Origin of the sequence: Stenotrophomonas sp. NPDC078853 (assembly GCF_044901215.1) — a bacterium.
Lineage (GTDB): Bacteria > Pseudomonadota > Gammaproteobacteria > Xanthomonadales > Xanthomonadaceae > Stenotrophomonas > Stenotrophomonas lacuserhaii.
In genome coordinates, this window is sequence record NZ_JBJDOQ010000006.1 from 122,598 (window position 1) to 176,635 (window position 54,038).

At 64.7% G+C, this 54,038-nt stretch carries 58 protein-coding genes (1 of these 58 only partly in view); 8 read left to right on the plus strand and 50 right to left on the minus strand.

Annotated features, from left to right (window positions below; genetic code table 11):
* From argH to ACI2JH_RS08710, 8 genes are all read right to left on the minus strand, one after another.
* Window positions 1-471: the start of an argininosuccinate lyase gene (gene argH / locus ACI2JH_RS08675; protein ID WP_101100773.1), read on the minus strand. The gene continues 825 nt to the left of window position 1, outside the view; the window shows 471 of its 1,296 coding nt (coding positions 1-471); it begins with the start codon at window positions 469-471; the stop codon falls past the left edge of the window.
* Window positions 472-511: 40 nt separating this feature from the next.
* Window positions 512-1,465, minus strand: coding sequence for an N-acetyl-gamma-glutamyl-phosphate reductase (gene argC, locus ACI2JH_RS08680; protein ID WP_404735948.1), 954 nt, complete (start codon window positions 1,463-1,465; stop codon window positions 512-514).
* Window positions 1,462-2,064 carry a GNAT family N-acetyltransferase gene (locus tag ACI2JH_RS08685; RefSeq protein WP_101100696.1) on the minus strand — a complete coding sequence of 201 codons (603 nt, stop codon included), beginning with the start codon at window positions 2,062-2,064 and terminating at the stop codon, window positions 1,462-1,464. Before ACI2JH_RS08685 ends, argC begins: the two co-directional genes overlap by 4 nt.
* Window positions 2,061-3,389, minus strand: coding sequence for an acetylglutamate kinase (locus ACI2JH_RS08690; protein ID WP_101100695.1), 1,329 nt, complete (start codon window positions 3,387-3,389; stop codon window positions 2,061-2,063). Before ACI2JH_RS08690 ends, ACI2JH_RS08685 begins: the two co-directional genes overlap by 4 nt.
* A gap of 72 nt (window positions 3,390-3,461) precedes the next feature.
* Entirely contained in the window at window positions 3,462-4,550 is a 1,089-nt protein-coding gene (locus tag ACI2JH_RS08695) for an acetylornithine deacetylase (protein ID WP_101100694.1), read from the minus strand.
* 249 nt (window positions 4,551-4,799) lie between these two features.
* On the minus strand, window positions 4,800-5,993 hold the full coding sequence (locus ACI2JH_RS08700; RefSeq protein WP_101100693.1) for an argininosuccinate synthase: 1,194 nt from the start codon (window positions 5,991-5,993) through the stop codon (window positions 4,800-4,802).
* Between the two features lie 60 nt (window positions 5,994-6,053).
* Window positions 6,054-7,064 (minus strand): N-acetylornithine carbamoyltransferase, encoded by a 1,011-nt coding sequence (locus tag ACI2JH_RS08705; RefSeq protein ID WP_101100692.1) that lies wholly within the window; start codon window positions 7,062-7,064, stop codon window positions 6,054-6,056.
* 263 nt (window positions 7,065-7,327) lie between these two features.
* Complete coding sequence (locus ACI2JH_RS08710; RefSeq protein WP_101100691.1) at window positions 7,328-7,888, minus strand: hypothetical protein; 561 nt, start codon at window positions 7,886-7,888, stop codon at window positions 7,328-7,330.
* Between the two features lie 175 nt (window positions 7,889-8,063).
* Here ACI2JH_RS08710 and cysS point away from each other — a divergent pair, with 175 nt between their 5' ends.
* The 3 genes from cysS to ACI2JH_RS08725 are packed head-to-tail and all read left to right on the plus strand — an operon-like array spanning window position 8,064 to window position 11,192.
* Window positions 8,064-9,440, plus strand: coding sequence for a cysteine--tRNA ligase (gene cysS, locus ACI2JH_RS08715; protein ID WP_182657195.1), 1,377 nt, complete (start codon window positions 8,064-8,066; stop codon window positions 9,438-9,440).
* Between the two features lie 55 nt (window positions 9,441-9,495).
* Window positions 9,496-9,948 (plus strand): SufE family protein, encoded by a 453-nt coding sequence (locus ACI2JH_RS08720; protein ID WP_042614071.1) that lies wholly within the window; start codon window positions 9,496-9,498, stop codon window positions 9,946-9,948.
* On the plus strand, window positions 9,945-11,192 hold the full coding sequence (locus tag ACI2JH_RS08725; protein WP_404735949.1) for an MFS transporter: 1,248 nt from the start codon (window positions 9,945-9,947) through the stop codon (window positions 11,190-11,192). Before ACI2JH_RS08720 ends, ACI2JH_RS08725 begins: the two co-directional genes overlap by 4 nt.
* A 54-nt stretch (window positions 11,193-11,246) precedes the next feature.
* On the opposite strand, the gene ACI2JH_RS08730 is transcribed toward ACI2JH_RS08725, so the two are convergent.
* The gene (locus ACI2JH_RS08730) at window positions 11,247-12,851 is read right to left on the minus strand and encodes a transglycosylase SLT domain-containing protein (RefSeq protein ID WP_101100688.1); all 1,605 of its coding nucleotides are present in this window, start codon (window positions 12,849-12,851) and stop codon (window positions 11,247-11,249) included.
* Window positions 12,852-12,974: 123 nt separating this feature from the next.
* On the opposite strand from ACI2JH_RS08730, the gene ACI2JH_RS08735 reads away from it, so the two are divergent.
* Window positions 12,975-14,480 (plus strand): helicase HerA-like domain-containing protein, encoded by a 1,506-nt coding sequence (locus tag ACI2JH_RS08735; RefSeq protein ID WP_404735950.1) that lies wholly within the window; start codon window positions 12,975-12,977, stop codon window positions 14,478-14,480.
* Between the two features lie 43 nt (window positions 14,481-14,523).
* The gene (gene greB, locus ACI2JH_RS08740; protein ID WP_404735951.1) at window positions 14,524-15,042 is read left to right on the plus strand and encodes a transcription elongation factor GreB; all 519 of its coding nucleotides are present in this window, start codon (window positions 14,524-14,526) and stop codon (window positions 15,040-15,042) included.
* A 161-nt stretch (window positions 15,043-15,203) separates the two neighbouring features.
* On the opposite strand, the gene ACI2JH_RS08745 is transcribed toward greB, so the two are convergent.
* Together ACI2JH_RS08745 and rimO are read right to left on the minus strand one after the other, a co-directional pair.
* The gene (locus ACI2JH_RS08745; protein WP_404735952.1) at window positions 15,204-16,073 is read right to left on the minus strand and encodes a DUF3025 domain-containing protein; all 870 of its coding nucleotides are present in this window, start codon (window positions 16,071-16,073) and stop codon (window positions 15,204-15,206) included.
* The gene (gene rimO, locus ACI2JH_RS08750) at window positions 16,070-17,443 is read right to left on the minus strand and encodes a 30S ribosomal protein S12 methylthiotransferase RimO (protein WP_404735953.1); all 1,374 of its coding nucleotides are present in this window, start codon (window positions 17,441-17,443) and stop codon (window positions 16,070-16,072) included. The genes ACI2JH_RS08745 and rimO overlap by 4 nt, the downstream gene beginning before the upstream one ends.
* A gap of 13 nt (window positions 17,444-17,456) precedes the next feature.
* Here rimO and ACI2JH_RS08755 point away from each other — a divergent pair, with 13 nt between their 5' ends.
* The gene (locus tag ACI2JH_RS08755; protein WP_404735954.1) at window positions 17,457-19,106 is read left to right on the plus strand and encodes a recombinase family protein; all 1,650 of its coding nucleotides are present in this window, start codon (window positions 17,457-17,459) and stop codon (window positions 19,104-19,106) included.
* 4 nt (window positions 19,107-19,110) lie between these two features.
* Here ACI2JH_RS08755 and ACI2JH_RS08760 read toward each other — a convergent pair whose 3' ends face one another.
* The 4 genes from ACI2JH_RS08760 to ACI2JH_RS08775 all read right to left on the minus strand — a co-directional run bounded on the left by ACI2JH_RS08760 (window position 19,111) and on the right by ACI2JH_RS08775 (window position 21,192).
* Window positions 19,111-19,329, minus strand: a complete 219-nt coding sequence (locus ACI2JH_RS08760; protein ID WP_404735955.1) for a hypothetical protein — start codon at window positions 19,327-19,329, stop codon at window positions 19,111-19,113.
* 61 nt (window positions 19,330-19,390) lie between these two features.
* The gene (locus ACI2JH_RS08765) at window positions 19,391-19,618 is read right to left on the minus strand and encodes a hypothetical protein (protein ID WP_404735956.1); all 228 of its coding nucleotides are present in this window, start codon (window positions 19,616-19,618) and stop codon (window positions 19,391-19,393) included.
* A 160-nt stretch (window positions 19,619-19,778) separates the two neighbouring features.
* Window positions 19,779-20,267 (minus strand): hypothetical protein, encoded by a 489-nt coding sequence (locus ACI2JH_RS08770; protein WP_404735957.1) that lies wholly within the window; start codon window positions 20,265-20,267, stop codon window positions 19,779-19,781.
* A 10-nt stretch (window positions 20,268-20,277) separates the two neighbouring features.
* Complete coding sequence (locus ACI2JH_RS08775; RefSeq protein WP_404735958.1) at window positions 20,278-21,192, minus strand: hypothetical protein; 915 nt, start codon at window positions 21,190-21,192, stop codon at window positions 20,278-20,280.
* 205 nt (window positions 21,193-21,397) lie between these two features.
* On the opposite strand from ACI2JH_RS08775, the gene ACI2JH_RS08780 reads away from it, so the two are divergent.
* Window positions 21,398-21,523, plus strand: coding sequence for a hypothetical protein (locus tag ACI2JH_RS08780; protein ID WP_404735959.1), 126 nt, complete (start codon window positions 21,398-21,400; stop codon window positions 21,521-21,523).
* A gap of 51 nt (window positions 21,524-21,574) precedes the next feature.
* On the opposite strand, the gene ACI2JH_RS08785 is transcribed toward ACI2JH_RS08780, so the two are convergent.
* The 28 genes from ACI2JH_RS08785 to ACI2JH_RS08920 all read right to left on the minus strand — a co-directional run bounded on the left by ACI2JH_RS08785 (window position 21,575) and on the right by ACI2JH_RS08920 (window position 48,481).
* The gene (locus ACI2JH_RS08785; RefSeq protein ID WP_319624102.1) at window positions 21,575-21,772 is read right to left on the minus strand and encodes a hypothetical protein; all 198 of its coding nucleotides are present in this window, start codon (window positions 21,770-21,772) and stop codon (window positions 21,575-21,577) included.
* Window positions 21,773-21,849: 77 nt separating this feature from the next.
* On the minus strand, window positions 21,850-26,832 hold the full coding sequence (locus tag ACI2JH_RS08790) for a carbohydrate binding domain-containing protein (RefSeq protein ID WP_404735960.1): 4,983 nt from the start codon (window positions 26,830-26,832) through the stop codon (window positions 21,850-21,852).
* A gap of 4 nt (window positions 26,833-26,836) precedes the next feature.
* The gene (locus ACI2JH_RS08795; RefSeq protein WP_404735961.1) at window positions 26,837-31,411 is read right to left on the minus strand and encodes a tape measure protein; all 4,575 of its coding nucleotides are present in this window, start codon (window positions 31,409-31,411) and stop codon (window positions 26,837-26,839) included.
* A gap of 421 nt (window positions 31,412-31,832) precedes the next feature.
* Window positions 31,833-32,576 (minus strand): hypothetical protein, encoded by a 744-nt coding sequence (locus ACI2JH_RS08800; protein WP_404735962.1) that lies wholly within the window; start codon window positions 32,574-32,576, stop codon window positions 31,833-31,835.
* 22 nt (window positions 32,577-32,598) lie between these two features.
* A complete protein-coding gene (locus ACI2JH_RS08805) occupies window positions 32,599-34,566 on the minus strand; it encodes a hypothetical protein (RefSeq protein WP_404735963.1) in 1,968 nt (655 codons plus the stop codon).
* A 3-nt stretch (window positions 34,567-34,569) separates the two neighbouring features.
* The gene (locus ACI2JH_RS08810; RefSeq protein ID WP_261997040.1) at window positions 34,570-34,806 is read right to left on the minus strand and encodes a hypothetical protein; all 237 of its coding nucleotides are present in this window, start codon (window positions 34,804-34,806) and stop codon (window positions 34,570-34,572) included.
* A gap of 56 nt (window positions 34,807-34,862) precedes the next feature.
* Window positions 34,863-35,240, minus strand: coding sequence for a hypothetical protein (locus ACI2JH_RS08815; RefSeq protein WP_404735964.1), 378 nt, complete (start codon window positions 35,238-35,240; stop codon window positions 34,863-34,865).
* A gap of 128 nt (window positions 35,241-35,368) precedes the next feature.
* A complete protein-coding gene (locus tag ACI2JH_RS08820; RefSeq protein ID WP_088432440.1) occupies window positions 35,369-35,848 on the minus strand; it encodes a hypothetical protein in 480 nt (159 codons plus the stop codon).
* A gap of 77 nt (window positions 35,849-35,925) precedes the next feature.
* Window positions 35,926-36,288, minus strand: coding sequence for a DUF3168 domain-containing protein (locus ACI2JH_RS08825; RefSeq protein ID WP_404735965.1), 363 nt, complete (start codon window positions 36,286-36,288; stop codon window positions 35,926-35,928).
* Window positions 36,285-36,788: an HK97-gp10 family putative phage morphogenesis protein gene (locus tag ACI2JH_RS08830; RefSeq protein WP_404735966.1), complete on the minus strand. Its 504-nt coding sequence runs from the start codon at window positions 36,786-36,788 to the stop codon at window positions 36,285-36,287. Before ACI2JH_RS08830 ends, ACI2JH_RS08825 begins: the two co-directional genes overlap by 4 nt.
* On the minus strand, window positions 36,781-37,116 hold the full coding sequence (locus ACI2JH_RS08835) for a head-tail adaptor protein (protein WP_404735967.1): 336 nt from the start codon (window positions 37,114-37,116) through the stop codon (window positions 36,781-36,783). The genes ACI2JH_RS08830 and ACI2JH_RS08835 overlap by 8 nt, the downstream gene beginning before the upstream one ends.
* Window positions 37,113-37,592: a head-tail connector protein gene (locus ACI2JH_RS08840; protein WP_404735968.1), complete on the minus strand. Its 480-nt coding sequence runs from the start codon at window positions 37,590-37,592 to the stop codon at window positions 37,113-37,115. The genes ACI2JH_RS08835 and ACI2JH_RS08840 overlap by 4 nt, the downstream gene beginning before the upstream one ends.
* A 1-nt stretch (window position 37,593) precedes the next feature.
* Window positions 37,594-38,076: a hypothetical protein gene (locus ACI2JH_RS08845; protein ID WP_404735969.1), complete on the minus strand. Its 483-nt coding sequence runs from the start codon at window positions 38,074-38,076 to the stop codon at window positions 37,594-37,596.
* 61 nt (window positions 38,077-38,137) lie between these two features.
* The gene (locus ACI2JH_RS08850) at window positions 38,138-39,388 is read right to left on the minus strand and encodes a phage major capsid protein (RefSeq protein WP_404735970.1); all 1,251 of its coding nucleotides are present in this window, start codon (window positions 39,386-39,388) and stop codon (window positions 38,138-38,140) included.
* An 11-nt stretch (window positions 39,389-39,399) separates the two neighbouring features.
* Complete coding sequence (locus ACI2JH_RS08855) at window positions 39,400-40,242, minus strand: head maturation protease, ClpP-related (protein ID WP_404735971.1); 843 nt, start codon at window positions 40,240-40,242, stop codon at window positions 39,400-39,402.
* A complete protein-coding gene (locus tag ACI2JH_RS08860; RefSeq protein ID WP_404735972.1) occupies window positions 40,220-41,482 on the minus strand; it encodes a phage portal protein in 1,263 nt (420 codons plus the stop codon). The genes ACI2JH_RS08855 and ACI2JH_RS08860 overlap by 23 nt, the downstream gene beginning before the upstream one ends.
* An 8-nt stretch (window positions 41,483-41,490) precedes the next feature.
* Window positions 41,491-43,371, minus strand: a complete 1,881-nt coding sequence (locus tag ACI2JH_RS08865; RefSeq protein ID WP_404735973.1) for a terminase large subunit — start codon at window positions 43,369-43,371, stop codon at window positions 41,491-41,493.
* Window positions 43,328-43,705, minus strand: coding sequence for a hypothetical protein (locus tag ACI2JH_RS08870; RefSeq protein WP_404735974.1), 378 nt, complete (start codon window positions 43,703-43,705; stop codon window positions 43,328-43,330). The genes ACI2JH_RS08865 and ACI2JH_RS08870 overlap by 44 nt, the downstream gene beginning before the upstream one ends.
* Before the next feature lie 185 nt (window positions 43,706-43,890).
* A complete protein-coding gene (locus ACI2JH_RS08875; protein WP_404735975.1) occupies window positions 43,891-44,238 on the minus strand; it encodes an HNH endonuclease in 348 nt (115 codons plus the stop codon).
* Window positions 44,238-44,528 carry a hypothetical protein gene (locus ACI2JH_RS08880; protein ID WP_404735976.1) on the minus strand — a complete coding sequence of 97 codons (291 nt, stop codon included), beginning with the start codon at window positions 44,526-44,528 and terminating at the stop codon, window positions 44,238-44,240. Before ACI2JH_RS08880 ends, ACI2JH_RS08875 begins: the two co-directional genes overlap by 1 nt.
* Entirely contained in the window at window positions 44,528-44,881 is a 354-nt protein-coding gene (locus ACI2JH_RS08885) for a DUF1064 domain-containing protein (protein WP_404735977.1), read from the minus strand. Before ACI2JH_RS08885 ends, ACI2JH_RS08880 begins: the two co-directional genes overlap by 1 nt.
* Window positions 44,881-45,171, minus strand: coding sequence for a hypothetical protein (locus ACI2JH_RS08890; RefSeq protein WP_404735978.1), 291 nt, complete (start codon window positions 45,169-45,171; stop codon window positions 44,881-44,883). Before ACI2JH_RS08890 ends, ACI2JH_RS08885 begins: the two co-directional genes overlap by 1 nt.
* A 51-nt stretch (window positions 45,172-45,222) precedes the next feature.
* Window positions 45,223-45,504 carry a hypothetical protein gene (locus ACI2JH_RS08895; RefSeq protein ID WP_404735979.1) on the minus strand — a complete coding sequence of 94 codons (282 nt, stop codon included), beginning with the start codon at window positions 45,502-45,504 and terminating at the stop codon, window positions 45,223-45,225.
* A gap of 1 nt (window position 45,505) precedes the next feature.
* Window positions 45,506-45,988, minus strand: a complete 483-nt coding sequence (locus ACI2JH_RS08900) for a hypothetical protein (protein WP_404735980.1) — start codon at window positions 45,986-45,988, stop codon at window positions 45,506-45,508.
* Window positions 45,985-46,440 carry a hypothetical protein gene (locus ACI2JH_RS08905; protein WP_088432456.1) on the minus strand — a complete coding sequence of 152 codons (456 nt, stop codon included), beginning with the start codon at window positions 46,438-46,440 and terminating at the stop codon, window positions 45,985-45,987. The genes ACI2JH_RS08900 and ACI2JH_RS08905 overlap by 4 nt, the downstream gene beginning before the upstream one ends.
* Entirely contained in the window at window positions 46,437-46,925 is a 489-nt protein-coding gene (locus ACI2JH_RS08910) for a lysozyme (protein WP_404735981.1), read from the minus strand. Before ACI2JH_RS08910 ends, ACI2JH_RS08905 begins: the two co-directional genes overlap by 4 nt.
* Window positions 46,926-46,994: 69 nt before the next feature.
* Entirely contained in the window at window positions 46,995-47,537 is a 543-nt protein-coding gene (locus tag ACI2JH_RS08915) for a hypothetical protein (RefSeq protein ID WP_404735982.1), read from the minus strand.
* Between the two features lie 2 nt (window positions 47,538-47,539).
* Window positions 47,540-48,481, minus strand: a complete 942-nt coding sequence (locus ACI2JH_RS08920) for a hypothetical protein (RefSeq protein ID WP_253247635.1) — start codon at window positions 48,479-48,481, stop codon at window positions 47,540-47,542.
* 264 nt (window positions 48,482-48,745) lie between these two features.
* Between ACI2JH_RS08920 and ACI2JH_RS08925 the strand changes: the two genes are divergently transcribed.
* On the plus strand, window positions 48,746-49,033 hold the full coding sequence (locus tag ACI2JH_RS08925; protein WP_313425969.1) for a hypothetical protein: 288 nt from the start codon (window positions 48,746-48,748) through the stop codon (window positions 49,031-49,033).
* 121 nt (window positions 49,034-49,154) lie between these two features.
* On the opposite strand, the gene ACI2JH_RS08930 is transcribed toward ACI2JH_RS08925, so the two are convergent.
* From ACI2JH_RS08930 to ACI2JH_RS08960, 7 genes are all read right to left on the minus strand, one after another.
* Window positions 49,155-49,640 (minus strand): hypothetical protein, encoded by a 486-nt coding sequence (locus ACI2JH_RS08930; RefSeq protein ID WP_404735983.1) that lies wholly within the window; start codon window positions 49,638-49,640, stop codon window positions 49,155-49,157.
* 462 nt (window positions 49,641-50,102) lie between these two features.
* Window positions 50,103-50,648, minus strand: coding sequence for a hypothetical protein (locus ACI2JH_RS08935; protein WP_404735984.1), 546 nt, complete (start codon window positions 50,646-50,648; stop codon window positions 50,103-50,105).
* Entirely contained in the window at window positions 50,645-50,866 is a 222-nt protein-coding gene (locus tag ACI2JH_RS08940) for a hypothetical protein (protein ID WP_404735985.1), read from the minus strand. The genes ACI2JH_RS08935 and ACI2JH_RS08940 overlap by 4 nt, the downstream gene beginning before the upstream one ends.
* Window positions 50,859-52,289: a replicative DNA helicase gene (locus tag ACI2JH_RS08945; RefSeq protein WP_404735986.1), complete on the minus strand. Its 1,431-nt coding sequence runs from the start codon at window positions 52,287-52,289 to the stop codon at window positions 50,859-50,861. The genes ACI2JH_RS08940 and ACI2JH_RS08945 overlap by 8 nt, the downstream gene beginning before the upstream one ends.
* On the minus strand, window positions 52,286-53,314 hold the full coding sequence (locus tag ACI2JH_RS08950) for a hypothetical protein (RefSeq protein WP_404735987.1): 1,029 nt from the start codon (window positions 53,312-53,314) through the stop codon (window positions 52,286-52,288). The genes ACI2JH_RS08945 and ACI2JH_RS08950 overlap by 4 nt, the downstream gene beginning before the upstream one ends.
* Entirely contained in the window at window positions 53,307-53,570 is a 264-nt protein-coding gene (locus tag ACI2JH_RS08955) for a hypothetical protein (protein ID WP_404735988.1), read from the minus strand. Before ACI2JH_RS08955 ends, ACI2JH_RS08950 begins: the two co-directional genes overlap by 8 nt.
* Window positions 53,571-53,742: 172 nt before the next feature.
* Window positions 53,743-53,985 (minus strand): hypothetical protein, encoded by a 243-nt coding sequence (locus ACI2JH_RS08960; RefSeq protein ID WP_404735989.1) that lies wholly within the window; start codon window positions 53,983-53,985, stop codon window positions 53,743-53,745.
* Window positions 53,986-54,038: the final 53 nt, after the last annotated feature.

Here is a 54,038-nt window from a genome sequence, read left to right on the forward strand (position 1 = left end):
CGTATAGCCCGGGATCGGCAGGTCCTTTTCGGCTTCAGCACGGTCCAGCGCCACCTTGGCGATCTCCGCGCTGAGCTGCGCCACGCGCTGCAGCTTTTCCTTCAGCCACAGCCGGGTCGCCACCAGCACCTGGTCGTTGCGGCTGCGGCCGGTGTGGATGCGGCGGCCGGCATCGCCAAGGCGGTCGGTCAGGCGCGCTTCGATGGCCGAATGGCCGTCTTCGTACTGTTCGTCCAGCACGAACCGGCCGGCGCGGAAGTCATCGGCCAGCACCTCCAGTTCACGCTGCAACCCAGCCAGCTCGTCGGCACTGAGGATGCCGATGTGCTGCAGGCCCTCGGCATGCGCGGCACTGGCGGCGATGTCATGCAGGAAGAATTCGCGATCCAGGATCACGTCATCACCGGCGAGGAAGGTCTGGATCTTTGCGTCGACCGCGACGCCCGGCTTCTGCCACAGAAGGTCTGCCATGCTGTGCTCCATCGGCGGCGTGGGCCGCCCGTTGATTCAATCAGTGCGGGATCGAAGTAAGTTCGTCGATGCCCAGGGCGAGGTTGAGGTTCTGCATGGCCTGGGTGGCTGCGCCCTTCAACAGGTTGTCCAGCGTGGCCACCACCACCACCCGCTTGCCGCCGGGTGCCACGGTGAACCCGCCGACCTGCACGCCGTGGCGGCCGGCGATGCGGCTCACCCACGGCGCTTCGTCGACCACTTCGATAAGCGGCTCACCGGCATAGGCATCGATGAAGCGCGCGGCGATCTGTTCGCGGGTCTGCGCCTGGTTGAGCCAGATATTGACCGTCATGGTGATACCGCGGAAGTGCGGCGCCACGTGCGGCATGAACTCCACGGGCACGCGCAGGTGCGCGGACACCTCGCGCTCGTGGACGTGGTTGGTCAATGCGTACGGCATCAGGTTGTCGGCCAGCAGTTCCGGATTGTTCTTGTCCGAAGGCGTGGTGCCGGCGCCGGAATAGCCGGAAACACCGAAGCACTGCGGCGGACCGGCCAGCAGGTCCAGCAACGGGTGGATCGCCAACTGCATCGCGGTGGCATAACACCCCGGGTTGCTGATGTGCTTCTCACCGTTGTAGTTGCCGCGGGTCAGCTCGGGCAGGCCGTAGTACCAGCTTCCCTCGAAGCGGTAGTCAGCGGAAAGGTCCACGATGACCGTGTCCGGCCTGGCGGCCTGCAGCGCGGCGACGAACGGTGCGGCCAGGCCATTGGGCAGCGCCAGGATCACCGCGTCCACGCCCTTGGCGGCGACCGCGTCGGCGTCCAGGTTTTCGTACTGCAGCTCGCCGGTGATTTCCGGGTGGTGCTCGGCCAGCCGCTGCCCGGCGCGCTCGCGCGAGGATACGAAAGCCAACTGCAGGCGCGGATGCGCGGCCACCAGTTTGATCAGCTCTGCCCCGGTGTGGCCGCGGGCACCGACGATGCCCAGGGTGAAGGTTGTTTCGTTCATGCGTGGGTATCCAGGCGGAACTGCAGGTGGCGTTTCACCGCCGCCCATTCCGTATCGATGATGGAGAAAACGACGGTATCGCGCGGCGTGCCGTCGGGATGCCGGGTATGGTTGCGCAGCACGCCGTCCTGCTTGGCGCCAAGGCGCGCGATGGCCGTGCGCGAGGCATGGTTGAACCAGCTGGTTTCAAACACCACGGCCAGGCAGCCGAGCGTTTCGAAGGCATGCCGCAGCAACAGCAGCTTGGCCTCGGTATTGACCCCGCTGCGCTGCACGCGCGGCGCATGCCAGGTATAGCCGATGCTCAGCTTGGGCACGCTGGCATCCAGTCCGTAATAGCGCGTGGTACCAACGATCTCTCCGCTTGCATCACGGATCACCATCGGCAGCATCGTGCCTTCGCCCTGCGCCTGCAGCGCCGCCTCGACATAGTCAGCCACGCCCGAGGGCGACGGCACTTGGGTGAACCACAGCTGGTCCAGCCCGGTGCCTTCCACGGCGCGCTGCAGGCCCGGCACGTGTGCGGCCTGCAGCGGTTCAAGCGAGACGTGGCGGCCTGACAGCGTCGGCGCAGCGGTCCACTCGGAGGGCGTGCTCATCCGAGCAGGCTCGGCGAACGCTGCGCGCAGTGGTCGACGTAGGCCTTGATGCGGTCAAAGCCATCGGCACCGAACCAGAAGGTCTTCCACGTGCCCTGTTTGTAGCAGCCATCGGATTCGGCGTAGTAGAAGTGGTTGATCGGGTTGCCGTTGCGCGAGCGCCAGAACAGCTGCGGGGTCTCGTCCAGCATCACGTTCCACACCGCCCGGCCCAGGCCCTCGCCCTGTGCGTCGTCAAGCACCGCGAATTTATCCAGGTACACGCCTTCCGCTTCGTCGGTGAGGATCACCGCGGTGCGGTAGTTTTCGCTGACATACGCGCGCAGCAGGCGGGTCTTGTCGAAGTAATCCGGCACCAGCACGCGGCCGAAACTGGATTCGATCAGCCCGCGCAGGCGCGGCAGGTCCAGTTCGTCCCACGACGTCGCGCGCAGCACGCGTTCGCCCTTGCGCACCAGCGTACCGGAGCCTTTATGGGTGAACAGTTCCTTGGCCAGGTCGGCCGGCCGGGTGATCGACACCGACGACTCCAGCGGCAGCCGGTCCAGCAGCGACTTGATCTGCTCGATCTTCACCTTCATGCCGCCGTGGATCCACGGCTGGCTCATCAGGTGTTCGTACTCGGTGGACAGGTTGATCGAATCGATCACCCTGCCCTCCTCGTCCAGCAGCCCGCCGGTGCCGGTCAGGAAGATGATCTTGTACGGCTGCAGCTCCTGCACCAGTTCGTTGGCGGCGAAGTCGGCGTTGACGTTGAGGATCTGCCCGCTACGGGTTTCGCCCAGGCTGGTGATGACCGGGATCGAGCCGGCACGCAGGCTGGCTTCGATCGGCGCCAGGTTGACCTTCTTCACTTCGCCGACCAATCCATAGGTGGCCTGGTCCATGTACTCGGCTTCGAACACGCCACCGGTGATGGACGTGGCACGCGCACCATTCTGCTGCAGCGCTTCCACCAGCCGCAGGTTGGACTGCTGGAAGACCTGGCGCACGATCGCCAGCGCTTCCGGCGAGGTCACCCGCAGGCCGTTGATGGTCTGCTTTTCGATGCCGGCAGCAGCCAGCTCGGTGTCCAGCTGCGGGCCGGCACCGTGCAGCACGATCGGGGTCAGCCCGACTTCCTGCAGGAATGACAGCGAGGACGTCAGCGCCTCCAGGTCGTCGCGCAGCACCGCCCCGCCCACTTTCACCACCGCGAAGCGTTTGGCGTCGAGCTGCGAAAAACGCTTGAGGTACTGGCTGATTTCCTTCGCGCTGGCCATGCTGGAAAGCAGGCGCACGATGGTCTGGCGGGTCTGGCGATGAGGCTGGAAGGCTGGGGACATTTCGGTTTCATCACAGGCGGCGGGGGCCGCGTTGCAGTTCCGCCGTGCCGGGGCACGACGGCATCGGGGGGTTCACGCGCCGGCGCTGATGATCCGGTGCACGGCGTCGGCATAGCGCTGCAGTTGTTCCAGCGTCACGAACTCATCGGCGGTATGGGCCTGGGCGATGTCGCCCGGGCCGAACACCAGGGTGGTGTAGCCACCGGCGGAGAACAGCGAGGCTTCGGTCCAGAAATCCACCGCGTTGCCGATCGGCAGGTCCAGCGCATCGGCCACGTCACGCGCGGCAAGGCGCCGGTTCTCGGCATCGGCGATGTCCCCGGCCGGAAGGCTGGGGCCACGGAAGGTTTCGGTGAACAGCGCCGCTTCCGGCTCGGCCAGGCCGGCGAAGGTGGCCAGCAGCGCATCGATGTCCATCGACGGCAGCGGACGGAAACCAAAGCGCAGCTCGGCCGCTGGCGCGATCATGTTGGCCTTGATCCCGCCTTCCACGCGGCCGATGTTGAAACGCAGCCCGGTCAGCCCACCGAAGCGTGCCGAGGACAACGATTCCACATGGTCCAGCGCGCGGTTGCCCCAGCGCATCGCCTGGTGCAACGCGCTGGCGGCCGCATCCTGCTTGCCCGACGCGTGGCCGGCGCGACCGGCGAACTGCATCAGCACCGAGCTGATGCCACGGTGGGCCAGCACCGCCTCGCTCATGGTCGGCTCGGCCACCAGCACCGCCTCGTAGGGCAGGCCACGGGCCAGGAAGGCGGCAATGCAGCGCGGATCGTTGGCTTCTTCGTCGCTGGAAAACAGGAATGCCGCATCACCTTCGCTGGCATTGGCGGCAGCCACCAGCGCCGCGGCCGCGCCCTTGATGTCACACACGCCCAGCCCGACCACGCGGTCGTCCAGGCGACGCATCACATGCGGATCCGCGCTCCAGTGGGGCGAGTCCGGCACGGTATCCAGGTGCACGTTGAACAGATACTTCGGCGTACCACGCACCGCATGCAGGCTGACCGCCCCGTCACCATGGTCGATCACCTCCACCTGGAAGCCGGGCAGGTTGTCGCGCAGGTAATCGAAGATTCCCCCCGTGGTGATCGCACGCGGCGGATTGCGGGTATCGAAAGACACCAGGGCCTGCAGGTGATGAAGCGTCTGTTCCAGCATGTTGCGTAGATCCTTCAGGACAACGTGAATCCAGATGGAGGAAAACCCCCTTCTTGTTGAAGGGGGTGCGCCAACGGCGCGGGGGTTAAGGTGGAATGCGTGGGCAAACCGCTGGCGGTTTGCTGAAGGGGGTGCGCCAACGGCGTGGGGGTTAAGGTGGAATGCGTGGGCAAACCGCTGGCGGTTTGCTGAAGGGGGTGCGCCAACGGCGTGGGGTCAAGGTGGAATGCGCGGGCAAGTCAATCGCTTTCAGCGATTGACCTGGGCATACAACGTAGAGCTCATGCCGAACAGCTTGATGAAGCCCTCGGCTTCTTCCACGCCCCAGTCTGCCGACTGCGCATAGGTGGCGCCCTTGGTGTTGAGCAGGTGCGGCGAACGCACGGCCACTGCATCGACGCGGCCGCCACGGGTCTCCAGCACGACTTCACCGTTGACCTTGGCCTGGGAGGACTTCAGGAACGCTTCAATGTCGGTCTTCAGCGGGTCGTGGTAGAAGCCTTCGTACACCAGCTCCACCCACTTGCGCGCCACGTCCGGCTTGAAGCGGTTCTGCTGCTTGGTCAGCACCGCGTCTTCCAGTGCACGGTGCGCGGCCAGCAGCGACACCAGGCCCGGCGCTTCGAACACGATGCGGCCCTTCAGGCCGATCACGGTGTCGCCGGTGTACACGCCGCGGCCCACGCCATACGGAGCGAACAGCTTGTTGAGCGTGGCCAGGATCTTCTCGCCCGGAAGCGCCTTGCCGTCCAGCGCCACGGCAACGCCGTCGACGAACTTCAGGGTGACGGTGAGGGCCTGCTCCGGCCATTCGCTGCGCGGTGCGCACCAGCCGCGGGCGCCTTCACCCGGTGCTTCCCAACGGTCGATCTCACCGCCGGACATGGTCAGGCCCAGCAGGTTCTCGTTGATGGTGTAGGCCTGCTGCTTGGCGCGCACGCCGAAGCCGCGCTCTTCCAGGTACTTCTGCTCGTAAGCGCGGGTCTGGGTGTGTTCTTTCTGGATTTCGCGGATGGGGGCGATGATCTGGTAGTCGCCCAGCGCCTTCACCGCCAGATCGAAACGCACCTGGTCGTTGCCCATGCCGGTGCAGCCATGCGCGATGATGTTGGTACCCAGTTCGGCGGCGCGCTTGAGCGCAGCATCGACGATCAGGTAACGGTCCGACACCAGCAGCGGGTACTGGCCCTGGTAGCCTTCACCGGCCCAGACGAACGGCTTGACGAAACCTTCCCAGATCGCAGGACCCCCATCGACGGTGACATGGCTGGTGACGCCCAGCTCGGCGGCGCGCTTTTCGATGAAGTCGCGCTCTTCGTCATCCACGCCGCCGGTGTCGGCGAACACGGTGTGCACGTTGTAGCCGCGCTCCTGCAGGTAGGGCACGCAGAAGCTGGTATCAAGGCCGCCGGAGAAGGCGAGGACGACGTCTTTGTTGCTCATGGGGGTAAGGTCCTGGTAGCGCCAGGTGATGCCCGGCGGAATGTTCGAATCAGAAAGAAATCAGCGGCCGGCCAGCGCGGCCATGATGGCCTTCTGCACGTGCAGCCGGTTTTCGGCCTCGTTGATGGCGATGCACTGCGGCGAATCCATCACCGCATCGGTGGCCTTGACGTTGCGACGCAGCGGCAGGCAATGGCTGAAGACCCCGTTGTTGGTCAGCGCCATCTTCTGCTCGTCCACGATGAAGTGCTTGTACTGGTCGCGGATCGGCTTTTCCGGTTCCCAGTTGCCGAAGAACGGCAGCGCGCCCCAGCTCTTGGCGTACACCACGTCGGCACCGGCGTAGGCGCTTTCGATGTCATGGCTGACCTGCAGCGAACCGCCGTTCTCGGCCACGTTCTGCTCGGCCCAGCCCATGTAGCGCTCGTCCAGGATGTAATCCGGGGTCGGGCACAGCAGGGTCACGTCCATGCCCATGCGGGTGGCGATGGTCAGCGCGGAGTTGGCCACTGCGGTGTTCAGCGGCTTGGGGTGGTAGGTCCAGGTCAGCACGTACTTCTTGCCACGCAGGTCCTGGGTGCCGAAGTGCTCCTGCAGCGCCATCGCGTGGGCCAGTTCCTGGCACGGATGGGTGATGGTTTCCATGTTGATGACCGGCACCGGCGAGTACTTGGCAAAGCTCTTCAGCACGGTGTCTTCGCGGTCGACCGACCAGTCCACGAACTTCGGGAAGGCACGCACCGCGATCATGTCGCAGTAGCGGCCGAGCACCTTGGCCACTTCGGCGATGTGTTCTTCGGTATCGCCATCCATCACGGTGCCGAGGTTGAACTCGATCGGCCATGCATCCTTGCCCGGCTGCAGCACCACCGCGTGGGCACCAAGCTGGAAAGCACCCAGTTCGAAGCTGGTGCGGGTGCGCATGGACGGGTTGAAGAACACCAGCGCGATCGATTTGCCTTTCAGCTGGTCGCCGAGCTTGTTGCGCTTGAACAGCGCGGCCTGGGTCAACAGCGCATCGAGTTCGCTGCGGCTCCAGTCCTGGGTGTTCAGGAAGTGCTTGAGGGACATCAATCGATCCTTGCGGTGTGGAATTGGGTGCAGATGCAACTTTTCAGATCCCGGAAACGAAAAAACCCAGCCGGTGGGCTGGGTTTTTTACCGAACAGACAGCACGAAGCTCCGGTCACCCAGCGGAAATGTGGGATTCCGGTCGGCGGGCACGCGAGGTCATGCTGCTGGCCTGGCGGGCGGCGCTGGAGTCGTGCTGGAAGTCGGTTGCGTTCATTTCCGCCCATGGTGGCATGGCCGATGGTGCGGTGCAAGACCCGCCATCAGGGATTTGTCGGCGAACCCTGTTCGGCACCGACCCACGGGGTGATCGAGACCCGGATCTTCAGCCGGTTGCCGGGGTCTTCGGGCAGCCGCGAGCGGTACTTGGTGCCCTTGTAGACGTAGTCCACGTCATAGGCGATGGGCCGGCGGAACTCGCGACCGACCGGCACGATGCGGCAGTCCCGGGTCAGGATCGGCGCGTTGCTGGGCTGGGCCCCGGCGGGCACTGCCGCCACTTCGGCGCTGCCCTCTTCGCCAGGCTTGAAGATCGATCGCACCGAATCCCACAGGCGCCCGAAGCGGCCCTTCTCTTCCACCGGCTCTTCGCCGGTGACGTTCACCGGCGGCAGGTTGCGCGTGGTGACCGGCTCACAATGCTCTTCGGTGCGGGTGGCGCGCAGGGTCTGGAACACCGGCTCGACGTTGAGCACCTGGGCGTAATCGAGCTTGATGTTCTCCACGATCACCACCCGGTTGCGGGGCTCGGCCTCTTCCGATTGGGCCATGGCAGGGCCGGCCAGCAGGCAGGCAGCCAGTGCGGGAAGGAAGAGGTATCTCATCGGCAACGGGTTCGAGGGCACATTGATAGTGTAGGCAGCACGGACACCAAGGGGCTGAACATTACCCGTCCGCCGCGCAGGGGGCCAGCCCATGGCGTGCCCGGATGAGCCCACGCGGTACCCCGGGAGCCCCTGCAGCGCTAGAATCGACGGCTTGTCCCCCAGCGCCCCCACCATGACCCTGCGCCTGCACAACAACCTGACACGCCAGCTGGAAACGTTCACTCCGCTCGATCCGGCCTGTCCGACCCTGTATGTGTGCGGCCCCACGGTCTACAACTACGTGCACATCGGCAACGCGCGCGGCCCGGTGGTGTTCGGCGTGCTGGCCGACCTGCTGCGCCGTCGCTTCGGCGCCCTGCGCTACGCCCGCAACATCACCGACGTGGACGACAAGATCAACACCGCCGCGCGCGAGCAGGGCGTTCCGATCAGCACCATCACCGACCGTTTCGCCGCGGCCTACCGCCAGGACATGGCCGCGCTGGGCGTGGTGCCGCCGGACATCGAACCGGAAGTCACCGCACACATGCCGCAGATCATCGAGATGATCGCCCGGCTGATCGACAGCGGACACGCCTACGCCGCCGAAGGCCACGTGCTGTTCGCGGTGGACACCTTCGAGGGTTACGGCAAGCTCTCCCGGCGGGATCCGGAGGAAATGCTGGCCGGTGCCCGCGTCGAAGTGGCCCCGTACAAGCGCGCAGCCGGCGATTTCGTGCTGTGGAAGCCCTCCAGCGACGATCTGCCCGGCTGGGACTCGCCGTGGGGCCGTGGCCGCCCTGGCTGGCACATCGAGTGCTCGGCCATGGCCGCCGCCCACCTGGGCCCGACCATCGACATCCATGCCGGTGGCGTGGACCTGCAGTTCCCGCACCATGAGAACGAAATCGCGCAGAGCGAGTGCGCGCACGGCGGTGAAATCTTCGCGCGGTTCTGGCTGCACAACGGCATGCTGAACTTCGGCGGCGCCAAGATGAGCAAATCGCTGGGCAACATCGAACGCGTGCACGACCTGGTCCAGAAGCATCCGCCCGAAGCCCTCCGCCTGGCCCTGCTTTCGGCGCATTATCGCCAGCCACTGGACTGGTCCGATGCGGTGATCGAGCAGGCCGGGCGCACCCTGGACCGCCTGTACGGCACCCTGCGCGACCTCGCCGACCTGCCTGCTGCTGCACGCATACCGGCCGTGGTGGAAGCCGCGCTGGACGATGACCTCAACACACCGCTGGCGCTGGCCGAGCTGGCCCGCATCGCCGGTGAAGCACGCAAGGCCACCGATCCCACCGAGCGCGCCCAGCTGAAGCAGGATCTGCTGGGCGCCGGCCTGGCGCTGGGCCTGCTGCAGCAGGATCCTGCCGCATGGTTCGGGACCGCCGGCGGCAGCAGCGACGACGATGCCCGCATCCAGGCGCTGATCGACGCGCGTGCCGCTGCCAAGCAGGCCCGTGATTTCGCCCGCTCCGACGCCATCCGCGACCAGCTGGCCGCCGAAGGCATCGTGCTGGAAGACACCGCGCAGGGCGTGCGCTGGGTGCGCAAGCGCGCCTGATCGCCCTCGTGCCGGCCCATCCCGGCCGGCCGCACCCCGCCAGATGAAGAATGAAATGACCGACTCCCCGTTCCCGCTTGAAGCTACCGCCGCCGAGGCCCAGACCACCATTGCCGAGGAGTTCTCCTTTTTCGGGGACTGGTCCGAGCGCTACCAGTACCTGATCGACCTGGGCCGCAAGCTGCCGGTCTTCCCGGAAGAATGGAAGACTGAGGAACACCGCCTGCTGGGTTGCCAGTCGATGGTCTGGATCGTGCCGGAGGGCAATGCCGATGCCCTGCACTTCCGTGCGATCAGTGACTCGGCGATCGTGTCCGGGCTGATCTTCCTGGCACTGCGCGTGTACTCCGGGCGCTCCGCACAGGAGATCATCGACACCGAACCCAGCTACATCCAGGACATCGGTCTGTCGCGGCACCTGTCGCCCACCCGCAGCAACGGCGTGGCCGCGATGTTGGCCTTCATCCGCGAAACCGCGCAGGCCCAGCTGCATTCCACGCGCCCGTGAGCCTCCCGGCCCCCACCGAAGAGACCGCGCGCACCCTGCTGGCGCGGCCGGGCTTCAGCCAGCTGCTGGCCTACCGCATCTTCGCGATGCTGTCCTACCAGGTGGTTGCGGTCACGGTGGGCTGGCACATCTATGAAGTAACCCGCAATCCCTTTTCGCTGGGCCTGGTCGGCCTGGCCGAAGTGTTGCCGTTCTTCTGCGTGGCGCCGTTTGCCGGCTACCTGGTCGACCATCTGCCACGACGCCGGCTGGGCATGGCGGCCTGCGCCGGACTGGTCGCCACCGCACTGGTGCTGTGCGCGGTGGCACTGGGCTGGCTGCCGTTCCATGGCGTGTGGCCGATCTATGCCGCCATCGCGCTGACCGGCATGGTCCGCGCCTTCCTGTCGCCGATCTACAACGCGCTGTTCGCACGGGTGCTGGAGCGCCACCAGTTCGCCCGCGGCGCAGGGCTGGGCAGCGTGTTCTTCCAGGCCGGGATGGTGGTGGGACCGGCGTTGGGCGGCGTACTGGTCGGCTGGGGCGGCAAGGGCGTGGCCTACGGCGTTGCCACCGGCTTTGCAGTGATGGCGATGGCCTGCCTGGCCTCGTTGAAGGTGAGCGAGCCGCTGCATGCCGGGCCAGCCGCGCCGATCTTCCGCAGCATCGCAGAAGGCGCGCGCTTCGTGGTCGGCAACCGGATCATGGTCGGAGCGATGGCGCTGGACATGTTCTCGGTGCTGCTGGGCGGCGTGGTGGCGATGCTGCCGGCCTTCCTGCAGGAGATCCTGCATTACGGGCCCGAAGGGCTGGGCATCCTGCGCGCGGCGCCGGCATTGGGGTCCATCGCAGTCGGCCTGTGGCTGGCCCGCCACCCGCTGCAGCAGCATGCCGGCCGCGTGCTGTTGTTCGCGGTGGCCGGCTTCGGGCTGTGCGTGATCGGCTTCGGGCTGTCGCACCACTTCTGGCTGTCGGCGCTGATCCTGCTGTTCTACGGCGCCTTCGATGGCGTGTCGGTGGTGGTGCGTTCGACCATCCTGCAGCTGGCCACGCCGGAGGAAATGCGCGGCCGGGTGTCGTCGATCAACGGCATCTTCATCAGTTCGTCCAACGAACTCGGCGCGTTCTATGCCGGCACGATGGCCAGGTGGCTGGGGCTGGTGCCGGCGGTGGTGCTGGGCGGTTTTGCGGTGCTCAGCGTGGCGGGCATCACGGCGTGGAAGAACCCCACGCTGCGCCGCCTGAACCTGCGCGACCTGCAATAGATCCAGAAGCGTGACGACCAACGGTCACCCACCATGCCGTCACTACCGGGTTGGTCAGTTGCCGCAGCCCTGCAGCTTCAGTGTCTGGCCCTGGCGCAGGCTGTAGGCCGGTGCCTTCAGGCCATTGGCGCGGGCCAGCGTGGGCACGTCGCAGCTGAACTTCGCGGCGATCCTGCCCAGCGTTTCGCCCCTGCCCACCTTGTGCGAACGCACTGGCTGCGCGCGCGGTGCAGCGGGACGTGGCGCCACTACCGGAGCGGTCGGGGCGGTGCCCACCACGCTGGCTTCCGCTGCGGCCACCGGCACTACCCCGCCCACCGCCACGCTGCCGGTGAAGCTGGCCGCGCTCGGGCGCACGATCGCCGCGTTCAGATCAGCGGTGATCAGGGTACGTGCCAGGTCAGCACGCGGGCCGCTTACGCAGTTGCGCGTGTACAGGCCGGCGATGCGGGTGGTGGCGTTGATCAGCGTGCCGGCCGGAATCCAGCCATCCGCTTCGTAACGCGGGTTGAGGTTGCGCAGCGTGCGCATGTAGCCATCGCGCGTACCCTGGCTGCCCAGGCAGATGGTCAGCTCATAGATCGTGGTGGACTTGGCCAGGCGCACCGTCGCAGGCTGTGCGTTGACCTTCGGGAACTCCACGCCGTACTGCTGCGGGTGGAGGAAAATCCAGGCGGCGGCAATGACCATCGGCACGTAGTCCTTGGTCTCGCCGGGGAACTCGTTGTAGACGCTGTCCACCCAGAAGCTCTGTCCAGCGTTCTGCCGGAACACGCGCAGCGCGCGCCCTTCGCCGCCGTTGTAGCCGGCCAACGACAGTTCGATGTTGTTGTTGAGCTGGCGCATGCGCTCGTTGAGGTAGGTCGCGCTGGCTTCGGCTGCGCTGCGCGCATCGAAGCGGGTATCGAAGCCGGTGCCATCCGGACCCAGCCCGAAACGCCGGCCGGTGGCCGGCATGAACTGCATCAGGCCGGCGGCGCCGGCACGCGAAGAGGCATGCACGCGGCCATTGGACTCCTTGGCCATGATGCCGAACAACAGCGCTTCGGGCAGGCCGCGCTTTTCCCATTCCGGCCACATCACCGCGCGCACGTTCTGGTAGTTTTCGTAGCTGGTCAGCAGCGCCGGGCGCATGTCGGTCAGCCAGCGCCGGATACCGGCCTGGATGGCCGGGTTGTACTCGACCATGCTGTCGAAGGCATGCCGCTTGTCGTTGAGCAGCGCCGCCGCGCGGGCCGCTTCGGGCACGTCGGCCGCCAACGGCCCGATGTGGTCCGGATCGGCCTGCAGGGTGTCACCGGCTTCGTCGGCCACGCTGTCGTCGCCCTCGGCGTCGGCATCGCGCTTGAGCAGGCGCTTGTAGGTAGCCAGCAGGGTGCTCATCTGGCAGCCTTTCTGTCCCACGCACTCGCTCAGCACGTCTTCCATGTCCTCCAGCGCGGCATCCGCCTCGGCGGCGCCCTTGGGATCGGCATTGGACACGCGCAGCAGCGCGTCGGTATAGCGCTTCTCGGCCACGCCCATGCGCTGCTGCAGCGCTTCGGCCTTGGCCCGGTCACGGTTGGAAACACGTTGCGCATGGGCGTCGGGGACGGCCAGCAGCAGGCTGGCAAGGGCCAGGACGGGCAATCCACGAACAAGCAGGACAGGAACGGGCATTTTTGGCACTGTGTGCGAATCAGGCAGGCAGAGTAGCGGTGCCGCCACGATCCGGGCAACCCGGAGAGGGCCCGCACCGTGCAGCCGGTTAACATTGCGCGCATTCATCACAAGGGATGGACCATGGACCCGATTCTGCTCGGCAAAGGCATCACCGACGACGTAGCGGTCACCCTGTTGCCCAAGCTCGGCAATCGCCACGGACTGGTGGCCGGCGCCACCGGCACCGGCAAGACAGTGACCCTGATGACGCTGGCCGAAGGTTTCTCGCGGATCGGCGTGCCGGTGTTCCTGGCCGACGTGAAGGGCGATGTGTCCGGCCTGGCCGTGGCCGGCGCCGGCGGCGATGCGCTGCTGCAGCGTGCCGCGCAGATCGGAGTGGCCGACTACGCGCCGGCCGCCAGCCCAGCCATTTTCTGGGACCTCTTCGGCAAGCTGGGCCATCCGGTGCGCACCACCGTCAGCGAGATGGGCCCTACCCTGCTGACCCGCATCCTCGAGCTCAGCGACACCCAGGCCGGCGTGATGGACATCGTGTTCAAACTGGCCGACGACCGTGGCCTGCTGCTGCTGGACCTGGACGACCTGCGCGCGCTGCTCGGGCTGGTGGCCGAAGAGCGCAAGGACATCTCCACCGAGTACGGACTGGTCAGTGCGCAATCGGTGGCGGCGATCCAGCGTGCCCTGCTGCGGCTGTCACAGGATGGCGGCGAAGCGTTCTTCGGCGAGCCGGCGCTGGAACTGGCCGATATCATGCGGGTCAACCACGATGGCCGCGGGGTCATCGGCATCCTCGCCGCCGACCAGCTGGTGCTGAAGCCGAAGCTGTATTCGACCTTCCTGCTGTGGCTGCTGTCCGAGCTGTTTGAAACCCTGCCGGAAGTGGGCGACCTGGAAAAACCCAAGCTGGTCTTCATCTTCGACGAGGCCCACCTGCTGTTCAACGATGCGCCCCCTGCCCTGGTGCAGCGCATCGAACAGGTGGTGCGGCTGATCCGTTCCAAGGGCGTGGGCGTGTACTTCTGCTCGCAGTTCCCCGACGACGTGCCGTCCAACATCCTCGGCCAGTTGGGCAACCGGGTGCAGCATGCGCTACGCGCGTTCACCCCGCGCGACCAGAAGGCGGTGAAGACCGCTGCGGAAACCTTCGTGCCCAATCCGAAGCTGGACGTGGCACGCGTGCTGTCCTCGCTGGGCACCGGTGAAGCGCTGGTATCCACCCTGCAGGACAAAGGCATCCCGATGCCGGTGCAGCAGACCCTGATCGCCCCGCCACGCTGCCGGATGGGCCCGGTCACCGACGCCGAACGTGCGCAGGTGCGCGCCGGCAGCCCGGTCGGCAGCCGCTACGACACCGCCATCAACCGTGAATCGGCGGCCGAACGGCTGGCCCAGCGCGCGCAGAAGAGCGTCGAGCAGGCCGCCACCCCCAAGGCGCGCACGCGCGAGCAGGACGACGCGCAGGACGGCGGGTTCGGCCAGACGATCAAGGATGCGATCTTCGGCACCAAACGACGCCAGGGCATGATCGAAACCATGGCCAAGCAGACCACGCGCACGGTGGGCACCAGGCTGGGCAACCAGATCGTGCGCGGGATCCTCGGTGGCATCTTCGGCGGAAAGCGCTGAAGGTCCGTAAGCTGTCGCATTGCAGTTGCGTAGAGAGCAGTAGATGTCGCGTTGGCGTCCCCCAGCAGAAAAGAGCACCGCGCTGATCACCTCCGGCGGCCATGCACGGCTGAAGGCCGAGCTGGAGGACCTGTGGCGCGTGCGCCGCCCGGAAGTGGTGAAGGCACTGGCCGCAGCCGCGGCCGAAGGTGACCGCTCGGAGAATGCCGAGTACACCTACCGCAAGAAGCAGCTGGGTGAGATCGACCGCCGCGTGCGCTACCTCAGCAAGCGGCTGGAGGCACTGCGCGTGGTCGATGGCGAACCGAGCGACCCGCAGGCAGTGTTCTTCGGCGCGTGGGTAGAACTGGAGAATGTGGATACGGCGGAGATCAGCCGTTACCGCATCGTCGGGCCGGACGAAACCGATGCCGCCACGGGCTGGATCAGCATCGACTCACCGCTGGCGCGTGCCCTGTTGAAGAAGCGCGTGGACGATGAGTTCGAGGTCGACCTTCCCGGCGGACGCCACGGCTTTGCGATCCTCGCCGTGCAGTACGGCGCCGGAACGGACCGCCGGTAGCACCGGTAGCGCCGAGCCATGCTCGGCGAGCGCGCAGCGCGGCCCGTCTCAGACACCGCAATCCCCGAACCAGAAGCCGCCGAGCATGGCTCGGCGCTACCGGACCGCGCACCGCGCGGATTGCATCACGCCGCGCAGGGCGCGAACGGAGAATCACCGACCTACAGCGGCGGCGGATACCCACGCCCAGCCCGCAGCGGGCGGAAATACGCCGTCTGTTGGTACAACCCGGCGTCCTGCCGCGGGTGCCAGCCCGGGATGCCGGCCAGCGGCAACGGCCGCAGCTCCAACGGATCCTGCAGCACCGCACCCTCGTCCAGCGCACGCGCCACGGCCGCGATGCAGGCAGCATCATCCTCGCCGTGCACCACCAGGCATTTGCCTACCAGCAGTCGCGTCGGCAGCAGTGCCTGCTCCATCAGCGCATGGCCGATCACCGCTGCCACGCCGATGTCGCCGCTCGCCCACTGCTTTGCCCCCTGCACGAACAGCACCTGCCAGTCGTGCGCATCCCACGCCGCCAGCAGGCGCGCGTCACGCACCCGCACGATCACGCCGGATTCGTCGAACTGGGTCAGTGCGGCCTGCGTGCGGTTGCGGGCGTGGGGGCCCATCTGCCGGATGTGCTGGCACTGACCGCTATTGAGCGCTCGCTTGATGCCCGGATAGCGCGCCCAGACCAGCGCGTTGAACAGGTCGTGCCAGCTGCTGGCACGGGTGGCGATGCGGCCTGTCTCGGCAATGCGCTGCTCATAGTGCCGGCCATCGGCGAGCAAGGCCGCGTCCTGCTCGACCAGCCGCTTGTCCTGCAGTGGCAGCACGCCGTTGAGCATTTCGATGGAAGGCCACTCCGCACCCGCCAGCAGCCGGGAAAACGGCGCCAGTGCGTCAAACAGCGGATGCGCGAAGCAGGCCGCATCCACCGCCGCGCGCGGTGGCGCGACGAAGCGGCGGCGGGTCGCGCTGGAAGCCGAAGCGTGACGGCCAACGGTGGCCACCCACCCGGGATCCGGCGCTTCCGGATGGGTCACAGCATTTTCAGATCGAGTGTTTTGCGCGCGGCGGGCACAGCGGTCGGCGGCAATGCATCGCCGTACAGATCGTGCTCATCGCTTTCGGTGATTTCCACGTCGACGAAATCGCCGACCCGCAGGGTCACCTCATCGGCATTCTGGATATGCACCAGTCCGTCGATCTCCGGTGCGTCGGCCTTGGAACGCGCCACCGCGATATCGCCTTCGATCGCATCGACCAGGCACTGCTGCACGGTACCGATCTTGGCTTCAAGCCGCGAGGCGGAGATCTGCGCCTGCTTTTCCATGAAACGCGCCAGGCGTTCCTGCTTCACTTCTTCCGGCAACGGATCGGGCAGGTCGTTGGCCGTGGCGCCTTCCACCGGCGAATAGGCGAACGCACCGACACGGTCCAGCTGCGCCTCGTCCAGGAACGACAGCAGTTCCTCGAATTCGGCTTCGGTTTCGCCGGGGAAACCGACGATGAAGGTCGAACGCACGGTGATGTCCGGCGCGATGCGCCGCCAGTTCTGCACCCGCTCCAGGGTCTTTTCCACCGCGCCCGGACGCTTCATCAGCCGCAGGATGCGGGGGCTGGCGTGCTGGAACGGAATGTCCAGGTACGGCAGGATCCGGTTTTCCGCCATCAGCGGCACCATCTCGTCCACGTGCGGGTACGGGTAGACGTAGTGCATCCGCACCCAGGCATCCAGCTCGGACAGACCTTCGCACAGCGACTTCATCCGCGTCTGGTAGGCCTTGTCGCGCCACATGCGCTCGGCGTACTTCACGTCCACGCCGTAGGCGGAGGTGTCCTGGGACACCACCAGCAGTTCGCGCACACCGCCGCGCACCAGCCGTTCGGCTTCGCGCAACACCTCATCCACCGGCCGCGAAACCAGCTTGCCGCGCATCGAAGGAATGATGCAGAAACTGCACTTGTGGTTGCAGCCCTCGGAAATCTTCAGGTACGCGTAATGGCGCGGGGTCAGCTTGACCCCGTAGTCCGGCACCAGGTCCACGAAGGGATCGTGACGCGGCGGAATCGCCGCATGCACCGCTTCCATGACGCTCTGGTAGTCCTGCGGCCCGGACACGGCCAGCACGTCCGGGTACGCCTCGCGGATCTGCTCCGGGCGCTTGCCCAGGCAGCCGGTGACGATCACCTTGCCGTTGGCGTTCATCGCCTCGCCGATCGCATCCAGCGATTCGGCCACCGCCGAATCGATGAAGCCACAGGTGTTGACCACCACCACGTCGGCGGCGTCGTAGGTCGGGACGATGTCGTATCCCTCTACCCGCAACTGGGTGAGGATGCGCTCGGAATCGACGAGGGCCTTCGGACACCCTAATGAAATAAACCCTATACTTCGACGATCCGAATCCATCTTGGTTGGCTCTATGGCTACAAAGGCCAAAGTTTACAGCTACTTGCGCTTCAGCGACCCAAAGCAGGCCGCCGGCAGTAGTGCTGACCGTCAGCTTGAGTACGCGCGCCGATGGGCAGCCGAGCACGGGATGACTCTCGACTCGGCCCTGTCGATGCAGGACGAGGGCCTATCGGCCTACCACCAGCGCCACGTCACCCGCGGCGCACTCGGCGTGTTCCTGGTCGCGATCGATGAGGGACGAATCCCGGCCGGGTCGGTGCTGATCGTCGAGGGGCTGGACCGGCTGAGCCGCGCGGAACCCATTCAGGCGCAGGCCCAGCTGGCGCAGATCATCAATGCCGGCATCACGGTGGTGACTGCCAGCGACGGCCGCGAGTACAACCGCGAAGGGCTCAAGGCCCAGCCGATGGACCTGGTCTACAGCCTCCTGGTGATGATCCGGGCCCATGAGGAATCCGACACCAAGAGCAAGCGCGTGCGCGCGGCGATCCACCGGCAGTGCCAGGGCTGGGTAGCCGGAACGTGGCGTGGTGTCGTTCGAAACGGTCGAGACCCCCACTGGCTGGGCCTCAATGAGGGGGTGTTCCATATCGTGGAGGAGCGCGCCAAGGCGGTGCGGCTGGCCATCACCATGTTCCTTGAGGGGCACGGAGCCGTCAGGATCGTCCGGACGCTGGACGAGCTGGGCCTGCAGATCACCGATGGCGGGAACCCCTCACAACAGCTCTATCGGATCATCCGGAATCGCGCCCTGGTGGGCGAGAAGGTGATCGAGGTCGATGGCCAGGAGTACCGGCTCGAGGGCTACTACCCCGCCCTGCTGTCGGTCGAGGAGTTCGCCAGCCTGCAGCACATGGTCGGCCAGCGCGCGAAGCGCAAGGGCACCGGCGAGATCCCGGGCCTGATCACCGGTCTGCGCCTCTCCTTCTGCGGCTACTGCGGCTCCGCCATGGTCGGCCAGAACCTCATGAACCGGGCCCGGCGCGAGGACGGCAAGCCCCAGCAGGGGCACCGTCGCCTGATCTGCGTGGGGAACTCTCAGGGAAGCGGTTGCGCGGTGGCCGGTAGCTGCAGCGTGGTCCCCATCGAGCATGCCGTGATGTCCTACTGCGCCGATCAGATGAACCTGACGCGCCTGTTCGAAGGCGGCGACCGCAGCGCCGCGATCGCGGGCCAGCTCGCGGCAGCGCGGGTGCGCGCGTCCGACACCGCAGCCCAGGTTGAGAAGATCACAGACGCGCTCCTCGCAGACGAATCGGGCGAGGCGCCTGCCTCCTTCCGCCGCCGCGCGCGCGACCTCGAGGTGAAGCTGACCGGCCAGGAGGCTGAGGTGGAGGCGCTGGAGCGCGAGCTGGCTTCGCTGGCATCAACGCCCACGCCGGCAATCGCCCAAGCCTGGCAAGAGCTGGCGGCAGGGGTGGAGGCGCTGGACTATGACGCACGGACCAAGGCACGCCAGATGGTTGCGGACACCTTCGAACGGATCGCCATCTATCACCGAGGGATGACGCCCACCCCGTCCCGATCCTGGAAAGGCACGATCGATCTGGTGCTGGTGGCCAAGCGAGGGAACACCCGGCTTCTCCACGTTGATCGCCAGACGGGGGAATGGCGCGCCGGTGAGGAGCTGGTTGGCCCACTGCCCCCTCTCCCGATATAGCCCCTTAGACGGCCAGGTCCCATTCCATATCCGGCGGATCGATGCGGTTGGCGATCCGTTCGAGCCGGCCGGCCTCCGCCCTCAAGCTCGCGGCTCCGCGCCGACGCCGCGCACGGGTCCTCCAGTCGCCGCCACTCTCCCTGTCCAGATCGTCGGCCTGCTGCCATAGCGAAGCCGCCCTCGCGCGCGCCCAGCGCGCCTTGCCGATGCTCTTCTGATCCATGCACCTACTGTCGACGCCGGCGGTCGCACGCGCCGATACGGAGGCAACGGCGGCTGACTGCTTACCAGGTTCGGTTCTTTCGCTGGGCCGCGCGGGCCACTTCGCGCTGATCGATCTCCAGACGAATCCGCTGGTGATGCCTGACCGCCCACAGCTCAGACCCGATCACGCCCTGCTCGTAGCTGGTGCAGATCCGGCGTCCGCGGTGCTGCTCGTCAAGATGACGGTCCACCTCGACCCACCAGACCTCGTCGTCCGGGCGCTGCGACCGGCGCAATACCTCCGTCAACCAAGCGCCAGCGGATGCCCGGAGGAAGCGTGCGCGCAGGACACGGTCGGCCGGTCTCACGCGTATCGATAAAAGACAAAAGCCCCGCCGAAGCGGGGCTTTGGGTCAGGCTGCCTTTGCGGTAGCGAGGCAGGTCACGACCGAAGCCTGTCAGGCTGGTTTAAGCAGGATTTTCAGTCACCGGCGGCCCAACAATCACGATTCCGCCGCCACCCCCACCGCCGCCGCCGCCGCCGCCGCCAATTGGCCCAGTATTTCCTCCGCCACCACCCCAGCCGCCACCGTCACCCCCGCCCCCACCACCGGAACTCGGCGGCTGCTGAGTCCCAGGGATGGGCTGAACGCAAACAGTACCCGCCAAGCACAGGACGTTCGCCTCCTCCTTAGATCCGTCGGCCCATGTGACTACGATTTTGCTTCCCGGCGGCAGAGACGTCGCTCCATGCGTGGTTCGGTACATGCCAGCCAGACCTAAGAGACCGGCGATTCTCAGCTCGGACATTTCATAAGCGGACAATCCCTGCGCTGACTGCACTTGATTGTAAGGATAAGCACCCGCGTTAATTGTTACTGTGGCAGCAACTGCAGCAAAAGCAACTAAAGCGAATCCAACAATGCTCCATTTCGCCTTCTTGGAAACCTGGCTCATCTACGCTCCTTTAAGTTGATTTCTTCCTGACAACTTCCTGTACTTCAACTATCGCTTTATCTAGCGATTCCTGCTGGCCTGCGGGAACGGCATTGGTCCTGATGGCATCCTCAAACCCAGCAGTCCCGCATACGCCTGTATTCATGCAGAGCGAATCCATACGGAAAGACCCTGTGCCGCAGTCGGCCCCCATCCGGCACGCCACTATGCCCCATGCGTAATTTGCATAGGGCCCAGTAGCCACCGACTTGAATTCCGCGAGGTCAGCCGATTCTGGCGCCATGGCAAGCAAGTCACCGAGGGCGAAAATCGCTTCAGCGTCTGCGGAATTGACGGCGTCACGAGCGATCGCCTGATAGTCCCCGGGCTTGAGAGAAGTCAGATTTGCGGAAGCGATCGCGATCTTCGAGTACGTATCGCCTTGACGGGCGGCGCGCTCAAACCAGTTCGCATAGGCTACTTGCGGGATCACCTGACCGCCATCGACCTCAGCGCAGGTTGCCGAAAATCGTTTCTTGATATCATCGTAAGCGCCTTCCGGCTCCCCACGCATACGCGCAAACGTGTCCAGCATGGAATACATGTTTGAAGGCGAAAGACTGAAAACGGAACAACGCTGGTAAAGGTTCGCCAAGTCGCGCTGTGCGACGACGTCGCCCGCCTCGGCGCGCGCAAGAAGCTCTGAAAATCTTTCCGCCGCCAACTTAGGATCGGCGCGCTTCCAGAGGCTCGACTCTATTGCACCGTATGATCCTAACGAGCCAGATGCGGCAGTCACGTGCTCGGGGATGGTTTGCTCAGCCTTGTTAGTTGCGGGCGCCCCGGACGTTGCGCGTGTCTTGTAAACGCTGAGGCCGAACCAAACAGCTCCAGCGGCAAAGATGACGATCGTTGACCAAGTTAAAACTTTACGAAGTTGTGACATCCGTCTTCCTGACTAGAGCCTGAACTCTGGCGATCGTAGCACGATCGAGTTTGGAAGTTTTTCCCCCAATTTGGATATCAAGAGGTGGGCCGCCGCGCTTGCGGCAAACCCGCCACGCTCCGCGCGGCAACAGGAGCACCGCAGCACCGCAGCACCTTCAAGATCATCATCGGGGACTGCAGCTGGCTGCCGCGGACACGACCGCATGCCGGTGTGGCTGACGGCCGGCCAGGCCGATGATTGGCTGGCCGCCGAGCCCGACGAGGCGATGGCGATGCTGCTGGCCAGCGAGCCGCGGCGATGGAGGCCTATCGCGTCAGCCGCGCTGTGAATACGCCGCGCAACAACCAACCGGCCCTGTTGGACCAGGTCGCCTGACGCCTCAGGCGGCCTCGTCTTCGGGCTCGACCTCCGCGGTGAAGCTGTAGATCCGACCGACCTCCATGCCGGCAGCAGCCGCCGGCGACACCGACAACGTCATCTGCGGCACACCCGCATCGAGCGGAACGAAGCTCAGCGTGACAACGCCTCGCTGGTCTGCCGTCTTCATCTCCATCTGCAGCTTTGCACGAAACTTCATAGTTCTCTCCTGGTAATGCGGTGGCTGGGAACGCTGGCCACCGCGTCAGCGATTGGTGCATGGGGCGGCAGGGCCGCCTATGGTTCTTCGGTGCTGACCACCGACATTGACTGCCGGCCGATCTGACCGATGCCTTGGGCGGTAATTGCCGCCTCGTACACGAAGTTCTGAAAGGTCGAACCCGGCTCTGTTGCGGTGAAGGAACCGTCGCAAGCGAAGAAGTACATCTGCTGCCACCCACCGTTCGGCAGCTGGGGAATCCCGGCGTCGCGATCGTGATAGATGTTGGCCTCCAGCACCGAGTACGCCTGGAACGCCTGCTGCGACACCAGTTGAAGTCCGCCGCCAGCATTACGCCGCAGTCGCAGGACAGTGGTCGTAGAGATGCTGGGCGGCGGCGGCTCGTTGTTCCACGACCGACCGTCGTACCAAGTGGTGTACGTCGGCGACGACGTGCTGAATGAGGCCACGACAAGACGCTGCCTTCCATGTGCAGGGAACGGCCCGACTTCGACATACGGGTATGGCGCCGTGCTATCGGTGCGGTTGGCGTTCTTCCAGATGCCCGCCGAGAGCGTGCCGCCAAAGTAGGCATTTCCGTTGACGTCCATCCAGACCGTCGCGTTCTGCTTGTTGGCGGCCCCTGCGCCGACGTTCGGCCCGAAGTAGTCCATCAGGTCGCCGCTGCCAAAGCCGGTGCCGATGATCCGCTGCGAGTTCCCCTTCCATACGCGGATGTAGCCATCGCGCATCTCGATGCCCTCGGGCTTGTTGGGGCTGAGGATCTGGAGGACGTTGGCAAGGATTTTCATGTCGACGACCTTGCCGTCGTTCTTCGTGACCAGGCCGCCAGTCAGCCCGTCGGCCGTCACGTACATGCTGTATCCGGCAAATGACTCGTTGCCACCCGCCGAGTAAGGGGACGGCCCTGTGGATTCGGCCTTCGCCACCTCCAACATGGGCATCGCCATCCACACGCCTGCAAAGCGACCTGCTGACACGTCGCAGCGAGCAAACATGCCGACCTTGGCCTTGGTTGCGCCGGCGGGCACCGTGTACTTCAGGAACACCCGAGTCCACTGGCTGATATGGCCCCAGTTGCTATCTGGGGTAGACACGAGATTGGAGATCGGCTCGGCAATGAAATCTCCAGCGCCATTGGAGAACTTCATCACCACGCCACCACGCCCGTAACCGAACGTGCTGATGTAGCCGCTGAGGATCACCGTGGAACCGGGCACCACCGGCAAGTATTTGTCGGTGTAGATGTAGCAGGCGTTGTCGTTGATCGTGGCACCGCTCACAGCATCAGATCGGATGCCGACCACGTGGATGCCGTGCTGATCGAGGTAGCGCCCGGACTGGTCACGACCCCAGCCAAATCCACCTGTTCCCGACCACCCAAGCGCGTACTCAAGGGTCCAGCCCAGAGTGTCCGTTGCGAACGTGGAGTTGGGAATCTGATTTCCAGATCCGGTGAGATTGCTATTCACCGTAGCCGTGAGCGTCTGCACCACGCTGGCGTCTGCCTTACCTGCCACGCTGGCGCCAACCTGGTTGACCTGCTGCCCGAGGGCAGTGATCTGGCCGCCCTGCTGGGTGACGGTCGTGGTCAAAGCGCTGAGGCCGTTCGCCGCCGCTTCAGCGGTTGCCTTTGCGCCTAGCGCATCGGTGACGTCCGAGATGGTAAGGTCGTCGAACATCACAATTACCCCGGCTTGGCGAGCCCCCCGCAAGGACGCAAACAGTCGAATCCGGGCTGCCGAGCCACTGGTGGTGATGTAACCAGATATCTTGGTCCATGCCGCGTTGGTCAATCCACTCAGGTTCTGACCAACCACCGGCCAATGCAAGTTCCCATCTGCCTCGTCAGCTGCACGCACGCCGAGATGCGCGGAACCGGAAGTCGGCGTAGTGCTCGCGTCGGCCAGACGGGCAAAGCCTTCAACGTAGTAGCTCCGAGCGGGCGAGACCGGGACGTCTCCGCTGATGTTCACGTCGGCGTTCCCGCTACTGGACGTGGTGACGACCTTCGCCTCCATCGCTTTGCCGCCAGTGCGCCGAATTCCGCTCGAGTTCCCTGATCGAACGGTAAATGACACGCCGTTGCTATTGGACAACTGCGCATCCGTGTCGAACGTCTCAAACGTGCCCTGCGGAAACACCGAAACGCCACCGCTCATCAGAGCCGTCAGCTTTGCACTCGCCGTCGTGATCGCCTGGCCCTGAGCGGTGGTGGTGCCCTCCAGCGCGGTCACCTTACCCGAGAGGGTACTCGTAGCGATCGAGTTCGCCTCGGTGGCGCTGGCGATCTCATCGAGTGACGGCGTATAGCCCGTCGCCACAGCCCCGACCTGCAGTTGTACATTGTCCCATTCCACCCATTGATCAACCACGTTCAACCCATATGCGCGTAGGTATACGCGCGCAGCGGCAGCGTTGGCCGGTGCCGGGTTGGCCGGGGTAAACACCTTCCGCGACCAGTTCTCATCAGTAAGGGTCGTGGTGCCCGGGCTACCGATATAGGAGATGACCGCGCCGTTGGCGTCATGCCACGCTATCTGCAGGAACCAGCGCGTCCCTGGGGTGCCGCGCAGATAGGCGGATACCGTCACTTTCTCACCGGGAACGATGCGAGTGCTCTTAACGACGGTGTTGCTGATGGCTTCCAGATAGCCTGTGACCGGGACGTTCTGGAGCTCCCAACGCCACGCACGGCTTGACCCAGGTAGCATCGAGGTAGCCAACAGGCGACGGGTGACGGCCGATCCCAAGCCAGCGCTGTTGTTCCCCCAACCGGGAACCCCCCCGGCACTTGTGGCCTCCCGCTCAAAGCTGCTGTTACCCACCAGATTGTCGCCACCGATGTTCTGTAGGCTCGCGGTGACACTGGTCAACGCGGTGCCTTGACTGGTAACGGTGTTCGCGAGCTGGGTGACCTTGCTGTCCAGCGAAGTCAGCGCTGCATTGCTGGCCTTGCCGGCCACGTCAGCCTGCACCTGAGTGAGCGCGGTTCCCTGACTAACAAGCGTTCCTTCTACGACGCCAACCCGGGTGGTGATGGCAGTTAGGCCCGAGGCATTGGAGGCGATCAGCTCTTCGTCGGTTATATCGACGAATTCGAAGTCGTCCACTAGGACGTAGCCGGCCGTGTTGCGGAGGCCGGCAGAAAGCCGGAACCTGGTCGTGCCCTCTGCGATCGTGAAGACGTTCTCCACCACCGTCCAGTTGGTCCAACCCGAGTTGTAGACCCGCGACCACAGCAAGACCTCCGTGCCGTCCGTCCGGACGGCACCTACGCGAATCTTTGAATTGTCGGTGTCGCCGACATAGTCCGCACTGACCTTTACCCAAGCTCGCAGCCGGTAGCGCCGTCCAACTTTGACCTCGATCCCCTCATTGAGGTTGGCCTGTGCCGAAGTGACCACCCCAAACGGGACGCTGGTGCCTTTCAGGCATTTACCGCCACCGCGCCCCTCGGTCGCACTGACCGACCATGTGCCGGGCTGGCCACCGGTGATCTGCCAGCCGGCGAGGTCGTTTCCGATGTCGCCGTTGATCACCAGGTTCACGCCCCGGCCCATCGCCGCGCGCAGATCCGAAGACACCTTCGTCGTCGCCTGGGCATTGGCCTGGTCCGCCGCTACCATCGCATCCTGCAGGGTCGTCACCGATGCGCTCGTGGCGAGGCCGCCGCTGCCGGCAGGCATGCGGGCTTCCATGGTCGTGATGCGCTGCACCTGCGCACTGTCGGCCGCCGCGCGGGCGGTGCGCTCATCGCCCATGAACCCCTGCGCTTGGCTGAGGTCGGTTCCGGCGTAGTTGCCGCGCATCTGCACGGCCAGCGTATTCCGCTGCGTGGCCTCCGCCGCCAGCGCGGTGACACGGGCCTGCGTCTCTTCCTGCACCAGCGCCACACTGGCGCCGGGCGACGGCCGACCGATCGCCACCCAGTCGATCAGGTAGTAATCGGACAGCGCCTGCGCGGCACCGAGCTGCAGGCGGATCGCCGCCACGGTGGCCGGCCACCACGGCACGTCAGCCGCGTCCATCGTGGCGACGCCGTTGCTGTCCCATGCCGGCTCGGCCATGGCCACGCGCTTGGCGGCGTTCCACGTTGCGTCCGTCGTGGTGATCCACTGAAGCGCGCCGGCCCAGGCGGGCTTGCCCACCTTCTTGATTCGCATCTTTACGTAGCGGTAGGCGCTGCCGTCGATCGCCAGCCCACCCGGCGATTGCACGTAGGGATTCGCCGCGGCATTCGCCGGGCGCAGCCAACCGTCAACCAGCACGGGCGCTCCGTTGCCCGTCCAATTCTCAACGGTCAGGTTGAAGTCCCAGATCCGCTTGCTGTCGAACTGCGTGCCGCTGCCAGCGGCGACCTCGGACAGCGCGCGGGAGAGCGAATCGAATCCGTTCTGCTGCGTCTCGCTGACCGCGGTGATGGCGGCCTCGCGCTCCAGCTTCTCGTTCAGCAGGTCGGTGGCGCGGGTCTGCCCCTCGGCCGCGATCGCGTCCATGGCCTGGCCGATCTGGGTGACGCGGGTCTGCGCCTCCAGCACCAGGCTGGCGTTGACCGAGCCGATATCGCGCGCACGGGCGGCCGCCTCGTTGGCGTCAGCCAGCGCTCGGTCCACGATCTCTTTGTCCAGCTTCTGCTGGGCGGTAACCAGTTGGGCCGTGGTCGGCACCGGCGTGGCCTCAACCACCGTGCCCTGCCCCGGCTTGCCGCGCACCGAAGCGGTGATGCGGAAATACCACTTCTGCCCGCTGCCATCGCTGTAGAGGTAACGGGTTTCGGTGGTGCGATGGATCTCCGTCCACGGGCCGTTCTGGCTGGGCCCACGCTCGATGATGTAGACGACCCCGGCCTGGTCGATGGCGTCCCACTCGATCAGCACGCCATCGGCCACCGGCTCAGGCGTCACGCCGTCCACCGGCGGCGTCTCGGGGGAGACGTATACCGTGGGGAACCAGGACGAGTTCTGCGCCGTCACCGGGGTGACAGATGGCAACGCGCCCGCCCCGATATCAATCAGGGTGATTTTCCGTTCTTGCATGAGGTTACCTGTTGAGGGTTTCGCGGATAGCGGAGCTGTTGCTCGTGCGTACGCCGGACGTGGTCACGCGCAGTAGCTCGCGGAGCACCTGGTTCTGTTCGGCCAGCAGGGTGTTGCCCTGCTGCACGGCCGCCGTCGTCTCTGCCTGCCCCTTCCCATCGACCACCAGGTCGAACACCGCCCGGCTGAAGTTGTCCGGCAGCGCCTCGATCACGTCAGCCAGCTTGCCCATGCTGGTGCCGTCCTCAAGGTCGAGGTCGCCCACCTTCATGCTGTCGATCAGCCCAGTGACTTGGCCGTACAGGTTGTTGTAGTCCTTGCCGCTGGCGAACAGGTTGCGCCCGAAGCCCAGGACCGCCTGTGCGGCCGCCTGCGCCGCGTTGCTGTCGCCGCCGGACACCGCGCGCTCCAGCTCACGCATCGTCTCCTGCAGCTTCTCCTGGTCGGTCAGAGGCGACAGGTCGCTGATCGACAGCCCGTACTTCATGGCCTTCTTGTCGGCGTCGATCTGGGCCTGCAGCTTGCCCATGTTGGTCGCCCGCAGCGCCTCGATCTTGGCCAGGTCTTCCGCCCGGGCACCAGACAAGCCCAGCGCCTTGGCGTAGTCGTTGGCCGCCTTCACCTGCTGGCGGTACGTGCGCTCGATCGTGAGCGCTTGGGTCTGGTACTGCGTCAGGTTGCCGGTGAGCAGCTGCGTGGACACGTCGGCCATAAGCGTGGCGTAGTTGCCCAGCAGCCCGGTGACCTTCTCGATCTGGGTGGCCAGATCCGTGCCGGCAACACCGGCCAGGTCCTGGAAGTAGTCCACCGCCTTGTTGACCTTCTCGATCTCCATGCTGTTGAGCGCCCGACCCAGCTCGTCGGCATTGCCCACGGCCAGCGCGATGGATGCGCTCAGCGCGGAGAACACGTCGGCCGACTCGTAGTAGCCGTCGAGCTGGTTGCCGAACCCGGCCGCCCGAACCGCCTCGGTGAACAGGCGGTCGGTCATATCACCCAGATAGGCTTCCAGCTGGGCCTTGGCCTCGGCCGAGTCGGCCGACAGCGTCAGTTTGCCCAGGCTCACCCGGACGCCGGCGAGCTGCTGCGTCAAATCGACACCCAGCTGCTTAGCGAGGTCCGTCGTCGCCCCGCGCACCTGGCGCGCGGCCATGTCGAAGGTGCGATCAATGTTCGGATCGAGGCCGGTGTACTGAGTCCACTTCTTGTCGCTGCGGAACAGGCCGCCCTTGGCCTTGACGTCGGCATAGCTCTGGCCGGCAAAGCCATCGAAACCATAACTGCCGGTAATGCCCTGCCCCGTGATCTTGGGCGCGCTACGGCCGAACAGCTTTGCGTGGATACTGGAGCCGGACAGGATCGATGCCGTCTTGTCGTTGAGGCCCAGGCCACGGAAACCCTTGTCCGCCAAGCCGACAGCGCCCGCCGTGGCGATCTTGCCTGCCCAGCTTTCGCCGTTGGCGATGTCCCATCCCTGGTCGAACAGCTCCGCGTTTTTCATCATGCCGGCGACGATCCAGCCGATGATCGGCACCGCCGCCGCGGCGGCAGACCCGGCAGCACCAGCGCCAGCTGCTGCGGTCCCACCCGCGGCGCCGCCGCCGGTGAGTGCGGCGACGTTGTTGCCGAATCCCATGAGGCTGCCCGCGCTGGCGCCACTAGAGGCGGCGGCGGAGCCGGCACTGAAAAGGCCCTGCCCCTTGGACAACAGCCCGGCGATCGTCCCAAGATTCTGGCCACCGGCGGCGGATCCGTTCCCGCCGAACATGCCCATGATGCTCTGCATGCTGAAGCCGCCGCCCTGGCTGCCCCAGTTGCTGAAGCCCTCCATGATCCTGGTCTGGATCGGGATCACCAGCTTCTGCTGCAGCAGCTGGCGCGCGAGGTTGCGCAGTCCCTGCTTAGCCACGTCCTTCAGGTCATCCCAAAGCCCGTTGAAGTCGCGCAGCCCGCCGGCAACAAAGTCCGCCATCGCATCGGCGGCATCGCCGACACCGTAGATCACCACGTTGGCCCAAGCCTCGACGTTGGCCGCTGCCTCTTCTACCCGCAGCGATAGCGCTGCAGATGCATCAGCCGCAGCCAGCATCGACCGCTCGTACTCTTCGTAGCTTGCCGCGCCCTTGGCCAGTGCCAGCGCTTCCTTGCCGCCGGCGGCCTCGACCGCCTTTTGCAGCTCCTGCCGCATGTCCCGCTCATTAAGCAGCTGTCGGCGGTACAGCTCGCGCGCGCGCCCGATCTTGCCGAGCATAGCCAGCTCGCCGTCCATGGTGGCCAGCAGGGATTCCGGGCTGGACAGCGCCTTGTTGATTTCCGCGGTGGACTGCTCAAGTGCCTTCTGCGACTCCAGCACCAAGGCGTTGTACGCCGCCCGCTCGATGCGCCCCTCCTTGAGCGATTCCTTGAGCTTGTCCTCGAGCTGCTTCTGGCGCTCCGTGGCCTCGGCCAGCGGTCCCGCCATGGTCGCGGCGGCCATCGCCGCTTGCTCGTTGTAACGCTTGATTGCCTCCGCGTCGGCTTTGCGGTCCTTCGCGCCGGCACGCTCTGCCGCGGACGCCGCCTTGCGCGATTCGGTGAAGGTCTTCTGTGCGGCAGCGAGATCGGTCTGGAGCCGGATGTACTGGGCGCCCTGCTCGATGTACTGCTTGACCTTCGGATCGTCCCGCTTGGAGAAATCGACTCCGCCCGCCTGGGCCTCCTTGAACCAATCGGCCACATCCAGCTTTGCAACGTCGGCGGCGCTCTTCCCGACACGAGCAAGCTGGCCGGGAAGCGACTGCATCGCCGATGCGATGCGCTTACCGGCGGCGCCGGCCGAATCCCCCAAGACGTTGAACGATCCCGACAGGGCGTCGGTTGCGGTCTTCGCTTGGTTGCTGCTGCCAGTAAAGGCCTCGAGAATCGACCTCTTACGGTCGACCTCCCGGCCAGCGGTAGCCGCTGCGGCCGTTTCTTCGGTCAAGCTCTTCGTGACGGCGGCCGCGGCCGGGGAGCCTTCAATCATGACCCGCCAAGCAGCCTCAAGACCGGTGGCAAATTCGTCCGCCGTGACTTTCCCCGCCTTGAATGCGGCATCCAGCCGTTCGGTTTCCTTGATGAAGGCCGACGCCTGGCCGACGTTGGAGAAGTTGGTAGCTGCTGCCACCATCTCGCCAATCGAGCCGGTGATCGTCTTGTAGTTGGCGTCGATCTCCTTCTGCAGGCGCAGGATTTCGCCCGCCTGCTGCTGACGGTTCAATTCGCGGAACTTTTCGATCGCGGTGTCGGCAGCACCGCCGAAATCGATCAGCGCGGCTGACGCGGTGTGGGTGTTGTCTCGGAAGATCAACCAACCAGCTGCTGCCGTAGCCAGCATCGTCACGATGCCAGCAGGCCCGCCCAGCATGGCAAGCGTCGAGGAGCCTGCCCGCGCCAGCCAACCCGCGTTTGCGGCGGTGGCCTGGGTCTGCGCCTGAGCCAGCAGCAGGGTTGCTTGCCGGTGTTCAAGAGTCGCGGCAGCAGCCTTGGAGCTTACCGAAACGCTGCCGCCGATCGCAGCTGTGCGTCGGACCTCCGCCTGGGCATCAAGCATCGCAGCGCGGGTGCGCAGCTCAAGTTGCTGGGCCGCCGCCAAGCTCTGCGCCGCGGCGGCCCGATCGGCAACCATCCCAGCGTTTGCAGCTGCCACCCGCGCGAGAAGGGCCTTGAGCAGCGGACCAGAAGCCACGGCCGCGCCAGCCACTGCCACCATCTCCAAGTTGTTGCCGAGCGCCCCAATACCAGCCGCAAGCGCCCTTGAGGCGCCAGTTGCCTCATCCGCCCTTCCGATCATCACCTGCAGGTTGTTGTTGAACAGCGTCATCGACTGGCCAACGGTGGCGTCCATCTTGCCGAACGCCGCGTCCACTGCGCCGGCTTGGCTCTGCAGTGCGTTGATCACCTGTTGGGAAGACAACTTGCCCGCGGCACCCAACTCTCGCAGCTTGCCGATCGGTACATTCAAGCCTTTCGCAATGGCCTGGGCCAGTGCGGGCGCTTGCTCGAGCACTGAGTTCAGCTCCTCACCGCGAAGCGTGCCGGATGCAAATGCCTGGCCCAACTGTACGAGTGCTGCGTCCGCCCCCGCAGCTGACGTGCCGCTGATAACCATCGTCTTGCTGATAGTTTCGACGACGCGCGCCAAGTCCCTGCCAGAGAGGTTCAGAGCCTCTTGGTTCATCGCGATGCGTTGGTACAGCTCTGCGGTGGCGCCGAGTGGCTGTCGCGCAGCACCGGCGATGCGGATCACATCTGCCTGCGCGGCTGCAAACTGAGCCTGCCCCTGAGTCACCAAGCGCAGCCGATTATTGAGGTTCGTCCACTCGTCCGCCTTGCCGACTGCGGCTTTCACGGCCACCAGCGCAGAGGTGAGGCCCACAGCTTCGAAGGCAACGCGGCGGAAGCCGGCCGCGACCTCGTCGGCCCCGCGCCGCGACGCTTCCGACATAGACGATTGGATGGCCGCCATGTCGCGCTGGACTACGCGAGCAGCCTTTCCGCTGTCGCGCTCGAAGGAGCCCGACTTCAGCAGCAGGTCTACGGTAAGGGTGTAGAGGCTCATTGCGATTCCAAAAAAAAAGCCCGCACTAGGCGGGCTTAGAGACTTATGGAGGGTTCTTTCTAACGGATCGGGATCTCCGACCCGTTGATGGTCACGCCAGTCACGACACCGGCTGCGTCGGCAATGCAGGACGCTGACGCCGGCTGAGAACTGCCATATCGTTCCGGCAGAGTCAGTCCCGACCCTGAGGGCCAAGCGAAGTAGTGCTCGTTCCCAGACCCCATATCCTTCGCATACGGGACCTTGGTGCTGCCTGCGTCCCCGGTTGCGGACTGAATCGCGCTCATACAGTTCAGCAGCGCCTGCTTGGAACCGTCATCCCGCGCGGAACAGGCAACCATCAACGCCAGCAGTAGCAGGGGTGGGAAACGGAGTGCATATTTCATAGAAACTCCCGATATTTTTGCTGGGATCATGCCAGCTACGCCGGGATTTCCTCAAATTCCAGGTATCCAGAGAAGTACTGCCGGCTGATGTTCTCGGCAGAGGGCAGCTGGGTGGCGTGGCCATAGATGGCAGCGCGCGCGGCCAGAACCGGATCGAACGCCTTGGTCTGAATGTCGCGGTATTGCGGCACGACACATGCGCGCTGGCGCCCCGCCATCGCCATTGCCACCGTCTCCCAGTCCGTTCCGTCCAGGCCGCCCTTGCGCACCACTGCCGTCGCGCGGCCCGACAGCGTCGCGGTCAGGCGGCGGTACACGGCACCGGCTACCGTGTTCACCTGCCCACCCTTGGTCCGCGTGTGGGTGCTGGCGTCGATCGGCGCCACCGCCCATCCATCCGTGATTCCAACGTCCACCGTCCGGAAGATCGCGATCTCCCCCACCTCCACGTTGGCCACCGTGGTTTCGATCTGGACCGCCACACTGCTGACCGCGGCCGTGCCGGTCGGGAAGAGCCATGCACATACGGTCCCGGTCGGCAGGCGTACGGTCTGGCCGGTGGCGCCCGCCGCCCGCACGGTGACGCCGGCGGGCACGTTGAGGCCCAGCACGGCCACGATGCCCGGCACAACAGCCTCAGCCAGGGTGATATTTACGGACAGCGCACCGGTGCGGGCGATACGCGCCCGGCGCGCGGGCTTGCCGTCGAACAGCGCCGCGCCTCCGTCTGCCGTCAGCCAGGTCCCACCTACCAGCGCCACCGACTGAGGGGCTGGCATTCCATATCCGATCAGCATCCGATCAACCCCACACCGTTAGGACCACGTCACCCGTGGCCGGGTTGCGCTCAACGCGCCTCACCAGCACGGCTTTGCCCTCGGCCAGGCCATAGCGCGGGTACGTCAGCCGGCCGATCTGGCCGGGCTGCGGCGCCAGGCTCTGATCGCCGCGCACCGTCACCTGGTAGAAGAACCGCTGCTGCCGGTACATGCCCACCACCCGGTCGATCTCCGACTGCGCGTCGGCTGCGTTCCAGAAGAGCGAGATCACCGGATCTGCCGCGTCCGCGCGGCGATAGTGCTGGTGTAGCGCCCCGCCGCCGTATACCTGCGCGCGGAACAGGCCGGTCAGCTCGTCGCGGCGCCCCTGCGGCACGTCCACCACATCCGTGACCAGGTCCGAGGCAGCCAACGCCTGAGCGTTCGGGCGGTAGGCCATGCGGCGCGTCAGGTTCGGCGCGTCGTCTGGCACTGCCAGCAGATCCTCGGCCAGGTCGTTGGCCGTGAGCTCGAACGCGGGAGCACCACCGAACGTCTCGGGGGCCACCACCCGGGTGAAACGCAGCACCCCGGTGGCGTCTTGGTAGCAGGCCGCCCCATAGCTGGGGAGGATGGCGTTCATGGCATCCCGTCCGGTGATGGCATTGCCGGCGTAGTAGCCCACGCCCGCATAGCCCGTCGCGGCATCAACCGCGGCGCAGTCGCCGCCTGACCATGAGGTCTTGCCCAGGCGGCCCATGATGTCGGCCATCGCCTGCTGCAGGGTGGCCGGGCGCTGGCCCGGTCCAACGCTGGACAGGTCCGCCACCACCGGCGTGACCGGCGGTGACTTCATGATCAGCTGCTGTCCATCGGGCGACAGAGTGAACGTGCCCGGCTCCATGAGGTCACCACGGTCCATCACCGCATCGGCGTAGACCAGGCCGTCGGCCACGAACATCGCCGTCGCATCTGAGTTGGCACCCATCGCCGGCACGCTGGCCACCGCCCCGATCACGACCGGCTGCGGCTTCCAAGCCAACGCGGCGATGTTCGGCATGAACACGCCGCGATTGATCGTCTCGTCCAGATCGTCGTGAGCGTCGCGGAAGTGAACCGTTTTGCTGCCGTCGTCGTTGATCTCGATGCGGTCCACGGTGAAGCGGAACACGGCAGAGGTGTCCGCCAGCATGCCGGCGGAGCTGCCTGCCCGGATCTGGACCGGCATCCCCGAGGCGCCGGACAGCGCCAGGCTGTCGAGCAGCCCGTCGGCGTCGAGCACCACGCACTCAGCAGCACTGGTCTGGGTGACCGGGTCACCGCCCCAAGGCCAGAAGTTGATCTCGCTGATCAGGTTCACCCCTTCGGCGATCAGCCCCTCGTAGCGTGCGTTGGCCGGCAGGTCGCCCGGTGCAGTCAGCCAGTCCGCGTCGGACAGGCGGGTGACGGGCCCGGAGGAGGTAGCCACCTTCCAGCCGGCGAGCGCGGCAGGTCCCCGAGCATTCCACTGCCCGGCGTTCACCACCATGCACAGACCGCCGGCCTTGCTCGCCGCGAGCGCGGCGGCAAAGTGCAACGGGCCGGCCAGAGTGATATCCCGCTGATGCACCTGCGTGGCGCCCAGGTAGAGCTGCAGACGGGTCGGCGTGCCGAACACCAACCGCAGCCCAGCAATATCACCGTGTTTGGCGACGGGCAGACCGCTGGCGACAGCCGCGCCGTTCAACATGACCCGACCGGTCCCCAGCTCCCAGCCAATCCCGGCAGGCGTGGCCCCCGGGTAGGTACTGAGCGGCGCTGCCGCCGTGACAATGCCGACCACTGCCGACATCGGATCGTCGCCCCAGACGGCGAACTCGACCCCCACCGTTCCCGTGCTTTGCGCCACGTCCGACTTGGCCATGCGGCTGATATTGGCCGCGGCGGTGGTGGCCAGCGTGAGGCCGCCGTCTCGCGCCGCCAGCAGCGGGCCGATGGGAACCGCCGCGAAGCGCCCGAAATTGTCAGCCATTGGTCATCCCAGTGAATCGAACCAGTCCTGCGCCTCGTCGTCGTCCGACCGGGGCACCAGCACGTCCATGAAGTCCTGCATGCCGCGCTTCGTGCCTGCTTGGCTGTGCGCGGCGAAGGTGAAGGCAGCGAATGCGGCCGGCTTGATGTGCAGCCCCACCGGATCGATGGGGTTTCGCTTGTGGAACTCCCACCACCGCAGGAACTCCTTGCGCGACATGGTCCCGCGCAGCTCGGCCACCGTGCGATGCAGGTGGCCGGCCAGCACATGCCAGAACCAGTCCTCGCCCCGCTGCCTTAGGCGTTTCCCGCCTCGGCCTGGGCGTCAGCGGCCTTGTCGCCGAAGCCCGAGTGCTTCATGGCCACCTGCTGCAGCTCGGCGGCCACCAGCGGCTTCAGCTGGGCCGCCTGGACGTCCGTCATCACCGGCTTGCCATCTTCGTCGCAGATGGTGGCGGCGATCAGCTTGGCACGGTCTGCGTCCTGCCAGAGCTTGCGGAATTCGGCGTCCGGCAGTTCGCGGACGTAGAACTGGGCCTTGTCGCCGTTGGGCAGCGTGATCGTATCGGCATGCACGTCCTTGGACGCGAACATGCCCAGGCTGGTGAACGCCTGCAGCACCGTCTGCGAGGGAGCGACGGCTTCAAGCGGGAGGGTTTCGTTGGTCTTGCTCATTGGCCGTTTTCCTTGAATGGCGACAGGGCGCGCGGGCCGCGCACGGCTAACACGCGGAGGATCCTCGAGCCCCGTCAAAGAGATGGCCCGCCGAAGCGGGCCGAGAGTGGTGCAGCCGTTGCCGCCCGTTACGGGCCGCCAGCAGGCCGGTGAGTGGTCACCGCGCCGGAGCCGCGAATGGTGACCGTTGCCTTCCAGACGTCGTTGTCCTGGCTGCTCACCGCGAAGTTCTGCACGAACCCGTCGAACTGCTTGGACAGCACCGTGGTCGGCGGGGTGATCGTCCCGTCAACCGCCGCCGGCTTCGCGACACCCTCCGTCTCGGACAGCGGTGCGGTCACCAGCCAGTTCACGACGGCGCCCGTCTTGTGCAGGTCTTCCAGCTTCTCGTGGTCGACGCTGTCGTAGATGATTTCGATGCTGGTGCTGCCGGTCTGCTTTCGGCCGGCGACGAACTGATCCCAGTCGTCGTCGTAGTCGGAGATATCGATCTCCGACGCCTGGCCATCGGGGAAACCAACAGAACGCAGGCGGGTCACCTTGATGACTTCGGCCGCGCCGATGGCGACGAACAGCTGCGAGTGCTTCGACTTGATTACCTGTCCCATAGGGATTTCCTTGTGTTGCGCCCGTCGCCGGGCATAAAAAAGCCCCTTGCGGGGCCGGTGAGTTGCCGTTGTGTGGATCAGCGCAGCTGCAGGAGACGTGCGTCGAATGAAATTCCCATCGCATCCGTGCCTTCGCTGTCGGGCGTCGGGTTGTACGACTCGATGCTGCCCACGCGCTCGACCACATCACGGATGGCCACCGCGGCGCCGTTGGCTTGGGTCAGGCTGTCGCCCCATACGGTCAAGCGAACCCTCCACCCATCTGCAGGCGGTGTCTCGGACAGCATCGCCGTAGGCGACCCGCCGACGACCTCCCACGTCGCGTATGGGAGTGCGGTGTCCTGCGGTGCAGTGCCCGGCCCGACCCTGATGGGGTCGCCCAGCACTTGCCGGACACCCGCGTCGCCCTGCAACAGGGATTGGATCAAGGGGACCATCATCTCCAACCCTCCTTTCTCATCTGACTGTTGAGCGCGCTCCAGGTCTCATCGATGATCACCTGCGCCGCCTCCGGCCCCTTCGCTTCGCCTGCCGGCGTCAGGAACGGATTGGCCCTCAGCTTCTTGGTGCCGAACTCGAGGAACCGCCAGTAGTAGGCCCAGCCACGATCGACATACGACTTTCCAGCTCGACCACGTCGCTGATTGCGCTTGGTGTTGGCGTACTTCCGACGGCGGCCCGATTTGACCCCCACGGTGAAGTACTCGCCGCCTTTCCCGACGCCGGCGCGCGTCCTGTTGCGAGCGTTGGCCCGGCGCGTGACGATTTGGCTTGCCATGAATCCGGATGCCTTCGGCGCCCTACGCCTCGCGTCGTCCCGGATCACATTGCCGCCCTTGCGCATACCGGTCTGGACCGCCCTTCCCTGCACGGCCTTGGGAGCCTCTCGCAGCGAGCGCAGGAGGCCGTCCAGACCTTGAATGGACACCTGCTCAGCCATCGCTGCGCTCCGAAATAGCGATAATCGCCAACTCACTTCGATCGTTGCTTGGGGCGACGCTCTTGATGTCGAAATAACGCCCGCGAAACACGATGCGCCACTGCGGATCAACTTGCCGTGGGCGAATATCGAACCGGACTTGCTCGCGGTAGTGGTCGACGCCGGCGGCCACCGCTTCGGTGGTGGCGGCAAGGTTGTTGGTGGCCTTGGCCCATACCGACACTACTTCAGCCCACACCGGCTTACTTGGACCGCCGAAGGGGTCGCGCGTCGTGGCCTCCCGCTCGAAACGGATACGGTGTTGTAGGTCGCCGTCCTGAAGCGTCATGGCATCATCACTCTTCGATATGGGCGCAGGAGGCTCTTGGCTCCGTTGGGGAGCTCTATCGCCTGGGCCCCCACAACTACGTCAGAGCGGTTCGCGTAGAGATGACCGATCGTCAGCAGTACGGCCGTGACGATGCTGGGATTCACGACCACACCATGAATGCATGCATCCGCCTCGGCCGTGGCCTCGCCGAATGCAACTGCGGCAACGCGGATCGCCGCGGTGCGTTCCTCGCCGTTGCGGATGAAGGCTGCGTCCGCCAGTGCCTGGTCACGCGCTGTTGCCGCTGCCCTGACCGCCGCTGGGTAGCCGGCTCGTGCCTGAGCCAGCGCGTCCGAGGTCTCGTAGACCCTGCGATTGAGATAAGCCTGCGCAGCGTCCACCGCACCAGCAATTGCCGGCTGCAGCTGCTCCTCGGGGTAGTCAGGCTCGACCCGCACATGCGAGCGGGCCTGTGCGATCGAGACGATGGGCATGTCAGTCCTTCTTACCTTCAGCCAGTGCTGCGGCCAACTTTTCAGCACCCCAACGCTTATCGAACGGGATACCTGCCGCCTCCAGCTGGGCGATCAGGGCCACCTTGTCGCCGGCTGCCTGCTGCTTGGCGGCGGCCTCGGCGTTCTCGGCGGTCAGACCCTGCACCGTCTCAGCGATCGCCGCCTCGCGGGCGTCCTCGCTCAGTTCGTTCCAGGCCTCGACGGACAAGCCCGACGCTGCATGCGCCTTGCTGACCACATCGCCGAGCGACAGTTCGCTTCCGTCGGCGAACTCAAACCGCGCCGGCTGCAGGCTTGAGCCCAACAGCGTCCCCGGTGCCGGGGCGCCGGGGACTAGGCTCAGTGCGCCCACCGACAGTGCGCCAGGCTCCAGTTCGGGCGGACACTCATCACCGGCAGCGAACTGGATGGGATAGATCTGGCCTTCCGGAACCCCACGGAAAGGCTTGATGAATTTTGCCATTGCGGCTCCTCGAACACAGGATTGAAGCCGGGCGGCGCGGGGCCGCCCGACAGGTGGGTGATCAGGCCGAAGCTGCGATCTTGAGGGCGCGCATCGGCTCCGGGTTGTGTACGCCGCCGCCCACACGCTTGGTGGTGTAGAACATGACGTAAGGCTTGTTGGTGTACGGATCGCGCAGCACGCGCACGCCCTTGCGGTCGTACACGGTGTAGGTCTGCTTGAAGTCACCGAACAGCGCGGCGATCGCGTTGGCCGCTACGTCCGGCGTCGCCGCCACGTCCTGCACGGCGAAGCCGGCCAGGGTGGACGGTTGACCGGCCACCAAGGACGGCTGCCACAGGTAGTTGCCCTGCGCGTCCTTCAGTTTGCGCACCACGCCCTGGGTCTTGCGGTTCATGGCGAACTTAGCGCCAGCGGTGAAGGCTGACGGCAGGTCGTAGACCAGGTCCAGGATGCTGTCGCCATTGATGCCGGCTGCAACACCGCTGTTCACGGCCTTGATGGCGCCGAACGGGTGCTTGGCGGCGTTGGCGCCACCTTCCACGTAGGTCAGGATGCCAAACGGCTTGTTGACACCATTGCCGGAGAAGAACGCATCACCTTCCTGCCTGGCGAACTCCAGCTCGACTTCGCCGGCCAGCCACGTCTCCAGGTCGATCTCGGCATCGTCCAGCAGCTGCTGGGTGGCGGCAGGATTGGCATAGATCTCGCCCCAGCCAAAGCTGAGCGGGCGCAGCTTTGAGGTCGCGGTCTCCGGGCGGGGGTCTTCTTCTCCCACCCAACCCGAGGACGTGCCGCCGGTGTTGTACAGCTTGGTCAGGCCGGCACCCGAACAGGGCTGCACGTTGGCAAGCTGTCGCATGTCCGAGACGATAACCAGGCGGTCGGTGATCGAGCGATCCCATTCGACCGGTGCCAGGTAGCCGCCTTCGTCGGCCGCGCCCTTGTTGAGGGCAGCCTGCACTTCACCCTTGCGGAAGTGAGCACGGAACGAATCGGTGTACTCGGCATCGGCCACGTCGCTGGCGGCGCCGCCACCGCCCATCTGGAACGCGGCCATCTGGGTGTTGGCCTGGTCGACCGCGGCTTGCAGACGGGTGATATCGGCGTTGATGTTGTCGACCTTCAGGGCCTGCAATGCATCGGCATTGCCCTTCTTGATCTCGTCCAGCTGCTTGTTGTGCTCGGCCTTGAAGTCGGCGAATGCCTTGTTCAGGCTCTCCACCAGCGCCTTCACCTCGGGCTGGCTACCACCATCGGCGTGCACGGAAACGAGGCCACGCGGAACGCGGCCGTGGGTCATCTTGGTCATTTTTTGGCCTCTTAGGCTTTGATGTTGTCGAGAAGGCCCTGCAACAGGGCCGTGGTTTCCTGTCCACCAGCGCTCGGCATGGCAGGGTCGGCAGCGCTCGGCTTGCCGTTGAACAGCGATTTGAGGGTGTCGCGTCGCATGGAGCGGGAGTGGCCAGCCTTGGCCATTGCTGCTTCCACCAGGGCGAGCGCCTTGCGGCCGCCCGATGTCTGCTTGGCATCCTTGGTAGCGGCGGCCCCGTCGAGCAGGCCATCGGCAAAGCCATCCTCCACGGCTTGGGCGGCGCCGATCCACGTCTCCTCGTCCATCATCCGGGCCGCTTCCGCCTCGGTGACACCCGATCGAGCGGCGTAGACCTTCGCCATGGCCGCGTCGAAGGGCTCCAGCAGCTTTGCCGCGTCCGCCATGTCGTGCCGATTGCCGATGGCCACCGCCCACGCGTTGTGGATCATCAGGAACGCCCCGTCTCCCATCAGGATCTCATCCCCGGCCATGGCGATAACCGATGCCGCCGACGCAGCCAACCCCATCACCTGGACCGTCACGCGGCCCAGGTGCTCGCGCAGCAGGTTGTAGATCGCCACGCCCTCGAAGAAGTCACCCCCGGGGGAGTTGATGTTCACCACCACGTCCTTGCTGCCGATCGCACGAAGGGCGGCGCTGATCCGCTTGGCGGTAACGCCGGTGCCCTCCCAGTTCTCGCCGATCGAGTCGTAGATGGAGATACTGTTCGCGTCGTTGCCGGCAGCGCGGACTTCCGGCTCCCAGCGCTCCAGCGCGTCGGGCCGCATGTCGAACTGGGCAGCGCCGAGCCGTCGCTCGGCGCGAATTTCAGGTAGCTGCCGGAGGCTCATCGTTCTTTCCCTTCTGTGTCATGGGGTTGATCAAGTCGTTGGCGCCTGGCTGGTCCGATTCGGGGTAGTCCAGCAGGTCGCGGATTTCGTTCTGCGTATGGAACGGCTTTGTGCCACCGGAGCCGAGGGCGGCCTTGAAGAACTCCGCCTGGTCCTTCAGCGTTCCGCGCATCAGCGCCCTCACGTTGAACTTCGGCTGGAATCGCTCCAGGTCGCGCTCTGGAATCAGCGATCGCGCTACCGCCTGCTCCCAGTTGGTGAAATGCTCGAGCATCGTGTATTGCAGGAAGAAGATGCCCAACTGTTCAATGCCGGTGCCCCAGCTGGTGTCGCTCAGGAAAAGCAGCGGGCGGGGAACGCCGTAGAGCCTGGCCACCTCTTCCACCTGGGCATTCCGGTTCTCGACGTGCTGCGCTTCCTGCGCCGTGCTGCCGAACTTATTCGCCTTTGCACCCTCTTCCAGCAGCATCCATTTCTGCGCTGCTGCAGCGCCGGCATACTCGGTGTCCAGCGATCCGCGCATGCGGCCGTAGGCGGTATCGCTTAGCGCGTTCGGCACTTCGATAGCGCCACCTGCCATGTTGCCGGTTTCGAAGATGCGGCTGGCGGCCCGCTCCGCATCGAGCGCAAGGCGAATGGCCCGGTCCGCCAGCTTCATTCTCGACAAGCTGGTCACACCATCCACGGAGATATCGCGGATGTGCAGCACCTCTTCCTGCTTAAGCACCACGTCGCCACGCTTCTTGCTGTTAAAGCGGTAGAGCATCCGCCAGTCGTCGCCCAGCTCAGGCTTCACAGCCAACGAGTCCAGCGGGATGAGGTGGATGGGCCGGCCTGCTGACCATACGATCCGCGCGTACGCGTCACCGTGGCGCTGCCGCGCAAGCTCCATCTGCCGCTTGAACTCCAACGGCGTTTGCCATGGGTTTGGCTTGACCTTGAGCAGCCGGTGGGCCGGGTGCTCAGTAGCGATCCGCTTCTTGCCGCCTGACTCGATCAGATTCAGCGGCAGCATGCCGATGGTTCCGCAGATCAGGGACAGGCAGCGAAGCACTGCCATGTTGCGCAGCTGGTAGCCACCACCGCCGTGCCCACTCCGCGCCCGGATGAACTCCAGCAGCGCCGGGTCATCCATCCCTGTGAACTGGCCGGCCTCAGCTCGTGCACCCTGTGGCGCAGCCTGCTGCGGATTCCAGATCCGGTCCAGCGACTTGATATCTTCTTCGTTGAACCTGGACATTGCGTTTCCTATAGAAATCGGATGCCTCGCTGCTCATAGACAGAGGCGGGCGCGGCCGATGAATGTGCGGAGCCGAAAGCCATCACGACCGCTACCGCGGCGTCGATCTTGTTGACCGACCGTGCCTTCGACAGCCAACGGTTTTCCCACTTATCGCTTTCGATGACGGCCGACATGATTGCCGACACCAGCACCGGGTTCCCGAGCAGGCGGACGCGTCCTTGCAATAGGGCTTCTTCGAACAATCGGAGAGATCCGGGCATCCAGAGACCTTCCGGCAGCGGCTTACCTGCGGCGGCGGCGGCCTTCACTGCAGCCTCGGTGGGCTTGCCCTTCTTCAGGCCACCCTGCGGATGTTCGACGAACGAAACCGAAAGGCCTAGCTCCTTCACTTCCTCTTCGAACTGGCGAAACGCGTACCGGTCGTAGGCAACCTGGACGATTTCGAAGTCACGGTCGTACTCGGCCACCGTTTGGGCGACGTGCCGGTAGCTGATCGTCTGGCCCTGCGGAGCATGCAGTTGCCCCTTCGCAATCCACGTGCTGTACGGAAGCTTGTCGCGCAGTTCACGTGCCTTGACCGTATCGCCTGGGGTCCATGCCTCTACCCACGCGTCAAACGTTGGCTTTTTGACCAGCGTCTTCTTGCCCTCGACCTCTACCAGAACTTCCTTCGAGCCGGTCTCCACTACCGCGCCCAGCGCCGTAATGTCGCGGTTCTGCGATAGGTCCAACCCGAGATGGAGGCGCTTGCCATGGTGCTGCGAGGTATCAAACGACTCCAGGGCCGGCTCGAGCGTGTCGCGGCTGAGCCACGCTTGGTCTGCGTCGGTCCACATGCAGAAGTTGAGCCGCAGAATCTCGTTGAGCTTGCTGGGAATCTGCTTGGCCAGGTCAACGCGGGCCTGCAGGTACTCCTCCGTGATGGTGATCCCCAACATCGGGTTGGCCTTTAACCAGCATCGCGAATCCTCCAGCGGGTCGTCCCCCTCATCGAGGCCGCAAACGAACGAGAACGTACGGTCATCGATGGGTTCGCCGATGAAGGTCGGATCGTTCACGGCCTCGTAATGGCCAGCGGCCACCTTTACCGCATGCTCATGTTCGGCCCATGCAACGCTGTTCCGATCACTGCCCGAGTTGGTGATCATGAAAAGCAATGGCGAGCGACGGAACTTAAACCCGTTCTCCATCATTTCGATGATCTTGCCGTCCGCCATCTCGTGCACTTCGTCGGCTAGGACAAAGTGCGGGCGGTAGCCTGAACCCGTCTTGCCAACATCGCGGGACGCTGGCCGGAAGTAGCTCTGCGACTTGTGGTAGGCGATGTTGTATTCCTTGCCCTCACCGCCTGAGAACTCCAGCCGCTTTTTCAGCGCAGGCGAAGCCTTCACCATCTTGACCGCATCGCGAAACAAGATGCCTGCCTGATCCTTGTGCGAGGCCACCGCGTACACCTGGGCGCCGGCTTCCTGATCGGCGCATAGCCCGATCAGCGCGATGCCACCGGCCATCGGCGACTTGCCGTTGCCCTTGCCTTCCTCGATGTACGCGCGCCGAAAGCGTCGCGTGCCATCGGCCTGTTTCCAGCCGAACAGGCTGCCTATCTTGAAAGCTTGGCTGGGGTGCAACTTGAATGGCTTTCCTTCGAACTGCCCCTCACTGAGCCGCAGCACGTCTTCGAAGAAGGCGATCTTCTTGTCTGCAGCTTCGCGGTCGAAGTACAGGCCTCTCTCGTTAGCGTCTTCAAGGTCTTTCAGGTGGCGACGGCAGGCGTTGCGCACATGGGGGCCCGCAACGGTTCTGCCTTCCACCACCGCCAGCGGATATTCGCTGGTCCGGCAGTCAGAAATGCTTGTCGTCTGGGTCTTCGTCGTCGCCTTGGCCATGATTCACTTTTGTCTCGTCCACCGGCGTGGCACCGAGCTTCGACAGGAGCGAGCCCAGAGCCTGCATCGCCGAAACGCCCATCTCCGGGTCAGTCTCCATTCGCGCGGCGAGGATGCACACCTGACGCAGCAGCAGCCGGTGACCGGCGTGCAGCCAGGGCATGTTCTCGACCTGCTCTTTCCAGACGGCGACCTGCTGTTTGGTCATCCCCTTGTAGGGAGCGCCAATTGCTTTTGGGCCCTTCGGCGTCTTTCGATTTCGATGTCGCTGCGGATTCTTTGCCGCGGCACCTGACACCGCTGCTTTTGCTGCTGGGGTACGGGGATTTGCCATGTTTCACCGCCTGAATCGCTCACTGAACGACGCGCCGTTCATTAAGAAATGGGGTCGTCTTTCCAACTGTGGATGCGTGCGTTTGGGGGGGTGCACGTATCGCTGGCAAATCGACCCAAACTTTTCCGCCCCCCGTTCAGGCATCTGTGGATAACCTGTGGACATGCTCATTCAGGTTCCATGGGCTACTTCGGCCGCGCGATCCCCTGCCGTGACGCTTGCAAGGGCCATCCATCGGCGTCGCAACCGATCAGGACGCGCTCGGTGTTGCCGAAGCCGCCATCCTCGCGTGCGGTCTTCCTGCTATGGCAGCTGACGCACAGTGTCCGAAGGTTCTCCGGAGCGTTGTTGTTCGGATTGCCATCCACATGATCGACGTGGGCTTTCCCCTTGCCGGCGCACAACACACCACAGCCATGCTCCTGGCACCGGTACAGGTCGCGCAGCAGGATGGTCTCCCGCAGCGCGCGCCACGCCCTGCTGTTCGTTGGCAACGCGCGCTTGGCTTGGCGGTTGCCGGCCAGCCCTGCCATCAGTACGGATTCCCGTCCAGGTCCACACGCTCGGGCGCGGCGCCTTCTTCCTGCAACGGTGCGCCCGCTTCCTCACCCAGCAGCTGCGCGACGGCCTGCACCAGCAGTCCGACGTGCATACCCAGCTCGGCGATCTGCTTTCCCTGCTGCTCGATGGCCCCGACTAGGCGGTCCATGCGCGCATCCGTGCTGGCGTCGATGCGCGCAGCCAAGGCCGCATCTGCTCCAGCTCGCGCGGCCTGCTCAACGCTCAGGGCCTTCGCCAATGCTTCGATCTGTGCAACGTCCATCAGAACTCCTCCACTGCCCAGCCGCCACCATCCCGCTTGGGCTTGACCTTCACCGCGATGAAGCGGAATGGGTACATGGCCGCAGCGATTTTGATCTTGGCGCGCGCGTCGTCCTGCCAGTGGCCCTTGACCTCGTGGCATTCCATGACGCCGTCCGAAGCCATCACCGCGAAGTCCGGGGTGTAGAACGTGTTGTCGGCCAGGCGCACCTTCAGCCCCTCGAACCGGTGCCACTGGATCTCGCCGGCGAACTCCAGCGCGCGCAACCGTTCCGCGTATGCAGACTCGGTCTTGTTCATCTGGCCAACCTTGAGCCGGCCAAGCGCCAACATGGCCTTGCCCTTCCCCGCCATCAGCGCGGGCTGCGGCGGCGGACCTGGACCTTGGCCTTCTTGCTCTTGGGCAGCGGAGGCAGGCGGTCCTGCACTTCGATCAGCACCCCATTGATCGCGGCCAGCTGGCTGGTGAGCGAACTGATCTGCGAGCCGGCAGCGGAATCGACATCCTCGCCGTGCGCCTTGACCGCGGCGAGCTCGCTGCGCAGGGCCTCACCTTCCACCTCGAGGGCGCGCAGGCGCTGTGCAAGCCGCTGGGAGAGAGTCGGCCACAGGGTAACGTCGAGTACTTTGATGGTTCGGGACATGGGTTTCTCTCTGTAGAAGGCGATCCGGCGTTGCCGATCGTCAGGTTTTGATCAGCGTTCCGGCGAGGGAACAGGCTTCCCTCCCAGCTGCTCGATTGCATCAAGCTGAGCCTCGTACTGCAGCAGGCACCGCTTCCGCCCGTTGCTCACGTCGAACACCAGCGACGGCTTCCCGTCGCGCACCCAGCTGCAACGCTTCGTCAGCGCAGCATCGATGGGCACGTAGGTGGTCACCGGCACATTGATGACGGCCGGCGGCGGATGGTTCGGTCTGGTGGGCGCGGCCCGGCATGCGGCCAGCAACGCAGCGATGACAACCACGATGACGCGCATATCAGTAGCCCTTCAGCGCCGGGCAGGCGGAATCGAGCAGCTCGAGGGCCGCCTTGCAGGTGTCGGGGCGCCGTTCGTACCGGGCCTTCCAGGTGGCAGCATCCTGCTCGGCCGCCTCGATCTTGGTGGCCAAGCCATTGAGTGCCACGGCGCTCTCGGACTTCAGTACCTTCAGCTTCTCGGCCTCAGCCCGCAGTGCCGCCGCAACGTCAGCCAAGCGCTGGTCGCGGTCTTCGACGTCGGCCTGCAGCCGGGATGCGTCGGCATCCCAGTCGGCCTTGACCTTGACCACCTGCGCGCTCAGTTCTCGGATGCGCTGCTCTTTCTCGTAGGAGGACAGGCCGGAGACCATGCAGCCAAACGCCAGAACAGCGCAGACCACTTTGATCTTGCTGCCCGGCTTGCGCAGCCACTCCAGTGCGTCGGCAAGTGCCCCCACGACCAAGCGCCATAGCGCCCTCAGAAATCGGATGAACTCGCTCATGGCTTTTCACCTCCGATGGTGCCCGTGGCCTTCTCGACCATGCGCACGTAGCCGGGCAACAGCCGACGAATCATTACGCCGGAAAGACCTGCAAGCGGCAGCTGCGGCGCCCCGGCCAGAGACGTAAAAATGGATGCCGCGACTGCGATAACCCATGCGGCCACGATGGCGTAGGCGACCACTGCCACGCCCAGTGCCAGCCAGCGCGCGACCGTCTGCAGGAGGCGGTGCCCCCGGCGACGGCCAGCATCTGCTGCGACCCGCTCGGCGTCTTTCTCCGGTAGCAGCAGCACACCAATAAGGGCCCCGGCCATCGCGACCAGCAGAACCGATTGGGGCACGCCCAGGATGATGCGCTCAGCTTCACGCAGTGCATCAGCTGTGGCAGGTGCCACTACTGCCGCGGTGAAGGTTCCCACTGCGATTTTCATGGTGCTCACAGGCTCGGTCATGGAGCGACCACCCCGCCGGCTTTCCGGTACGCGGCCAAAAGGCTGTCGAGCTTGTGCTCGAACTGGCCATAACCGGCACCCGGCAGGCTTGCCCAGATGTTGCGGGCGGCGGCAATGGCCTCGGGGATGCGACCGGCTTGGATCAGCGGCAGCGCGCGGCGCTCGCGGATCTGCTGCAGGGCGATCAGGTCTTGGCTCAGCGGCGAGAAGTCTTTCAGGCCCAGGCTCTTGCGGTAGGCGTCGTAGTAACGCCGCAGCAGCTGGTAGCGGCCCGCAGCCGTCGACTGAATGCCGAGCTTGGGCAAGTCGACCAGTACGCGCGGATGGTCTGCGTAGCTCGTGAACAGCTTGCCTCCCACGATCACGTCGTAGCCGCGATCTTTGGTCGGCTGTCTGCCGTTGTCGGTCCCTTCGGACCAAGCCAGCATGTCGAGGAAGGCGACGACGTTCACGCCGCCAGCTTGTTGGGGTGTGATTTGCGTCATAGCGTCTCCAGACAAAGAAAAAGCCCCGGCTGGGCCGGGGCTCTCTTCAAACATACGTTTAGTGCAGCTCTAAGATCTGTGTATCCGATCCGCGAGGTAGTGAATTCCAAAAAGCGTGATGGAGATCATCTGCCACAGGACAAACTGGTAAACGAAGTATCCGAGCGCCTTTAGCCAGCGAGCCATCTCCGGACTGGCCAACTTCACGGCCTCCTGGGGAAGATTCCGAAAGAGCATCGCGACAAGCATCGCCATGCTCAAAAGGGCCAAGTAACCAAAGAGGTAGCCAAGGAGCTTTCGTCTCTTTATCTTCCCGCCGTCCAACGTCATGCGATGAACATCATTCTCTAGCGACAGAGTGGGAAAAGTGGCGATTGCTGCTAACGCGGCCACATAGAAACCGACCAAAATCTGCATGACTGCGCCAACGCCCACAAGGAGGCCGCTACCGCCGCCCAACGGCACAAGCGAGGGCCAGTTCCACCAAATGGTCGTTACGCCCGCAGCCAGCACCCCGGGCAGTAGCCAATCGATCATGACTTTGCCCCAGCCTTCAGCACTAATGCGCAAATAGGCTAGCGGTGTAATCAACTGACGTAGTGCTTTCCACATGTCTAGTCGCCTTTTTCGTCAGCGAGCTTCCCTGCCATCTGCTTTGCGAAGGTCATCACAACCTCTGTGTGATCCCAGTTCATTGCCTCAGGCAGCTCAATCTTGCATGACCTGGAAACAAGCTTTTCGAGCTCTTCACCCGGATCCACCGCATCCTCGGGAACGTCAAGCACCGCTTGTTTATGCTTGCCGGTTCCCTCCTCCTTATAGTGAATTCGCACTTGCTCATAGTTTTCGCCGAACGCGATCTGGCGAGCCCGGGCGATGACAGCGGAAACTCGCCCCTCTTCAGGATCTTGCCGGACGTCGAGGCATAGGATCTGCCTACGACGTACCAACTCCTCGGGCTCATCCAAGCCTTGATCCTGCAACTCTTCCTTCACAAGATCAAAAGACAGCAATTCGCCCTTCTCGATCTCCTCGATCAAGCTTCTGCTCAGAAGGCCGTCCAGCGAAACCACCGGGAACCAGTTATGGGTGTCGTTCCCTTCCTTCAATTCTCGCTCACCAGCCTTGTGCAAGGGATGGTTCAGTCGACTCAGAACGACTGACGGCCCCAGCCCCGGCGACTCTTCAAGAGCGCAAGGATACACTTGGGTAGTGCCTTGGAGAGTGTAGGAGAGGTCGATCACCAGATGTGCCTCGGTGCGATATCCCTCCCCGTCATCCTTGGCAAACGTACGCGCCGCTCCCGTCTGCATGTTCTCGTAGCTGGCATCAATATAACCAGCATCAGCCATTACAAAGAGAACAGCTGCATAAGGCCGGCCATTCTCCTCGAAGAATTCACAGTGCTTGATGCGCACGACCCTCTTCGCGCCATCCCTAACGGCCCGCTGATAAAAAGCGTTGCCCGCCGCCGTCGTCAGTATTGCGGTCAAATCCCATGGCTCCCGTGTCTTGGCACCGGTTCCGTGGGAGATCTTAATTTCAAGGAAACGCATTACACGACTGCTACTCGACTTCATTAGCTCCCCCTGTGATCTTCCGTGAACGGACAAGGATTGCATAAAACTCAGCCGGACATCGCGCGCATCTTTGGCCAGTCCGCCAGGCATTCACGCAAACGGCCCGCCGAGTGGCGAGCCGCGTAGATGAGACTCTCCCCACCTTGCCGAGAACTATACCAAAACGTTGGCAACGTTCAAGCGTTATTTGCATTCTTCTAGCGGTAGGATGACCGCTCTACCCACAGCGGAGAACCGCGCTTGAACACGGACGATCAGACGAAACTCGCACGCTCCATTGGCCGCGACGTTGCCCAGGAGAAGGCGCTCTCGACATACATCGGCAGCCCCCGCAGGAACGAGCCGGCGGCAATGGTGGACCTGCTGAAGATGAACTTCGAGATGGGCCGCACGCAGCTTCAGGGGCGCCTCGTTGAGGCCAACCTGCCGGCCGACCTCTACCGCACGGCCGAGGACGAATTCCGCAAGGTGAAGGACGCGGTGCTTGATGGCGTCAGGAACGGCAAGTACCAGGTGCCTGCACGCTGACCGCTGCTAACCGTCCTCCTTACGGGGGACGGTTGTTCTTCCGGTTCTAACCCGGAGAAAGGTCGCGTTTAAAACCGTACCTTTGCTGAATCCGCAGGGGCCGGCGGGCACTTCCCCGTGCTCAAGCGACCTCAGCACCTCTGCGGCCGATTTCGTTGAAGAACAAAGGATCGCTGGCCATTTCCTTCCCATCCTCTCCAACGAGCCATGCCCCCCAACTTCTGGAGTAGAACGCGCGCTCGGCGCTGAAACTCTTAGATTCGGTTCCCACCACGGTCAAGTAGCGTCCGTTGAGCAAAATTGCCTGCTCCTTCCCGTCCACCGACCATGCCAGAGCGCCCATCGGCGGCTTCCCCGGCCCCTCGATCGCCCCAACAATCCGGAACACGACCCTCACGCCGTCAGCGAGATGGACGCAACTGGATGGCGTATCCAGGTATCGAATTTCCCCGATTTCCTGGCCGCTGATTGCGACCGCTACGTCCAACATATCTTGGCGGTCCTTGGTTTGTGCCCGCATAAACCAAGTTCCCTCTGACTGAATCAAGGCCCCTAGCGGCCTGTCGAAGTCCTTCCCCACTGCAAACGCGCCTGCATTGAATGGCATACCTTCGCCTCCTCTGGCTGAAATTAGAGTCTACGCCCGCAGCGTTCTGCTGTGCCGGATGTCACTTCCTCCGCGCTTCATGTCGACTTCGTCCGGCACGCGTTGATTTCAGCACCATCAGTGATCCAAGCCCAAGCTTCTCCCATTGGGGGGATGCCTTTGCAACTTCGCGGAAGGCCGCGTCCAGTGCATGCCGAAACGTGGCTCCTTCCGATCCGTAGTCAAACCGGTAGCCTTCACCGACGACATAGCGCGATGCCCACTGCCTCCGAAGCCTGCGAACCAGGAGCTTCGCGCGAGACTCGCTGCCGATCCAGGCCCACTGCGCGGCGACCAAATTGGACCGTCGGCGGATGCTGCCCTCCGGGGATCGGGTAACGCTGACGCGCACCACCCCGTCTGCACCGCACGCAGCGCATAGATACACGGCGTCGCGGGCGAGCTGTGCTAGCGAATAGTCCCTCACGAGCGCTTTCCTTCCATGAACGCCATCCCTTTCTCCAATTCCTTGCGGTATTGCCACTTCGTCAGCGGGACACCTGCTTTTCTTGCCACCGCCTCCGCCCGGGCCGCCTGGCCACCCCGACCGATGAACTCCTCCATCACAACCAGCGCGCGAATCATGTTCTGCCGGTATAGATCAGACAGCGCGCGGTCGATCCACCGGTATTCGTCGGGTGAGCCAGTCATCACCGCGGCGGTCGCCGACCTCGGCGCATGGGATCGGGTTTCTACGCAAGGGATGTGGTCAACGAACTCCTTTGATACCGGCCGGTAGCCTCCGTGGCCGTCAACCAGCCCGGCAGCAGCCCCCATCAATAGGCGCCGAGCGAGACCGTCACGCTCCACTGGCTCCCGCGTCACCTTTGTTCCACGCGCGAACTGCTGCGCCCTAGCGAGTGGATGCGTATCCATGGCGAGCGCCTCCTCGGCCTGCAACGGCGAGACGAATCTGTGCTCCTGGTAGTGGCCCCAATGCCGCATCTGTTCCTTGATGGAATGGCTCAAGAATCACCCCCAGCGCGTGCTGCCAGTTGTTGCTCCAGCCGCTCGAGCTTTGCAGCCTGCTGGCGGGCAATGGATGCCGAGTGGCGGAATGCCTCAGCCACAGTCGAGCGCTCCCCGCGGGAGCGCCACAGGCGCAGGTCATAGGATCGGGCCTGTTGTTCCAAGGTGTCGGCAAGGTTGCGCAGCGCCTGCGGCCCGGTCGGCATGAGGTCAGTCATCGTTGCCACTCCGGTTGGCGCGGCTACCCAGCCTGCGACCGAGCGGCTTGGGTGCTGGCTTCTTCTGCTGCGGCTGTTCGTCGAACTCGTAGGCGGGTCCATCCCAGTCCACCGCGCGCTGGAACTGGTATTCATTGCGCAGCGACACGACGGCTCCCGTCTGGATGTTTCGTCCCTTGCCCACGATCACCTCCACCAGCCCCGGCCTGTCGTCAGCCCGGTAGACGTCTGGCCGGTGTACGAACAGGATCACGTCAGCGACCTCCTCGATGCCGCCCGAACCGCGAATGTCCGTCACCTTCGGGCGCTCGCCCTTCGCACCTGCGCGATTTAACTGGGCCAGAACCACGACGGGGCAATCGAGGTACTTGGCCAGGCCCTTTAGGTCACGGAGCGCCTGCCCTCGCTCCAGCGCTTCGTCCTGCTTACCGGGCAGGGTCATTTCGTGGAGGTGATCCACCACCACCAGCTGGACAGGCTTGCGCCGGTGCACGCGCTTGGAACGGGCAACGATCTGCGGCGCGCTGAGCTGAGGGTCATCGTCGATCAGCACCGATGCCGCCATCAGTCCATCCATCGCCGGTGCGGCCTTGGCCCAGTAGACATCGGAATCCTCGACGGACGCGTGTTCGCCGTTTCCGACCAGCCACTGCAGCGGGATCTCCCCCATCGCGGCGACGTCGCGCGCGACCACGTCGGTGTCGACCATTTCCATCGAGAACTCCACCACTTGGTGACCGCGCAGGCCAGTGAAACGCGCCAGCTGGAATCCCATCAACGATTTGCCCATGTTCGAACGCGCAGCGATCACGATCACCTGTCCAGCGCGCAGCCCTCCGATGGCTTTGTTCACGTCAGCCCAGGGCGTGGGCAGACCGATGGGTGTCCCGTTCAAATGGCGATCGCGGAGCTGGGCGGCGAACTTTTTCACCACCTCGCGGTAAGGCCGAGGGCCCACCGCCCGCGCCGGCGCAATATCGGCCAGTTGGGTCGACAGGTGGGATGCCAGCTGCTCCGCTGAGTGACCGCGCCGCCCTGTTGCCGCCTGCAGCGCACGCTGGCAGGTATCGATGAACCGCCGCATGCGCGAATGCTCGACGACCACCTCGGCGTAAGGGACGACATTGGCTCGGGTGTACGCTGTGCCGGCAATCCCGCTTGCGAGCAGCGCCAGACGCCGGCCATCTTCTCCTGCCTTGTCCTGCAGCCACTCGCCAACCGTGATCGCATCGGCGAGCTTGTTCTCGCCGCACAGCTCCAAGAGGCACTCGTAGATTCGGGAGTGGTCGGGGCTGTAGAAGTCCTCCGGCGCCAGCCAGTCCTGCACATTGGCCAACTCGTCGTTGTCCAGCAGCAGCCCGGCCAGCACCGCCATCTCGGCATCGATGTTGAACGTCTGCGCGTCCTCGTCATGGCGGATCATCGACGCACGTCCAGGTAATTGCCTTCGATCACCTTGGCGAAGTTCTTCGGGCTGACCAGCCATTCCAGCGTGCAGGTGAAGCCACGGCCGTCACGGCCAGTGCGCTCGCCCATCAGGAACGGCATTTCGCGGACGGAGCCAAAGAACGCTTTCCACCAGTCGAGGTTCTGCCGCTCCGCGTCGCTCTTCCATCGCGCGGCCAGCTTGCGCTCGCGGTCCCCCTCCCACACCCGGACCTCGGTCAGTTCCGGCAGGATCTCGTGGTACAGGTCGATGATCTTCAAGTGCGGACACGGCGGCGGGCCATTCTTCCTCGGCACCTTGCCGAGCAGGTCCTGGCTCTGTTTGCCGCCATCGGTGCCGCGGTCATCAGCAGCGGCATCGCCGCCTGCTGCGGACAAACCCACGTCAGTGGGTTCATGTTCTTGGGAAGGAAGGGTATCGGTAACGGATACGGTATCGGTATCGGAAGGGAAAGGAAGCGGGCATCGTCTAGATTGATCTACTGGATGATCTACCCCTGATCCGTTAGATGATCCAGTCGATCCGTTTTCATCGCCGCTATGGACGCCTACATCGTCTGCACCACCCTTTCCGGACATCTTGCCGTTATCTACTGCAAGCCTCGCGGCGTACTCCGGATACATCTTGAGCGCGCGTGCGCGGCCATACTCCCGACATGCGACAGCGAATTTGGACCGCATTGATCGATCCCCGGCACCGGCCGCCCAGGCGTTGTGATCGTCCCAGTCGTGGATACGTCGCTGGCCTTCCTGGCCGTCGAGAAAGCCGACTGCGGCCATCGCTGCCACGAATACGTCGGGTTCGCCGGTCCAATTGATTGCGAGCTCGATGTCCTCATCGGTCATGCCGCTGAGGTCGCCATTGCTGCGGTTCGCAGCCGTCCAGAGGAACAGGTAGATGCAGTGCAGCGGCCCGGCATCGCCGAGCCTGCGCGCCAGCTTCTTGGTCTTAGGATGTCCGGGGAGCGCCACCGAAATGCGGGCGTCGGTTGCATTAGCCACCGCAGGCACCCTCGCCGAACTCCGCGCGCATCAGTTCTTCGAACTGCTGCAGGTGCGCCTGCGTCACCCATTGCTTGTCGGCGACGTGCCGCGCCATTTCACGCGCCTGCTCGGCGCTGCGCACACTCGGGTCGTATTCGAACCACGGACGGTCGGGGTCAGTGAATATGGCGAACACACCACCGTCGAAACGCTCGATGCGGACGAGGGGGACAGGTGCGCCTGCCGGGTTGCTGCTGGTGTTGTTGGATGGCATAGTGGCCTCGGTCTCAACGAAGCCTCCGCACTTGTCTGGCCGACAGCGGGGGCTTCGTCGTATCTGGACGATGAGTTCTCGCGCCAGACACCCGAGCGGCCACTGCCACGCCTGGGATGCACGCTCTCCTTCACTGCGCCTGAGCCATTCCGTCGGCTCAAGCAGAACTGACCTACTCGCTGTCGAAGGGCTTGGCGGGGTCCACAAAGTCACCGGCGGAGTCGAACCGCTCTGGATACTTCGCGAGGAAGAACAACGCCCAAGGCCGCGGGATGCCACGGCGGCGCCACTGGCTGATGGACGGTGCTCGAACGGAGCAGAGGGCGGCGACCCGCTTCGTGCCCCCAAGGGAATCAATCAGCATCGATGCCTGAACAGGGTCGGTGATCGCAGAGACGGTTGTGGTCGTGGTCATGGCGGGCAAATTAGCAGTTCCTAATTTACTTTACAACGGCTGCGTGCGTAACA

Coding starts and splice junctions, on each gene's coding strand:
- argC (WP_404735948.1), bottom strand. CDS start 1,465: ATGAACGAAACAACCTTCACCCTGGGCATCGTCGGTGCCCGCGGCCAC.
- ACI2JH_RS08860 (WP_404735972.1), bottom strand. CDS start 41,482: ATGTCCAGGTTCAACGAAGAAGATATCAAGTCGCTGGACCGGATCTGG.
- ACI2JH_RS08825 (WP_404735965.1), bottom strand. CDS start 36,288: ATGATGGTCCCCTTGATCCAATCCCTGTTGCAGGGCGACGCGGGTGTC.
- ACI2JH_RS08920 (WP_253247635.1), bottom strand. CDS start 48,481: ATGCGTTTCCTTGAAATTAAGATCTCCCACGGAACCGGTGCCAAGACA.
- ACI2JH_RS08830 (WP_404735966.1), bottom strand. CDS start 36,788: ATGGCTGAGCAGGTGTCCATTCAAGGTCTGGACGGCCTCCTGCGCTCG.
- ACI2JH_RS08685 (WP_101100696.1), bottom strand. CDS start 2,064: ATGAGCACGCCCTCCGAGTGGACCGCTGCGCCGACGCTGTCAGGCCGC.
- ACI2JH_RS08770 (WP_404735957.1), bottom strand. CDS start 20,267: ATGAGCCAGGTTTCCAAGAAGGCGAAATGGAGCATTGTTGGATTCGCT.
- ACI2JH_RS08855 (WP_404735971.1), bottom strand. CDS start 40,242: ATGAGCCTCCGGCAGCTACCTGAAATTCGCGCCGAGCGACGGCTCGGC.
- ACI2JH_RS08700 (WP_101100693.1), bottom strand. CDS start 5,993: ATGAGCAACAAAGACGTCGTCCTCGCCTTCTCCGGCGGCCTTGATACC.
- ACI2JH_RS08735 (WP_404735950.1), top strand. CDS start 12,975: ATGGACCCGATTCTGCTCGGCAAAGGCATCACCGACGACGTAGCGGTC.
- ACI2JH_RS08720 (WP_042614071.1), top strand. CDS start 9,496: ATGACCGACTCCCCGTTCCCGCTTGAAGCTACCGCCGCCGAGGCCCAG.
- ACI2JH_RS08940 (WP_404735985.1), bottom strand. CDS start 50,866: ATGACTGACCTCATGCCGACCGGGCCGCAGGCGCTGCGCAACCTTGCC.
- ACI2JH_RS08755 (WP_404735954.1), top strand. CDS start 17,457: ATGGCTACAAAGGCCAAAGTTTACAGCTACTTGCGCTTCAGCGACCCA.
- ACI2JH_RS08885 (WP_404735977.1), bottom strand. CDS start 44,881: ATGGCGGGGAAGGGCAAGGCCATGTTGGCGCTTGGCCGGCTCAAGGTT.
- ACI2JH_RS08845 (WP_404735969.1), bottom strand. CDS start 38,076: ATGGCAAAATTCATCAAGCCTTTCCGTGGGGTTCCGGAAGGCCAGATC.
- ACI2JH_RS08905 (WP_088432456.1), bottom strand. CDS start 46,440: ATGACCGAGCCTGTGAGCACCATGAAAATCGCAGTGGGAACCTTCACC.
- ACI2JH_RS08890 (WP_404735978.1), bottom strand. CDS start 45,171: ATGTCCCGAACCATCAAAGTACTCGACGTTACCCTGTGGCCGACTCTC.
- ACI2JH_RS08760 (WP_404735955.1), bottom strand. CDS start 19,329: ATGGATCAGAAGAGCATCGGCAAGGCGCGCTGGGCGCGCGCGAGGGCG.
- ACI2JH_RS08775 (WP_404735958.1), bottom strand. CDS start 21,192: ATGTCACAACTTCGTAAAGTTTTAACTTGGTCAACGATCGTCATCTTT.
- ACI2JH_RS08875 (WP_404735975.1), bottom strand. CDS start 44,238: ATGGCAGGGCTGGCCGGCAACCGCCAAGCCAAGCGCGCGTTGCCAACG.
- ACI2JH_RS08900 (WP_404735980.1), bottom strand. CDS start 45,988: ATGAGCGAGTTCATCCGATTTCTGAGGGCGCTATGGCGCTTGGTCGTG.
- ACI2JH_RS08865 (WP_404735973.1), bottom strand. CDS start 43,371: ATGGCCAAGGCGACGACGAAGACCCAGACGACAAGCATTTCTGACTGC.
- ACI2JH_RS08915 (WP_404735982.1), bottom strand. CDS start 47,537: ATGTGGAAAGCACTACGTCAGTTGATTACACCGCTAGCCTATTTGCGC.
- ACI2JH_RS08870 (WP_404735974.1), bottom strand. CDS start 43,705: ATGGCAAATCCCCGTACCCCAGCAGCAAAAGCAGCGGTGTCAGGTGCC.
- ACI2JH_RS08730 (WP_101100688.1), bottom strand. CDS start 12,851: ATGCCCGTTCCTGTCCTGCTTGTTCGTGGATTGCCCGTCCTGGCCCTT.
- ACI2JH_RS08795 (WP_404735961.1), bottom strand. CDS start 31,411: ATGAGCCTCTACACCCTTACCGTAGACCTGCTGCTGAAGTCGGGCTCC.
- ACI2JH_RS08880 (WP_404735976.1), bottom strand. CDS start 44,528: ATGGACGTTGCACAGATCGAAGCATTGGCGAAGGCCCTGAGCGTTGAG.
- ACI2JH_RS08895 (WP_404735979.1), bottom strand. CDS start 45,504: ATGCGCGTCATCGTGGTTGTCATCGCTGCGTTGCTGGCCGCATGCCGG.
- ACI2JH_RS08820 (WP_088432440.1), bottom strand. CDS start 35,848: ATGGGACAGGTAATCAAGTCGAAGCACTCGCAGCTGTTCGTCGCCATC.
- cysS (WP_182657195.1), top strand. CDS start 8,064: ATGACCCTGCGCCTGCACAACAACCTGACACGCCAGCTGGAAACGTTC.
- ACI2JH_RS08790 (WP_404735960.1), bottom strand. CDS start 26,832: ATGCAAGAACGGAAAATCACCCTGATTGATATCGGGGCGGGCGCGTTG.
- ACI2JH_RS08780 (WP_404735959.1), top strand. CDS start 21,398: ATGCCGGTGTGGCTGACGGCCGGCCAGGCCGATGATTGGCTGGCCGCC.
- ACI2JH_RS08815 (WP_404735964.1), bottom strand. CDS start 35,240: ATGAGCAAGACCAACGAAACCCTCCCGCTTGAAGCCGTCGCTCCCTCG.
- ACI2JH_RS08960 (WP_404735989.1), bottom strand. CDS start 53,985: ATGACCACGACCACAACCGTCTCTGCGATCACCGACCCTGTTCAGGCA.
- ACI2JH_RS08835 (WP_404735967.1), bottom strand. CDS start 37,116: ATGACGCTTCAGGACGGCGACCTACAACACCGTATCCGTTTCGAGCGG.
- rimO (WP_404735953.1), bottom strand. CDS start 17,443: ATGGATTCGGATCGTCGAAGTATAGGGTTTATTTCATTAGGGTGTCCG.
- ACI2JH_RS08800 (WP_404735962.1), bottom strand. CDS start 32,576: ATGCCAGCCCCTCAGTCGGTGGCGCTGGTAGGTGGGACCTGGCTGACG.
- ACI2JH_RS08695 (WP_101100694.1), bottom strand. CDS start 4,550: ATGCTGGAACAGACGCTTCATCACCTGCAGGCCCTGGTGTCTTTCGAT.
- ACI2JH_RS08785 (WP_319624102.1), bottom strand. CDS start 21,772: ATGAAGTTTCGTGCAAAGCTGCAGATGGAGATGAAGACGGCAGACCAG.
- ACI2JH_RS08955 (WP_404735988.1), bottom strand. CDS start 53,570: ATGCCATCCAACAACACCAGCAGCAACCCGGCAGGCGCACCTGTCCCC.
- ACI2JH_RS08910 (WP_404735981.1), bottom strand. CDS start 46,925: ATGACGCAAATCACACCCCAACAAGCTGGCGGCGTGAACGTCGTCGCC.
- ACI2JH_RS08710 (WP_101100691.1), bottom strand. CDS start 7,888: ATGAGATACCTCTTCCTTCCCGCACTGGCTGCCTGCCTGCTGGCCGGC.
- ACI2JH_RS08690 (WP_101100695.1), bottom strand. CDS start 3,389: ATGTCCCCAGCCTTCCAGCCTCATCGCCAGACCCGCCAGACCATCGTG.
- ACI2JH_RS08840 (WP_404735968.1), bottom strand. CDS start 37,592: ATGCCCATCGTCTCGATCGCACAGGCCCGCTCGCATGTGCGGGTCGAG.
- ACI2JH_RS08805 (WP_404735963.1), bottom strand. CDS start 34,566: ATGGCTGACAATTTCGGGCGCTTCGCGGCGGTTCCCATCGGCCCGCTG.
- ACI2JH_RS08930 (WP_404735983.1), bottom strand. CDS start 49,640: ATGCCATTCAATGCAGGCGCGTTTGCAGTGGGGAAGGACTTCGACAGG.
- ACI2JH_RS08850 (WP_404735970.1), bottom strand. CDS start 39,388: ATGACCAAGATGACCCACGGCCGCGTTCCGCGTGGCCTCGTTTCCGTG.
- greB (WP_404735951.1), top strand. CDS start 14,524: ATGTCGCGTTGGCGTCCCCCAGCAGAAAAGAGCACCGCGCTGATCACC.
- ACI2JH_RS08705 (WP_101100692.1), bottom strand. CDS start 7,064: ATGTCCCTCAAGCACTTCCTGAACACCCAGGACTGGAGCCGCAGCGAA.
- ACI2JH_RS08945 (WP_404735986.1), bottom strand. CDS start 52,289: ATGATCCGCCATGACGAGGACGCGCAGACGTTCAACATCGATGCCGAG.